Origin of the sequence: Bradyrhizobium sp. TM239 (assembly GCF_036247985.1) — a bacterium.
In the GTDB taxonomy this organism is placed as follows: Bacteria; Pseudomonadota; Alphaproteobacteria; order Rhizobiales; family Xanthobacteraceae; genus Bradyrhizobium; species Bradyrhizobium ottawaense.
The window spans coordinates 1-57,342 of the sequence record NZ_BTIR01000024.1; the positions used below are offsets into that span (position 1 = coordinate 1).

48 protein-coding genes (1 of these 48 only partly in view) are annotated in these 57,342 nt (G+C 64.8%); 35 read left to right on the forward strand and 13 right to left on the reverse strand.

Annotated features, from left to right (window positions below; all coding sequences use genetic code 11):
• Nucleotides 1–43: 43 nt before the first annotated feature.
• The 5 genes from AABA84_RS31220 to AABA84_RS31240 form a co-directional block, all read right to left on the reverse strand.
• On the reverse strand, nt 44–1,120 hold the full coding sequence (locus AABA84_RS31220) for a serine hydrolase domain-containing protein (RefSeq protein WP_338314045.1): 1,077 nt from the start codon (nt 1,118–1,120) through the stop codon (nt 44–46).
• A 236-nt stretch (nt 1,121–1,356) separates the two neighbouring features.
• Complete coding sequence (locus tag AABA84_RS31225) at nt 1,357–2,382, reverse strand: ABC transporter permease (protein ID WP_212250873.1); 1,026 nt, start codon at nt 2,380–2,382, stop codon at nt 1,357–1,359.
• An 11-nt stretch (nt 2,383–2,393) separates the two neighbouring features.
• The gene (locus AABA84_RS31230; RefSeq protein WP_338314046.1) at nt 2,394–3,896 is read right to left on the reverse strand and encodes a sugar ABC transporter ATP-binding protein; all 1,503 of its coding nucleotides are present in this window, start codon (nt 3,894–3,896) and stop codon (nt 2,394–2,396) included.
• 6 nt (nt 3,897–3,902) lie between these two features.
• Complete coding sequence (locus AABA84_RS31235; protein ID WP_018320172.1) at nt 3,903–4,925, reverse strand: sugar ABC transporter substrate-binding protein; 1,023 nt, start codon at nt 4,923–4,925, stop codon at nt 3,903–3,905.
• Nucleotides 4,926–5,063: 138 nt separating this feature from the next.
• Nucleotides 5,064–5,468, reverse strand: coding sequence for a globin (locus tag AABA84_RS31240; protein ID WP_212250875.1), 405 nt, complete (start codon nt 5,466–5,468; stop codon nt 5,064–5,066).
• Nucleotides 5,469–5,948: 480 nt separating this feature from the next.
• On the opposite strand from AABA84_RS31240, the gene AABA84_RS31245 reads away from it, so the two are divergent.
• The 10 genes from AABA84_RS31245 (at nt 5,949) to AABA84_RS31290 (ending at nt 16,785) form a co-directional block, all read left to right on the forward strand.
• Entirely contained in the window at nt 5,949–6,323 is a 375-nt protein-coding gene (locus AABA84_RS31245) for a DUF2946 family protein (protein WP_212250996.1), read from the forward strand.
• Nucleotides 6,324–6,666: 343 nt separating this feature from the next.
• Nucleotides 6,667–8,820 carry a TonB-dependent receptor family protein gene (locus AABA84_RS31250; protein ID WP_445083431.1) on the forward strand — a complete coding sequence of 718 codons (2,154 nt, stop codon included), beginning with the start codon at nt 6,667–6,669 and terminating at the stop codon, nt 8,818–8,820.
• 26 nt (nt 8,821–8,846) lie between these two features.
• Nucleotides 8,847–10,058, forward strand: coding sequence for a sialidase family protein (locus tag AABA84_RS31255; protein WP_338314047.1), 1,212 nt, complete (start codon nt 8,847–8,849; stop codon nt 10,056–10,058).
• The gene (locus tag AABA84_RS31260; protein WP_338314048.1) at nt 10,055–10,552 is read left to right on the forward strand and encodes a TlpA disulfide reductase family protein; all 498 of its coding nucleotides are present in this window, start codon (nt 10,055–10,057) and stop codon (nt 10,550–10,552) included. The genes AABA84_RS31255 and AABA84_RS31260 overlap by 4 nt, the downstream gene beginning before the upstream one ends.
• 27 nt (nt 10,553–10,579) lie before the next feature.
• Nucleotides 10,580–11,116 (forward strand): copper chaperone PCu(A)C, encoded by a 537-nt coding sequence (locus AABA84_RS31265; RefSeq protein ID WP_338314049.1) that lies wholly within the window; start codon nt 10,580–10,582, stop codon nt 11,114–11,116.
• A 29-nt stretch (nt 11,117–11,145) separates the two neighbouring features.
• Nucleotides 11,146–11,676 (forward strand): YcnI family copper-binding membrane protein, encoded by a 531-nt coding sequence (locus AABA84_RS31270; protein WP_338314050.1) that lies wholly within the window; start codon nt 11,146–11,148, stop codon nt 11,674–11,676.
• Complete coding sequence (locus AABA84_RS31275) at nt 11,676–13,238, forward strand: copper resistance CopC/CopD family protein (RefSeq protein WP_338314051.1); 1,563 nt, start codon at nt 11,676–11,678, stop codon at nt 13,236–13,238. The genes AABA84_RS31270 and AABA84_RS31275 overlap by 1 nt, the downstream gene beginning before the upstream one ends.
• A gap of 144 nt (nt 13,239–13,382) precedes the next feature.
• Nucleotides 13,383–14,702, forward strand: coding sequence for a proline--tRNA ligase (gene proS / locus AABA84_RS31280; protein ID WP_247321672.1), 1,320 nt, complete (start codon nt 13,383–13,385; stop codon nt 14,700–14,702).
• 90 nt (nt 14,703–14,792) lie between these two features.
• Nucleotides 14,793–16,073 (forward strand): lipoprotein-releasing ABC transporter permease subunit, encoded by a 1,281-nt coding sequence (locus AABA84_RS31285; RefSeq protein WP_063194742.1) that lies wholly within the window; start codon nt 14,793–14,795, stop codon nt 16,071–16,073.
• Nucleotides 16,074–16,080: 7 nt separating this feature from the next.
• Complete coding sequence (locus tag AABA84_RS31290) at nt 16,081–16,785, forward strand: ABC transporter ATP-binding protein (protein ID WP_097662487.1); 705 nt, start codon at nt 16,081–16,083, stop codon at nt 16,783–16,785.
• 95 nt (nt 16,786–16,880) lie between these two features.
• On the opposite strand, the gene AABA84_RS31295 is transcribed toward AABA84_RS31290, so the two are convergent.
• On the reverse strand, nt 16,881–17,960 hold the full coding sequence (locus tag AABA84_RS31295; protein ID WP_212250886.1) for a zinc-binding dehydrogenase: 1,080 nt from the start codon (nt 17,958–17,960) through the stop codon (nt 16,881–16,883).
• A 108-nt stretch (nt 17,961–18,068) separates the two neighbouring features.
• Between AABA84_RS31295 and AABA84_RS31300 the strand changes: the two genes are divergently transcribed.
• Nucleotides 18,069–18,848 carry a helix-turn-helix transcriptional regulator gene (locus tag AABA84_RS31300; RefSeq protein ID WP_212250887.1) on the forward strand — a complete coding sequence of 260 codons (780 nt, stop codon included), beginning with the start codon at nt 18,069–18,071 and terminating at the stop codon, nt 18,846–18,848.
• 56 nt (nt 18,849–18,904) lie between these two features.
• Here AABA84_RS31300 and AABA84_RS31305 read toward each other — a convergent pair whose 3' ends face one another.
• Nucleotides 18,905–20,212 (reverse strand): hypothetical protein, encoded by a 1,308-nt coding sequence (locus AABA84_RS31305; RefSeq protein ID WP_338314104.1) that lies wholly within the window; start codon nt 20,210–20,212, stop codon nt 18,905–18,907.
• A gap of 415 nt (nt 20,213–20,627) precedes the next feature.
• On the opposite strand from AABA84_RS31305, the gene AABA84_RS31310 reads away from it, so the two are divergent.
• Together AABA84_RS31310 and map are read left to right on the forward strand one after the other, a co-directional pair.
• Nucleotides 20,628–23,777 carry a GAF domain-containing protein gene (locus tag AABA84_RS31310; RefSeq protein WP_212250888.1) on the forward strand — a complete coding sequence of 1,050 codons (3,150 nt, stop codon included), beginning with the start codon at nt 20,628–20,630 and terminating at the stop codon, nt 23,775–23,777.
• Nucleotides 23,778–23,863: 86 nt separating this feature from the next.
• On the forward strand, nt 23,864–24,613 hold the full coding sequence (map, locus tag AABA84_RS31315; RefSeq protein ID WP_338314052.1) for a type I methionyl aminopeptidase: 750 nt from the start codon (nt 23,864–23,866) through the stop codon (nt 24,611–24,613).
• Nucleotides 24,614–24,634: 21 nt separating this feature from the next.
• Here the strand turns inward: map and pdxR are convergent, their stop codons facing one another.
• A complete protein-coding gene (gene pdxR, locus AABA84_RS31320; RefSeq protein WP_338314053.1) occupies nt 24,635–26,044 on the reverse strand; it encodes a MocR-like pyridoxine biosynthesis transcription factor PdxR in 1,410 nt (469 codons plus the stop codon).
• Nucleotides 26,045–26,152: 108 nt separating this feature from the next.
• Between pdxR and AABA84_RS31325 the strand changes: the two genes are divergently transcribed.
• Together AABA84_RS31325 and AABA84_RS31330 are read left to right on the forward strand one after the other, a co-directional pair.
• Nucleotides 26,153–26,614 (forward strand): carboxymuconolactone decarboxylase family protein, encoded by a 462-nt coding sequence (locus AABA84_RS31325; protein ID WP_338314054.1) that lies wholly within the window; start codon nt 26,153–26,155, stop codon nt 26,612–26,614.
• Between the two features lie 44 nt (nt 26,615–26,658).
• Nucleotides 26,659–27,297 carry an HD domain-containing protein gene (locus AABA84_RS31330; RefSeq protein WP_212250891.1) on the forward strand — a complete coding sequence of 213 codons (639 nt, stop codon included), beginning with the start codon at nt 26,659–26,661 and terminating at the stop codon, nt 27,295–27,297.
• Between the two features lie 59 nt (nt 27,298–27,356).
• On the opposite strand, the gene AABA84_RS31335 is transcribed toward AABA84_RS31330, so the two are convergent.
• Both AABA84_RS31335 and AABA84_RS31340 read right to left on the reverse strand, forming a co-directional pair.
• The gene (locus AABA84_RS31335; RefSeq protein WP_212250892.1) at nt 27,357–27,623 is read right to left on the reverse strand and encodes a DUF3551 domain-containing protein; all 267 of its coding nucleotides are present in this window, start codon (nt 27,621–27,623) and stop codon (nt 27,357–27,359) included.
• Nucleotide 27,624: 1 nt separating this feature from the next.
• Entirely contained in the window at nt 27,625–27,942 is a 318-nt protein-coding gene (locus tag AABA84_RS31340; protein ID WP_212251002.1) for a DUF3551 domain-containing protein, read from the reverse strand.
• Nucleotides 27,943–28,195: 253 nt separating this feature from the next.
• On the opposite strand from AABA84_RS31340, the gene AABA84_RS31345 reads away from it, so the two are divergent.
• The 15 genes from AABA84_RS31345 (at nt 28,196) to fabZ (ending at nt 48,783) form a co-directional block, all read left to right on the forward strand.
• Entirely contained in the window at nt 28,196–28,918 is a 723-nt protein-coding gene (locus tag AABA84_RS31345) for an outer membrane protein (RefSeq protein WP_212250894.1), read from the forward strand.
• 495 nt (nt 28,919–29,413) lie between these two features.
• Nucleotides 29,414–32,917 (forward strand): DNA polymerase III subunit alpha, encoded by a 3,504-nt coding sequence (gene dnaE, locus AABA84_RS31350; RefSeq protein ID WP_338314055.1) that lies wholly within the window; start codon nt 29,414–29,416, stop codon nt 32,915–32,917.
• A 130-nt stretch (nt 32,918–33,047) separates the two neighbouring features.
• Entirely contained in the window at nt 33,048–33,791 is a 744-nt protein-coding gene (locus tag AABA84_RS31355) for a carbonic anhydrase (RefSeq protein ID WP_212250896.1), read from the forward strand.
• Nucleotides 33,792–34,114: 323 nt separating this feature from the next.
• Complete coding sequence (locus AABA84_RS31360; protein ID WP_338314056.1) at nt 34,115–36,694, forward strand: caspase family protein; 2,580 nt, start codon at nt 34,115–34,117, stop codon at nt 36,692–36,694.
• A 232-nt stretch (nt 36,695–36,926) separates the two neighbouring features.
• Entirely contained in the window at nt 36,927–37,919 is a 993-nt protein-coding gene (locus tag AABA84_RS31365; RefSeq protein ID WP_212250898.1) for a 30S ribosomal protein S2, read from the forward strand.
• Between the two features lie 133 nt (nt 37,920–38,052).
• Entirely contained in the window at nt 38,053–38,976 is a 924-nt protein-coding gene (gene tsf / locus AABA84_RS31370) for a translation elongation factor Ts (protein ID WP_212250899.1), read from the forward strand.
• 60 nt (nt 38,977–39,036) lie between these two features.
• Nucleotides 39,037–39,753 carry a UMP kinase gene (gene pyrH / locus AABA84_RS31375; RefSeq protein WP_212250900.1) on the forward strand — a complete coding sequence of 239 codons (717 nt, stop codon included), beginning with the start codon at nt 39,037–39,039 and terminating at the stop codon, nt 39,751–39,753.
• 70 nt (nt 39,754–39,823) lie between these two features.
• Complete coding sequence (gene frr / locus AABA84_RS31380; protein ID WP_026202318.1) at nt 39,824–40,387, forward strand: ribosome recycling factor; 564 nt, start codon at nt 39,824–39,826, stop codon at nt 40,385–40,387.
• 11 nt (nt 40,388–40,398) lie between these two features.
• Nucleotides 40,399–41,157, forward strand: coding sequence for an isoprenyl transferase (locus tag AABA84_RS31385; protein WP_212250901.1), 759 nt, complete (start codon nt 40,399–40,401; stop codon nt 41,155–41,157).
• Nucleotides 41,154–41,996 (forward strand): phosphatidate cytidylyltransferase, encoded by an 843-nt coding sequence (locus AABA84_RS31390; RefSeq protein WP_338307979.1) that lies wholly within the window; start codon nt 41,154–41,156, stop codon nt 41,994–41,996. The genes AABA84_RS31385 and AABA84_RS31390 overlap by 4 nt, the downstream gene beginning before the upstream one ends.
• A gap of 4 nt (nt 41,997–42,000) precedes the next feature.
• Nucleotides 42,001–43,224, forward strand: a complete 1,224-nt coding sequence (gene dxr, locus AABA84_RS31395; protein ID WP_212250905.1) for a 1-deoxy-D-xylulose-5-phosphate reductoisomerase — start codon at nt 42,001–42,003, stop codon at nt 43,222–43,224.
• 44 nt (nt 43,225–43,268) lie between these two features.
• Nucleotides 43,269–44,420, forward strand: a complete 1,152-nt coding sequence (gene rseP, locus AABA84_RS31400) for an RIP metalloprotease RseP (protein WP_038949774.1) — start codon at nt 43,269–43,271, stop codon at nt 44,418–44,420.
• Nucleotides 44,421–44,597: 177 nt separating this feature from the next.
• Complete coding sequence (gene bamA, locus AABA84_RS31405; protein WP_212250907.1) at nt 44,598–47,132, forward strand: outer membrane protein assembly factor BamA; 2,535 nt, start codon at nt 44,598–44,600, stop codon at nt 47,130–47,132.
• Nucleotides 47,133–47,257: 125 nt separating this feature from the next.
• Complete coding sequence (gene lpxD / locus AABA84_RS31410) at nt 47,258–48,325, forward strand: UDP-3-O-(3-hydroxymyristoyl)glucosamine N-acyltransferase (protein ID WP_212250909.1); 1,068 nt, start codon at nt 47,258–47,260, stop codon at nt 48,323–48,325.
• Nucleotides 48,322–48,783: a 3-hydroxyacyl-ACP dehydratase FabZ gene (fabZ, locus tag AABA84_RS31415; protein WP_028141522.1), complete on the forward strand. Its 462-nt coding sequence runs from the start codon at nt 48,322–48,324 to the stop codon at nt 48,781–48,783. The genes lpxD and fabZ overlap by 4 nt, the downstream gene beginning before the upstream one ends.
• A 27-nt stretch (nt 48,784–48,810) precedes the next feature.
• Here fabZ and AABA84_RS31420 read toward each other — a convergent pair whose 3' ends face one another.
• Nucleotides 48,811–49,134: a KTSC domain-containing protein gene (locus tag AABA84_RS31420; RefSeq protein WP_212250911.1), complete on the reverse strand. Its 324-nt coding sequence runs from the start codon at nt 49,132–49,134 to the stop codon at nt 48,811–48,813.
• A gap of 175 nt (nt 49,135–49,309) precedes the next feature.
• On the opposite strand from AABA84_RS31420, the gene lpxA reads away from it, so the two are divergent.
• The 3 genes from lpxA to lpxB are packed head-to-tail and all read left to right on the forward strand — an operon-like array spanning nt 49,310 to nt 52,154.
• Nucleotides 49,310–50,101, forward strand: a complete 792-nt coding sequence (gene lpxA / locus AABA84_RS31425; protein WP_212250913.1) for an acyl-ACP--UDP-N-acetylglucosamine O-acyltransferase — start codon at nt 49,310–49,312, stop codon at nt 50,099–50,101.
• 20 nt (nt 50,102–50,121) lie between these two features.
• Nucleotides 50,122–50,979 carry an LpxI family protein gene (locus AABA84_RS31430; protein WP_212251004.1) on the forward strand — a complete coding sequence of 286 codons (858 nt, stop codon included), beginning with the start codon at nt 50,122–50,124 and terminating at the stop codon, nt 50,977–50,979.
• Nucleotides 50,976–52,154: a lipid-A-disaccharide synthase gene (lpxB, locus tag AABA84_RS31435; RefSeq protein WP_212250915.1), complete on the forward strand. Its 1,179-nt coding sequence runs from the start codon at nt 50,976–50,978 to the stop codon at nt 52,152–52,154. The genes AABA84_RS31430 and lpxB overlap by 4 nt, the downstream gene beginning before the upstream one ends.
• Nucleotides 52,155–52,319: 165 nt before the next feature.
• Here lpxB and gltA read toward each other — a convergent pair whose 3' ends face one another.
• Nucleotides 52,320–53,624 carry a citrate synthase gene (gene gltA, locus AABA84_RS31440; protein WP_038971464.1) on the reverse strand — a complete coding sequence of 435 codons (1,305 nt, stop codon included), beginning with the start codon at nt 53,622–53,624 and terminating at the stop codon, nt 52,320–52,322.
• A gap of 146 nt (nt 53,625–53,770) precedes the next feature.
• The gene (gene gltX, locus AABA84_RS31445) at nt 53,771–55,210 is read right to left on the reverse strand and encodes a glutamate--tRNA ligase (RefSeq protein ID WP_212250917.1); all 1,440 of its coding nucleotides are present in this window, start codon (nt 55,208–55,210) and stop codon (nt 53,771–53,773) included.
• A 166-nt stretch (nt 55,211–55,376) separates the two neighbouring features.
• Here gltX and AABA84_RS31450 point away from each other — a divergent pair, with 166 nt between their 5' ends.
• Complete coding sequence (locus AABA84_RS31450; protein ID WP_212250918.1) at nt 55,377–57,053, forward strand: glutamine--tRNA ligase/YqeY domain fusion protein; 1,677 nt, start codon at nt 55,377–55,379, stop codon at nt 57,051–57,053.
• Nucleotides 57,054–57,060: 7 nt separating this feature from the next.
• On the forward strand, nt 57,061–57,342 hold the 5' portion of the coding sequence (locus AABA84_RS31455) for a nuclear transport factor 2 family protein (RefSeq protein ID WP_212250919.1). Its footprint extends 105 nt past the window's final position; only the first 282 of its 387 coding nucleotides appear in the window; the start codon lies at nt 57,061–57,063; the stop codon falls past the right edge of the window.

Sequence of the window (57,342 nt, forward strand, 5' to 3'; positions counted from 1 at the left end):
TAGGGTCACAAGCTCTCAGGATGACGGGTCCTCGCGCGACGTTTCACTTCAGCCCGGCCAACACGACATCACGCACCACCCGGATCGGTGGCATCCATTGCCGCTCATCGGCGTAATTTCCGCAGGTGATGGCCACCACGATGCCGAGGTCGGGCATCGCGAACAGCCGCTGGCCGCCATAGCCGAAGCCGCCGACCCAATGCGTGATCGGGCGGTTCGGCGGATTCCCGTACTGCAGATCGCCGCTGTACCAGAAATAGCCGTATCGGCGCTGCTCGTCGCAGGGGACGTAGGGCTGGAACGATTTCGCCAGCCAGTCCGTCGAGACGATCTGACGCCCGTCCCATTGCCCGCGGTTGAGGATCAATTGCCCGATGCGCGCGAGATCGCGCGGCGTCATACGCAGTCCTGATGCGGGCGCGGGCTGCCCGTTAAAGCCCTTGGTCCATTCGGTCGGACCGATTCCGAGGGGATCGAGCAGATTCGTGCGTGCAAAATCCGGCAGCGACTGGCCGGTGCCTTTCACCAGGAGTTGTCCGATCAGTTCGGTGCCCGCCGCACCGTAGATCCAGCGCGCGCCGGGATCGGAGATGAAGGGACGGCTGAAGATGTAGCGCAGGCGATCGGGCGACTTCTCCATCTGAATTTCGCTGTTGTTCGGGTCCTGGTAGGGAATGTCCTCGTTCCAGTCGAACCCTAGCGTCATGGTGAGCGCGTGCGCGACGGTCAGGCGCTGGAGACGGGGATCGGTCGCGGCGTCGGCGTATTCGGGGAATTGCGCGATCAGCTTCTGCTCGGGCGCGGGCACCTTGCCGAGGTCGAGCGCGATCCCATAGAGCAGGCCGAGAATGCTTTTCGTGACCGAGCGCAGGTCGTGCAGCGTGTCGGGGCCGAATGTAACGCGGCCGAGAGGGGTGCCCCAGACTTCGTCCTCGCCGGCGAAATAGCGTTCGAGCACGAGCTTGCCCATGCGCGTGACGACGACACCATGCAGGCCCCAGGCGCGCTTGTCCGCAATCGCCTTGTCGAGCCGCTCATCGAGGTCGGACGCAAAGCCCGCATCGGACGGGGGGATCGGTCCCCACGCGAAGGGCGCTGAGGCAAGCGGGCTTGTCGTCATGAGAAGCGCTCCTGCACCCGCTAGGGCAGCGCGACGATCGATGACAACCATTCGGGCTCTCGCTCCCCGGGGGGCACGCTTTCGGTGCCATGACGGAGTTGTGCTCCTGCTTTGCCCGACGTGTCAAACGTCAGCGCGGTGGCATTCACGCAATTGCAGTTTGGTAAGCGGCTGAACTTCCTCACAGTTTCTACTGTGCATGGGGTTGTTTTCGCAGTTTTTACTTCGAGCTCCGTCTACTCCGCCGTCTTCTCCCTCAAGCGCTGCGCGTAGACGTTGATGACCAGCGCTGCCAAGAGGATCAGGCCGCGGATCAGGATCTTCAGGAAGCTGTCGATGTTGACGTGGTCGAGGCCGTTGTTGAGAACACCGAGAACGAAAAGCCCGACGATGGTGTTGCCGATGCCGCCGCGGCCGCCGAACAGGCTGGTGCCGCCGACCACGACGGCGGCGATGGAGTCGAGCAGGTAAGTGTCGAACTCGTTCTGCTGTGCGCTGCCGAAATGGGCTACGCCCAGCATGCCGCCGATGCCGGAGCAGACCGCCGAGATCACCATCACTGCACCCAGGATGAGCTTGACGTTGAGGCCGGCATATTCGGCCGCCTCGCGGTTGCCCCCGACCATGTAGACGTAGCGGCCGAAGCGTGTGTAGGTCAGCACCAGATGGCCGCCGAGCAGCATCAGCGCGGCGATGATGACGAGCCAGGGGATGCCGCCGATCGAGCCCGAGCCGAGCGTGGTGATCAGGCTGGGCACCTTGTAGGCGATCTGGCCGCGCACCAGCAGCGCGGAGATGCCGGCGGCGATCTGCATCATCGCCAGCGTCATGATGAAGGAGGGGATGCCGATCACGGTCAGCCCCAGCGCGTTGACGAGGCCGAGCAGGGCGCAGAGCAGGATCGACAGGATGATCGCGACCGCGCCGGGCAGCGGAATGTTGGCGATGTTGACGTAGGATTCCTGCAGCGTGAAGTAGGCGACCGCGATGCCGGTGACGTTGGCGATGCTGGCGATCGAGAGGTCGATCTCGGCGCAGAGGATCACGAAGGTGAGGCCGACCGCGATGATGCCCGTGACCGACACCTGCGTGAGGATGTTGCCGAGATTGTCGAGCGTCGCGAAGGAGGGGCTTGCGAAGGCGAAGAAGCCGGACAGGAAGATCAGGGTCAGGAACGGGGCGATGTTGCGCATCTGCGAGCGCAGGAAGGGCGCAACGCCTCGCGCCCGCTGCCCCGCCGCCAAAGCCGTTTCGCTGCTCATGTGCTTCTCCGTCACGCCGCTTCCAGCAGGCGGTCCTTGCTGACCGGCTCGTTCTTGAATTCCCGCACCAGTGCTCCGCGCTTGAGCACGAGGATGCGGTCGGCCAGCGACAGCACCGTTTCGGGCTCGGTCGACAGCACGATGATCGCAAGGCCCTTGGCGCGGAGGTCGCGGACGATGTTGATGACGTCGTTCTTGGCGCCGACATCCATGCCGCGGGTCGGCTCGCACAGCACCAGGAGCTTGGGCGGGTAGGTCAGCCATTTCGCCAGCGCGACTTTCTGCTGGTTGCCGCCGGAGAGCATGCCGAGATCGAGGCCGACCACCGGCGGCCGGATCTGCAACTGCTCGACCTGGCGCTGCGCGATGTCGCGCTCCTGCGCCGGCTTGAGCAGCAGCGCCGAGATGCGGTCGAGAATGCTGATTGAGATGTTCTTGTAGACCGGCTCCTGATGAAACAGCATGTCGCGCCGGCTCTCGGGCACCAGCGCCACGCCGGCGCGCCGCGCCGCCGCCGTGCTGCCAAAGGTCTTGGGCGTGCCTTCGACGAGAAGCGTGCCGCCATCAGGCCTCAGCTTGCCGAACAGGATGCGCGACAGCTCCTGCTGGCCGCAGCCCATGAAGCCGTAGATACCGAGCACCTCGCCGGCCCTGGCCTCGAAGGAGATGTCCTTCAGGCTGCGCGCGAGCGAAAGCTGATCGACCTTCAGGACCACCGAGCTGTCGCTCGGCTGCGGCAGCATCAGGTCGTCGGTGTAGCTGTGCTCGAGCGCTTCGCCGCCGCGGCCGATCATGGCCTCGATCAGCGCGCCCTTGGTGGTGGCCGAGGCTGCCGTCTCGGCAACTTTCCGCCCGTTGCGGAACACGGTCACCGTGTCGGACACAAGCAGGATGTCCTCGATGAAATGCGAGATGAAGACGATGCTGGTGCCTTCCTCGCGCAATCGGCGGAGCGTTGCGAACAGGCGCTCGACCTCCGGCGGGGACAGGGCGGAGGTCGGCTCGTCCAGGATGACGATGCGGGCGCCGGAGAACAGCACGCGGGCGATCTCGATCAGCTGTTGCAGCCCGATGGGCAGGTCGCCGAGCCGGCTCATCGGATCGACGTCGATGCCGAAGCGGGCAAGCTGCTCGCCGGCCTCGCGCGCCATGCGCCGCCATTGTACGAAGCCAAGGGCGTTGGTCGGCTGATTGCCCAAGAACACGTTCTCGGCGACCGTGAGATCAGGCGCGACGCTGAGCTCCTGATGCACCATGGCGATGCCAGCTGCATGCGCATCGCGCGCCGAGCGGAAATGCGTCTCCGCCCCGTCGATCAGGAAGCGGCCGGAGAATTCGGTGTGCACGCCGGCGATGATCTTCATCAGCGTGCTTTTTCCCGCGCCGTTCTCGCCGACCAGACCATGGATCTCGCCGGGATGAAGCGCGAAGTCGACACCACGAAGCGCTTCGACGCCGCCGAAGCTCTTCGTGATGCCCTGCAGTTCAAGGATGGGCGAACGCACCTCGGGCATGAAAGTTCAGATCAGGAAGTGATCCTGCATCCACTGCATCCCGGCGGCATTGGCCTTGGTCACCACCGGACCGTCGGTGACGACGTTCTTGGGAATGCCCTGGCCGCTCTTCTCGCCGCCGACCACGGCGGAGACGCCCGCAATGATGGCGCCGCCATGGATGCGGCAGGAGGGATTGCGGACGGTCGCGAACATGCGGCCTTCGCTCACCGCCTGGATCGCCGGCGGCATGGCATCGACGCCGCCGATCAGGATATTGGTGCGGCCTCGCGCCTTCATGATGTTGGCCGCCGCGAGCGCCATGTCGTCATTGTGGAAGAACGCCGCATCGATCTGCGGGTACTTGGTCAGATATGTTTCCCAGAGGCGCGCGGTCTTGGAGACGTCCCAGTCGGCGGGCTGGGTGTCGAGCACCTCGATGCCGGGGAATTGCTTCACCGTGTTGGTGAAGCCCTTGGCTCTTCCTTGCGCGCCTGTATGTCCGAGCGCGCCCTGCGTCATGATGATCTTGCCCTTGCCGCCCATCGCGTTGCACAGCGCCTGGGTCACCGAGGCGCCCATGAACTCGTTGTCGGGAGCGAGGAAGGAGTGGACGTTGATCTGGTCGAGCGGCGCAATCAGCGTGTCCATGTCGATCACGGGCGTGCCGGCATCGATCATCTTCTGCACGGGCTGGGTGAGGGTGCCGATGCCGAAGGCCTGGATCGCGACGAAGTCCCATTTCTGCGAGGCCATGTTGTCGATTGCCGCGCGCTGCTTCACGGCGTCGAGCTGGCCGTCGAACCAAGTGACTTCGACGTTGAACAGCTTGCCCCAGAATTCGGCGGCCTGCTTGCCTTGGGCGCACCAGGTGGCCTGAAGGCCCGCGTTGGAGAAGGCGGCCTTCAGCGGCTTCTCGCTTCGCCCCACTTCTGCGGCTAGCGCTGGATTTATGCCCATGCTGCCGAGAAGGGCAGCTCCGGCGCCGGCGGTCGCTGCCGCCTGAAGAAGATCGCGCCTCGTCGTCGAGAAATCTTTCGTCCCGGACATCGCTCGCTCCCATAAATTTTTCGTCGGCGCGTCATTGATTGCGCAACCGATGTCGAAAGTGTCTCACAAGAGTTGATGCCACTCAATCTGCAATCACACGCGCCGTCGCAGCAGGCCGCGTTGGTGCAGCGCAAAGCGTCAGGCGGTCGTGCCCGCGAATGCGTCGATGTCGACGAGCAATGTGTCCCAGGCTTGCGCGATCTCGATTGACCATTCATCGCCGAGCAGGTCGCGCAGCGTGTCCCTGATGACAGTGAAGAAGGCGGTGAATAGCTGGCGCGACGTGCCATAGGCGTCGTGCGAGGCAACCTCGCAGGCAATCAGCCGGAAATGCCCATGACGCATCCCGGCGAAATCGAGAATCGCCTCGATCGTCAGCGCGAGCATCGATCCCTTCACGAGGTCACCGCCCTCCGAGCGGAACATCGCCTGCGTTTCGGGATGCTCGTCGAACAGGCGCTGGTAGACGAGGGGCGTGAGATCCGCGCAGCGCGAGGCCGCGAGCTCAAAGCTGAGTTCGACCGGATTGGAGGACATATTCATCGGCGAAAGTGCCATGCGGACAAAAAAAGAGCGGGGCCCTGGCCCCGCTCAAAAATTGTGTCGACCCTATTATCCCCGATTCTAAGATTTGCTCTTGATTGACGGGGCGACGCTGCGTTTTGCGCGCCAGGGGCTCCTCCCGAGACTTGGACCACCAGACTTCGACCTCACGGCCAGCCTGAGCAAGCGGGATGCTAGATCAACTTTTCTCACTTGTCATCATTTTCGGCAACGAATGTTCAAAATTCGAGCAATAGACGAAATGATCGGGCTTTTGGCCCCGCAAGTATATGACAAATATAAGAAATCTGTGGATGTCGGGCCGTTTGATTTGCCTCAAACGCCCGCGCTCGGTGCCGTGCTGGGGTACCGCGGCCACAGTTTTCGCCAAATTTGTGCTGGGCCAAGAAGGCGGCGGAACTGACCTCGACTTGGGGGCGGCACGGTGTTTAGTTGGTGGACGAACAAGCGGTTCGGCGGATGCGCGCGCGGCTACAGAAATTCCTACCCCTGGTCCTGCTCGCCCTGGCGATGCAGGTGTTGGCGCCGATTGCCGCGTGCTGGGCGACCGGCCGGGCCGTTGCCGATCCGCTGTCTGCCGTTGTCATCTGCCACAGTGCGAGCGAGCAGGGCGGCCTCGACGATCGGACGGGGACCCCGGCCGCGCATGCGGGTGCGTGCGCCCTGTGCTGCCTGGCGCAGGCGGGCGCGTCGCTCGATTCGCCGACGCACGCGGGACTCTCGATTCCCTTCCGCCATGCCGCGCGCGTGGTGTGGCAGCCGGCGGATGCGTCGGCCATCAGCGCTCACAAGGGTTCGAGCGCCCAGGCGCGCGCGCCACCTCAATTCTCCTGACGTAGCGACAAACCGAACCGTTGGCGCGCGCCGTTGCCGCCGATGGCGTGCTCAATGAGGCCGGCCGAGGTGCCGGATGTCAGGAATTCAAGAGATGTTACGCATTCGTGCGATGGGGCGCGCCGGCTTGCCCGTGCTTTTCGGACTGGTGTCCCCGATCGGTTCAGACGCGCTCGCCCAGGCTGCCTCGGAAGCGATTCCCGCAGTGACGGTCGAGGCGCCCAAGACGTCCCGTCCCAAACCAATCACCCGGCCAACGCGGCTGCGCTCCGCTTCGGCGGCGCGCGCAGCGAGGCCGGTCGCGCCGGTCGCGATCGATGGCGCCCAGGGGCAGAACAACACGATGTCCGCCGGCGCAGTGCGGGCCGGTCTCAATCAGGCGCCGGCCGGCCAGACCGCGACGACCATCGATCGCAGCCAGTTCGACAACCGCCCGTCGTTTTCGGTCAGCGACGTCCTGCGGGACAGTCCGGGCATTTCGATCAAGCAGGGTAATGGCCCGCGCGATTTTGGCATCTCGATTCGCGGATCCAACGCCCGGAACGGTTTCGGCATCCGCAATCTCGTGATCTTCGACGACGGTTTCCCCGTTACGCAGCCGGACGGCCTGTCGCGCAGCGACCTGATCGACCCCCACGCCTATGGTGCGATCGACGTGATCCGCGGCCCCTCGTCGGCGCTCTACGGCAATTACGCGACCGGCGGCGCGCTCAATTTTCGCACACGGCCGGGCGGCACGATCGACGGCGTCGAATACGGCGTCGACGGCGGCAGCTACGGCTATCTCAACAATTACCTGGCGGCCGGCAAGAAGGTCGGGAATTTCGAGGGCTCGCTGTTCGCGAGCGACACACGAGGCGACGGCTATATCGGCAATAGCTGGTTTAATACGCAGACCGTCAACTTCCTCGGCACGCTCAAGGCGACGCCGGACGACCGTTTCACGGTCAAGATCATCAACAACGATCTCAGCGCGCGGCTGCCGCTTCGCTCCACGCTGAACCAATATTATCAAAATCCCTTCCAGCAGGGATGTGCGACCGGTGCCACGGCCGCGCCCGGATGCGGTACGGTCAGGCTGTTCAACAATGGCTTCAACGCGACCGCCGGAACCGATACGGAGACGGCCGCGCAGGCCGGGCTCGGCCGCAACGACCGCCGAACAATCGTCGGCGGCCGGTGGGAGCACGATCTCGACAACACCACGACCTGGCGCAACCAGTTCGTGTTCGACGATCGGAACATCAGCCAGCCAACTGGCTCCACCAGCTCGATCGGCGACTTCCCGTCGTACAACTACATGAGTGATCTCACCAAGCGCGGAGAGATTCTCGGCCTGGAATCCACTGCGTTCTTCGGCGCCTTCTACAATACCCTGACGGCGTCGAGCGACACACGAAACGTGATGCCGGGAGGCAACGCGACACTCGGTAGGTTGTCGAGCAATCTCTACAGCGAGACGACCAATTATGGTGTTCGTGCCAGGGAAGAGCTCAAGCTTACGTCGTCGCTAACGGCCGTTGCGGGTATCGGTTGGGAGACGACCTTGCTCAAGGGCACCAATACGGCCTATTCGTACGCTGGTCCAACCGGCATCACCACGACAACGCCGACGACCGCGGACAGGCAGTTTCAAAACACTGCACCAGAGTTGGCGCTGCTCTACAATCTCAATAACGAATGGCTGTTCCGGGCACGCGTTGCCACGGGGTATGGCACTCCGCAGGTCTCGAATCTCTTCGTCGCTCAGACGGGACTATCGGGCAACAATACGCAGCTCCAAGCCCAGAAGAATCTTGGCTACGATCTCGGTTTCGATTGGACGCCGAACAGCGCGCTCAAGCTCAGCGCGACTGGCTTTTACGAGTTCTTCCGGAACGAGATCGTCAACCAGGCGACATCGGTCGCGGGTGTAAACTATTCGTTCAACGCGCCGCGCTCGGAACATCGCGGCATCGAGCTTGCCGCCGATTGGAAGTTCTATCCGGGTTGGCGGTTCATGGCGGCGTACACCTATCTCGATGAGGTCTATACCGAATATGTCGAGAACATCACCAATGGCGCCGTCTTCAGCTTCAACCGTGCCGGCAACAAAATTCCCGGTATCTCGCCCAACGAGTTGACGGCTCGAATTGGCTATGACGAGTTCGCCGGGCCGCTGGCAGGCCTCGGCGGCTTCGTCGAGGTCCAGTGGAAGGACTCTTTCTACATGGACAATGCCAATCTGCTGAAGGCGCCGGGCTACGAATTGGTCAATGTGAATGTCCACTACAAGACCGACTTGGTGTCCGACACCTTCAGGTCACTCAATCTGTTTCTCGAAGTCAGGAACGTATTCGATCGCACCTATGTTGCGTCCGCAAACAACATCGCAAACACGGTGACGGCCGCCGGCCTGCAAATTCCAGGGAGCACGCTCGCAAGCACGGCGCCTGGATCGATCTATGCGGGCTCGCCACGCCTGTTCGTTGCAGGTATGAAGGTGGCCTTCAAATGATCCGGGCTCTCGAAGGGACTAGGGCCATGATCCGAACTGGCTTGCTCGCGATAGCTGCTCTCGCATGCCTGCAAAGCGCGGCGCTGGGGCAGATGCGTGCCCCGCATGTGTCCGAGGCGGCGTGTGAGGAGCCGACGCTACGCTGTGCGACCAAGGCGACGCCTGCCTTCGGTCCGGACGGCACGCTGTGGCTGGTCTGGATGGCGGGAGGGCAGGTCTCGGTTGCACGTTCGCAGGATGCGGGCCATACCTTCTCCACCCCAACGCAGGTCACGACGAAGCGGCTGAACCTCGATTGGGGACCGGATGCGCGGCCGAAGATCGTGGTCGATCGCAACGGCGGCATCGCGCTCGCGTTCTCGACCTTCAGGGACGAGGCCTTCAACGGTCAGGTGCTCACCACGCGCTCGGCCGACGGCGGCAGGAGCTTTGCCGAGCTGAAGCCCATCACCGCCAATAACGAGAGCCAGCGGTTTGAGGCGCTGGCGCTCGATCAGGATGGGACGGTGTTCGCGGCCTGGCTCGACAAGCGCAATCGCATTTTTGCGAAGGAAGCGGGACAGAAGTACGAGGGAGCCGGGCTGTTCTTCACTTCGTCCAGCGACGGCGGCACGACCTACGCAGAAGCGAAGCTGGCGCGTGAGGGCACCTGCGAATGCTGTCGGTTGGGGCTGGCATTCGCAGCGCCCGGGCGGCCGGTCGCGATCTTCAGGAATATCTTCGACGGCGGGGTGCGCGATCACGCCGTCATGACCTTCACCGACCTGTCGACACCGGGAGAAATCCGTCGGATCAGCAACGACGATTGGCAGATCAACGCCTGTCCGCATCACGGGCCGAGCCTTACCGTTGCCCCGAACGGAACCTATCACGTCGCCTGGTACACCAACGGGAAGGCGCGGAAAGGGCTATTCTACGCCCACTCGCGCGACGAGGGCCGCACGTTCTCTTCGCCGATGGCGCTGGGGCGGCCGGATCGTAATCCGACGCGCCCCTTCGTGCTCGCGGGCGCGGCGGGCACGGTGATGGTCTGGAAGGAGTTCGACGGTGAAAAGACCTCGGTCCAGATGACGGTCTCCCGCGACGATGGCGAGACGTGGTCGGCGCCGAAGGCGATATCGAGCACGACCGACACCTCCGATCACCCTTTGCTGGTCTCCAACGGCAAGCAGACCTACCTGTCGTGGATGACGAAGGCGGACGGCTATCGGCTCACGGCAATCGAGGACCAACCATGAGACGTCGATTTGCACGCATTCTGGGCCTTTGCATCCTGGTCGCATCGGCCTCTGCGCTCGCAGCGCCGCCGACTCTCAAGCCGTTCGAACGTGGCAGCTGGCAAGGCGTCCTAAAGGGGCATACGGGGCGCCCGACGCTCGTGCATTTCTGGGGCGTGACCTGTGGCCCGTGCAAGGTCGAGCTGCCGCTACTCGGGCGGTTTGCAAAGGAGCATCCGGAGATCGATGTCGTCACGATCAGCGCCGATCTCGTGCCGAACCTGCCGGCCGCCACGCAATCGATGCTCGACAAGGCCGGGCTCTCGTCCACCGAGAACTTCGTCTTCAACGATGGCTTCGTCGAGCGCTTGCGATTCGAGATCGATCCGGCTTGGCAGGGCGACATCCCCAGGACCATGCTCATCTCCCCGGAAGGCACCATCACGACGATCGAAGGCTCGGCCGAGATTGCCGATCTTGAAAAATGGTCGGCGCAACAGCATTCCAAACACTGAGTTCAAGTCTGCAAAGGGAATACCGACATGAAGAAAATCTCGAAGAACGTGCTGCTCGCCGCGTTCGCTCTTGCGATCTCCGCAGCACCGGCGGTCGCCGACGACGTCAAGGCCGGCGATCTCGTCATCTCGCAGGCGTGGAGCCGTGCGACGCCGGGCGGCGCCAAGGTCGCCGGCGGCTATCTGACCATCGAGAACAAGGGCACGGCGGCCGACAGACTGGTCAGCGTGTCCGCCGATATCGCGGGGAAGAGCGATATCCACGAGATGGCGATGGACAACGGCGTCATGAAGATGCGGCCGCTCGACAAGGGGCTCGCCATCGATCCCGGCAAGACCGTGAAGCTCGCGCCCGGCGGCAATCATCTGATGCTCCAGGAGCTCAAGGGCGCGTTCAAGCAGGGCGACAAGGTTCCGGTGACGCTGCAATTCGAGAAGGCCGGCAAAGTCGCGGTGTCCCTCGACGTCCAGGGCGTCGGCGCGCAGGCGCCTGGCGATGCCGGGCATTCAGGTCATATGGACATGAAGAAAATGCCGGATCACTCGGGAATGAAGATGAAATGAGACTGATCTGGACTCTCGGGAGACCGAACATGTCGAAGCAATCCTGCCTGATCCTAGTTGCCGCGATCGCCGCCTCGCCCGCGGCGGCGCACGTGTCGATCGAGACCAAGCAAGCCACGGTCGGCACGTCTTACAAGGCCGTCTTCACCGTGCCGCATGGCTGCGCGGGCTCGCCGACGGTGAAGGTCCGGGTGCAAATTCCGGAAGGGGTGATCGCGGTGAAGCCGATGCCGAAGGCGGGCTGGAATGTCGATGTCGTCGAGGGCAAATATGCTGGGGAATACGACTATCACGGCAACAAGCTCTCCTCCGGCGTCAAGGAGGTCGCGTGGTCCGGCGGCAAGCTGCCGGACAAGAACTATGACGAGTTCGTCCTCAGCACGTTCCTTACCGACAGCCTCAAGCCGAACACGGTGCTGTACTTCCCCGTCGTTCAGGAATGCGAGGCCGGCGTCAGCCGCTGGATCGAAATTCCGGTGGCGGGGGCAGGGCATTCACATGAGGGCAAGTCCGAGGGTAAGTCGCCGGCGCCGGGCGTGAAACTTTTGCCAAAACCCTGATGCGCCTGCTCGCCGCGCTTGCGACGCTGCTCCTCGTTGCCGGCTTCGCAAGCGGTGCGTCGGCGCATGCGGCGCTGGTCTCGGTCGAGCCGGCGAGCGGCAGCATGCTCAAGGCCGCGCCCAAGGCGGTGGAACTGCGCTTCAACGAGGCGGTGACGCCGGGCGCGATCCGGCTGATCGATGGTGCGGGCAGGGCGCGGGACGATGCGCGCGTCAGCGCATCGGGCGAGACGATTTCGGTCGTGATGCCGGTGGATCTGCCTGAGGGCACCGCGGTCGTCAGCTATCGCGTGATCTCGCAGGACGGCCATCCCGTCACCGGATCGGTGATCTTCTCGATCGGCATGCCGACGACGACGAAGCCTCCCGCCGCGGTGGACGGTGGGTTGAACGCGTTGATCTGGCTGACGCGCGTCGGCCTTTACGTCGGGCTGTTCATTGGCGTCGGCGGCGTGTTCTTCGCGCGCTGGGTTGCGTGGTCGATGACCGGCATGGCGGTCCCGCGCATGGCGCTCGCCCTCGGCCTCCCGAGCGCGGTGGCGTCCCTTGGCGCGTTGGGCCTCGATCTCCTTGGGCTGCCGCCATCTGCTCTCGCCACGGCTGGTCCCTGGAAGGTCGCATTTGCGACCAGTGCAGGCCCCGCCTTGCTGGTTGCCCTCGCGGCGATGCTGTTCGCATTGATGGCGCTGCGGAGCGCATGGTACGCGCGCGCCCTTGCGATGATCGCATTCATCGGCGTCGGTTTGTCGCTCGCCATGACCGGGCACGCCGCAACGGCACCGCCCGAGGCGTTGACGCGGCCGGCGATCTTTCTCCATGGCCTCGGCGTTGCCTTCTGGATCGGCGCGCTGGCGCCGCTCGTCGCGCTGGTGTCGCGGCCGACGATTGCGACGTGCCCGATCGTGAACCGCTTTTCCCGCATTGCTGCGCTCGCGGTCGGCGTGCTGGCCTTGACCGGCCTCACACTCGCGATCGTGCAGCTCGAAAAGCCGGGAGCGCTGGTCGAGACTCGCTACGGGCTGATCCTCTCGGTCAAGCTCATCCTGGTCACGGGATTGCTGGCGCTGGCCGCGCTCAATCGGTTCCGGCTGACTCCGGCTCTGGCCCGGAACCAGACAGGGACGCCCGCGCTCAAGCGCTCGATCCTGCTGGAAAGTACGATTGCTCTCGTCATCCTGGCCGTGGTCGCCGGCTGGCGCTTCACACCGCCGCCGCGGACGATCGTGCCGGAGACGCCGTTGGCGATCCACATCCACAGCGACAAGGCGATGTTCCAGGTCCTGGTCTCGCCGGGCAAGGCGGGGACCAATGATGTCGTGCTCCAGCTCATGACCGGCGAAGGGACGCCGCTGGCGGCCAAGGAGGTGACGTTGACCCTGAGCCTGCCCGAGCGCGGCATCGAGCCGATGGAGCGAAGCGCCTCGCTCGGGCCCGACGGCTACTGGCACGTGCGCAAAGTCGAGCTGCCCTTTGTAGGCCGCTGGCACGTACGGATCGACGCGCTGGTGACCGACTTCGAGCAGATCACGCTCGAAGATGAACTCGATGTCACGGAACGATAAGATGCAGCTCCGGCCGAACCTGAAGTCCGACGGAAAAATGACAGGAATTCCGCTGCGTTAGCGGCTTTTCCTCATTCCCGGTCTTGTGTTTTCGCTCTCAATCCGGTTTCACTGCAACCCATCACTGATTCCCAGAGTATTACCATGCGGTTGTCGCGGTTCTTTCTGCCCATCCTGAAGGAAAATCCGAAAGAGGCGGAGATCGTCTCGCATCGGCTGATGCTGCGCGCCGGCATGATCCGGCAGGAGGCGGCCGGCATTTACGCCTGGCTGCCGCTCGGCTTCCGCGTGCTGAAGAAGATCGAGCAGATCGTGCGCGAGGAGCAGGACCGCTCGGGCGCGCTGGAACTGTTGATGCCGACGCTCCAGCTTGCCGACCTCTGGCGCGAGAGCGGCCGCTACGACGCCTACGGCCCGGAGATGCTGCGCATCGCCGACCGCCACAAGCGCGAGCTGCTGTACGGGCCGACCAACGAGGAAATGATCACCGAGATCTTCCGCGCCTATGTGAAGTCCTACAAGAACCTGCCGCTGAATCTCTATCATATCCAATGGAAATTCCGCGACGAGCAGCGTCCGCGTTTCGGCGTGATGCGCGGCCGCGAGTTCCTGATGAAGGACGCCTATTCGTTCGACCTCAACGAGGCCGCGGCGCGCGTCGCCTACAACAAGATGTTCGTGGCTTACCTGCGCACCTTTGCGCGGATGGGGCTGAAGGCGATTCCGATGCGCGCCGAGACCGGCCCGATCGGCGGCGATCTCAGCCACGAGTTCATCGTGCTGGCCGAGACCGGCGAATCCGGTGTGTTCATCAATCGCGACGTGCTGGACCTGCCGGTGCCGGGCGAGGACGTCGACTACGAGAGCGACCTGACGCCGATCATCAAGCAATGGACCTCGGTCTACGCCGCCACGGAGGACGTCCACGACGCTGCGCGGTTCGAGCAGGAAGTGCCCGCCGACAAGCGGGTGAATACCCGCGGCATCGAGGTCGGGCAGATCTTCTATTTCGGCACCAAATATTCCGACGCGATGAAGGCCCTGGTGGCGGGCCCCGACGGCGTCGATGTGCCGATCCATGGCGGGTCCTACGGCGTCGGCGTCTCGCGCCTGCTGGGCGCTATCATCGAAGCCTGCCATGACGATGCCGGCATCAAATGGCCGGAGGCCGTCGCGCCGTTCCGCGTGTCGATTCTCAACCTCAAGCAGGGCGATGCGGCGGTCGATGCGGCCTGCGAGAAGCTTTATGCCGAGCTCGCGGCCAAGGGCGTCGACGTGCTGTATGACGACACCGACCAGCGCGCCGGCGCCAAATTCGCCGCAGCCGACCTGATCGGTATCCCCTGGCAGATCATGATCGGCCCGAAGGGGCTCGCCGACGGCAAGGTCGAGATCAAGCGGCGCAGTGACGGCTCCCGCGAGACCATGTCGCCTGCGGACGCGGTCGCAAGACTTGTGGGCTGATAAGCCTGGTCGGCTGAATATTGTTCATCGCCCGATATCGCGGCCGCCAATCCGGCCACATTTGACCCCGAATCATGGGATTATCGAGCGATGGATGAGACCATGACCGAAACCGTGCAAACCGCGCCTTTTGCGCCATTCGAGTGGATGCTGTCGGCGCGCTATTTGCGGGCGCGCCGCAAGGAGGGATTCATCTCGGTCATCGCCGGGTTCTCCTTCCTCGGCATCATGCTGGGCGTGGCGACGCTGATCATCGTCATGGCCGTGATGAACGGCTTCCGCAAAGAGCTGCTCGACAAGATATTGGGCCTCAACGGCCACATCCTGGTGCAGCCGCTGGAATCGCCGCTGACCGACTGGAAGGACGTTGCCGACCGCCTCAGCCAGGTCAAAGGCATCCGGCTTGCTGCGCCCGTGGTGGACGGGCAGGCGCTGGCGTCCTCGCCGTGGAACGCCTCGGGCGTGCTGGTGCGCGGCATCCGCTCCGACGACCTCAACAACCTCACCTCGATCGCCAAGAACATCAAGCAAGGCTCGCTCGAGGGTTTTGACGACGGGCAGGGCGTCGCGATCGGCCGGCGCCTCGCCGACCAGCTGTCGCTGCATGCCGGCGACAGCATCACGCTGGTGGCCCCGAAGGGCGCGGTGACGCCCATGGGCACGACACCGCGCATCAAGCCGTACAAGATCGCCGCCGTGTTCGAGATCGGCATGTCCGAATACGATCTCGGCTTCGTGTTCATGCCGCTTGCGGAAGCGCAGGCCTATTTCAATCGCAGCAACGACGTCACCTCGATCGAGGTGTTCACCACCAATCCCGACCAGATCGTTGCCTTCCGTCAGGCCGTGACGGAGGCTGCGGGCAGGCCGGTGTTCCTGGTGGATTGGCGGCAGCGCAACTCGACCTTCTTCAATGCGCTCCAGGTCGAGCGCAACGTGATGTTCCTGATCCTGACCATGATCGTGCTGGTCGCAGCGCTGAACATCGTCTCCGGCCTGATCATGCTGGTGAAGGACAAGGGCAGCGACATCGCGATCCTGCGCACGATGGGGGCCTCACAGGGCTCGATCATGCGCATCTTCCTGATCACGGGCGCCTCGATCGGCGTGGTCGGCACGCTGGTCGGCTTCGTCGTCGGCCTCGTGATCTGCCTCAACATCGAATCCATCCGGCAATTCCTGTCCTGGCTGACCAGCACCGAGCTGTTCTCGCCGGAACTCTATTTCCTGTCGAAACTGCCCGCCGAGATCGACGTCGGCGAGACCACGGCCGTCGTCATCATGGCGCTGACGCTGTCGTTCCTGGCGACGCTGTACCCGTCGTGGCGCGCCGCGCGCCTCGATCCGGTCGAAGCGCTGCGGTACGAGTGAGGGGTTGATGGAGCAGCAGCAGGGGGCAGAAGACGTACCGGTCATTTATCTCCACGAGATAAAGCGGCAGTACTTGCAGGGCGAGGTGCCGCTGACGATCCTGGACGGCGCCAAGCTCGCGCTGTGGGCCGGACAGTCGGTGGCACTGGTGGCGCCGTCAGGCTCGGGCAAGTCGACGCTGCTGCACATCGCAGGGTTGCTCGAGGCGCCCGATTCCGGCGAGGTCTATGTCAACGGCGCGCCGACCTCGCAGCTGCCCGACATCGAGCGCACCCAGCTGCGCCGTACCGATATCGGCTTCGTCTACCAGTCGCACCGGCTGCTGCCGGAGTTCTCGGCGCTGGAGAACGTCATGATGCCGCAGATGATCCGCGGCCTGAAGAAGTCCGAGAGCGTCAAGCGCGCCAAGGAGATTTTGGGCTATCTCGGCCTCGGCGACCGCATCACCCATCGCCCGGCCGAGCTGTCCGGCGGCGAGCAGCAGCGCGTCGCGATCGCGCGCGCGGTTGCCAACGCGCCGCGGGTGCTGTTCGCGGACGAGCCGACCGGCAACCTCGATCCGCACACGGCGGATCATGTGTTCCAGGCCCTGATGCAGCTGGTCAAGGCGACCAAGGTTTCGATGCTGATCGCGACCCACAACATGGAGCTTGCCGGCCGCATGGACCGGCGCGTGTCGCTGTCGAACGGCCAGGTCGTCGAGCTCGAATAACCAATTTTGCGGAAACAACCCCATGCACAGTAGCCAAGTGCTTGGTCGGACTGACGAAAAAATCGGCGACAGCGCTCGGCCGCCGCCTCAGAACCTTAAGGCCTGATCACCGTCAATCTGAACGGTCCGCCATGGGCCGCGGCATGCGTCACCGCCTCGTTGGCGTGGTCGAGGTCGAAGGCCGTCGTCTCATATTCCTCCAGCCTGAGCAGGCCCGCGCGCACCAGCGCGATCAAGCGGCTCGCGGCATCCGGCGGGTACATCCAGACGCCGTGGATGCTGATGCAGTTGCGCATGATCCAGGGGTAGGAGAGCTCGAGGCCCGCGCCGCCGGCCATGCCGACGCCGCCCATCAGCACCACGCGTCCATAGGGACGCACCGTCATGATCGCCGCGCGCACGACGTTGGTACTCACGGAGGGCGGCATGATGTCGAGCACGCAATCGATCGGGCCTGATGCAGCGCGCTTCATCGCCTCGCGGTCGTCGTGCTCAACGCCGGTGAGCTTGACCGGCCTCACGCGGCTGCCAAAGCGCCGGACGAGATCGGCGAGGATTTTCTCGTTGCGGCCCGGCGTGACCACGCAGGCCGCGCCCATTGCGAGGGCCACCGAGACGGCCGCGCTGCCGAAATTGCCGGTGGCCCCGCTCACCAGCACGGTCTCGCCGGGTTGCAGGTTTGCAGCGAGGAAGCCGCCGTAAGGCACCAGCAGCGTGCCCAGCGCGCACCATTGCGTCGCTTCCTCCGGCGTGATCGTGCCGAGGCGTTTGACGTTCTCGGTCGGCAGTCGCATCTGCTCGGCAAACGAGCCGTGGCGAAAATGCTGTTGCAGGCGCATGCCGCCGGGGCCGGCGGCCGTGAGCCCCTGGAGGGCGATATCGGGCGCGACGACATCATCGCGCGAACGCACCGTCGGATCGCAGAACACCCAGTCACCGATGCTGAGCCTGGTGGCGTCCGGGCCGATCGCGCGCACTCGGCCGATGCCGCCGGGGCCGGGGATAACAGGCAGGTCGAGCGCGTAATTGCGTGTCCCGTCAAAGACCTCGTTCATGTAGGAGAGCACGCGCGTGGCGACGACGTCGACGATGACCTCGCCGGTGCCGAGCGTCGGCTCCTGAACGTCCTCGATGGCCAGCGGTGATCCCAGGGATGTGAGTACGGCAGCTTTCATGATGTTCACCTCAAGGTCGGGTGAAGCCGATATGCTCGGCCTTGGAGGGGCCGGGAAGGCCTGGTATTATCCTAGTATTCTCAGGGCCCTCCATGCGGGAGCGACACCATGGCCGATCCACGCCGCGTCGAATTCGGCGACTTCCTGCGGTCCCGCCGCGAAAAGCTGGCACCAAAGACGGTCGGATTGCCTGCGGGTAGCCGGCGCCGCACCGCGGGGCTGCGCCGCGAGGAGGTCGCACAGCTCGCCGGCATCGGTGTCGACTGGTACATCCGTCTCGAGCAGGGCCGAACCGTCAGCCCCTCCGTCACCACCGTCGATGCGCTGGCGCGCGCGCTGCGGCTCAGCAAGACCGAGCATGCGCATCTGAAGGCACTGGCGCGCGATGGCGCAAGGGGCGCGTTCACGCGCGAGATCGTGCCGCCGGCGATCCTGCGTCTGGTCGAGAGCCTACCGCATCCGGCCTACATCACCGGGCGGCGCTGGGACGTGCTGGCCTGGAACGCGGCGGCCGAGGAGGTCTTCGCGTTTGGCCGGCTGCCGGAGGAGGACCGCAACACGCTGCTCTTGATGATGACCAACAAGCGCACGCGAAAATCCTACGGGGCGGGCTGGGCTGACGTCGCCAAGCGCATGGTCGCGATGTTTCGCGCCACCCATGACGTCTGGGCCGGCGATCCCGCCTTTGCGGAGCTGCTGACGCGCTTGCGCGAAGGCAGTCCCGAATTCGTCAAATGGTGGGGCGCGCACGAAGTGCACGGCACATTGTCGGGCCGCAAGACCATGACCCATCCCACCAAGGGCGTCCTGCATTTCGAGCACACCAGCTTTCAGGCCAACGACGATCCCGCGCTGAAGCTGGTGATCTATACGCCGGTCGGGGGCTAACCGAGCGGCAGGCTTTCACTTCTGAAGACTGATTGTCGAGTTTGCCCGCCTTGCGCTTACGGGGCGGGCGCGGCCGCAGGCGTTGCGCTGACGTTCGGCAGGGCACCACCTGCTGTCCAGGGACTGTCCGTCCAGGGCGTCGGCTGCAGGGAATTCGCCGGCCAGGATTTTGCCGGGCCTGTCGCGGCTGAGGTGCACGACGTCCCGAGCTGGGTCCACACCGACGTCAAACCGGTCGTGTCGATGGTGAAGCTGGTGACGTCGGCCTTTCCCTCGGGTTCAGGCGTGGTTTCCCGGACCTTCAGGGAATGCGAGGCCAGCACCGCCTTGACCATGTCGGGATCGACGGCGCCGTTCCAGACCTCGTACTTTCCGAACCGCACCGGTGGCCCGCCGGCTTCCTTGCTCATGTCGGCGCTGGCCGCGATCAGGATCGTTTTCTTGCCGGCGGCCGATGCGTCGATCTCACCTGCGAACATCAGCGGCACGCGCTTCTTGTTTTCGCAGTACAGGCGCCATTCCATGGTCCGGAACGACGCGTCGCTCTCCTTCTTCACCGCGGCGATCTTGCTGATGAACGGCCGTGTGCCCTTTTCCAGCCGCCACATCGTCTCGGCCAGCGGCCGCGTGTCGATACCGAAGCGGTAGAGCTCGGGCCGCGTCAGCACGTGCAGGTTTTCGAATTTCACGGTGCGGATCAGCGCATCGAGCTCGGGGCTGATTCCCATCGCCACAATGAACGCGGCGCGGTCGCGATCGGCGCCGGCGATCCGGCGCCGCCGCGCTTCGGCGACCACCTCCGGAGGCGGATTGCCGCTAAATCTGAGGATCAGCCTGGAGTTATGCACCGCCAGCGCGGCATCGGGGGCAACCTCGCGAGAGGTCGCGCCGAGAAACAGGTAGCCGCAGGCCGAGTTGCACATCGCATGATAGGTGGTGAGCTCGGCCTCGACCTCGCCGGTGGTGTTCTTGATCTTCAGGCACGCGGCGTCCACCTGCGTGCCGGCGGCGCACGCCGTCGCGATCGTCCGGCCAACCCGGGCGATTGCCCTGCGGCTGCGCAGCAGCCGCGCGATCACATAGGACTGCTCCACGTTCCCGCCGGGCGAATGGAGGTAGATCGGGCGCTGCAGATCCTTGACGCCGGCGAGGAAGCGGCGAATGCGGGGCGCAGCGTCCTGATCGATCTGGCCCTCGATGGCGATCCAGCGGTCGCAGCCCGGCCCGCACGCGTCGGGCGCGCCTTTGGCGAGATAGATCGTCAGCTGGGAGGCAAAGCCGGGTTTTTCGGCCGGCGTCCCTTCGGCACGCAATGCGCCGGAAAACAACAGCAGGGCCAGGAGAAGCAGGGCTCGGACGAGCATGAACTGTGAGACCACGAAGTGCATCCTGATGCTGACGCTATACGACCAAGGATGCGTCCACAACTTGCGGTGGCGCGGGGAGCCGCGTTTATTTTTCGCCGACACGTGCAGATGGCTGCGCGCCGGACACGCGACCATGACGCGGGCATAGGGTGTTCACCGATCCAGGTGCTGGCGCTGTTGAGGCGAGGCCGGTGCGGTCGAGGTCATGGCCGCGTGGCGCAACTGAGCACTGACGTTCGTGATTTGCGCGAGCCAGCGCATGGCACAGGCCGGGGGGAACCTTAATGCCTTCATGAAGTTGTCAGGACGCGCGGGGGCCAATCTCCCGCTGGCATCGCCGTCGGCTCGAAGCGGATGCCGCAAGGTGCCTTCAACGCTATTCGGTGACGAGCAAAGTGTCGGGGGGAGTCAGATGACAACGGCGGCCGGGGAGGACTCGACCGATCGCAATGCCGTCCTGGCTGCACTTGGCGATTACATCCGAGAGATCGCCAACCCTGACGATCTCGCTTATGCCGCGGCAGAGCTGCTCGGCCGCAGCCTGAAGGTCAGCCGGGCGGGCTACGGCACGGTCGACACATCGGCCGAGACCATCACCATCGCCCGCGACTGGAACGCGCCGGGCATCTTGAGCCTGGCGGGGGTGCTGCACTTCCGCGACTATGGCAACTACATCGAAGACCTGAAGCGAGGCGAGACGGTCATCTGTGCCGACGCGGAGAAAGATCCTCGCGTTGGCGACCGCGCCCGTGCGCTCGAAGCGATATCCGCTCGCGCACTTGTCAACATGCCGGTCTCCGAGGCCGACGGCGTCGTCGCGCTGCTCTACCTCAACAACGCAACCCCGCGGGTCTGGAGCTCCGAGGAGCTCGAGCTCATCCGCGATGTCGCCGAGCGCACGCGAACCGCCGTCGAACGTCGACGTGCCGAGGCGGCGGTGCGGGAGAACGAGATCCGTCTGCTCTTCCTGGACGCTCTCAACAAGGAGACGGCCAGGACTCGCGATGCCGACGGCGTGATGGCGGTGACGACGAGAATGGTCGGAGAGCACCTCGGGGTCTCAAACTGCGCCTATGCCGACATGGATCCCGACCAAGACGGCTTCACCATCCGCGGGGATTGGGCGGCCCCTGGCGCGATGCATATCCTCGGCCATTACAGCCTGGCCGACTTCGGCAAGAAGGCGGTGCGGGAGCTCAGCGCCGGCAGGCCGCTCGTCCTCAACGACAGTCTGAAGGAAATCGCGCCGGAGGAAGCGGCCACCTTTCAGAGCATCGGGATAGGCTCGACGATTTGCATGCCCTTGGTCAAGGAAGGGCAGCTTACGGCCCTGATGGCCATTCATCGCCGCGGCCCGCATCAGTGGACGGCGCGCGAGCTTGCGTTGCTCACCGAGGTCACCGAGAGATCATGGGCTCACATCGAGCGCGTTCGCTCCGAACAGGCGGCGCGAGAAGCTGCCGAACGCCTGAGCCTTGCGACCAGGGCGGCAGGTATTGGCACCTGGGACTATGATCCGGTGAACGACGTTCTTGGATGGGACAACCGCTGCAAGGAGGTGTTCGGTTTATCGTCGGGCGCCGAAGTGAGCTATGAAGGGGCCTTCCTGAAGGGCATCCATCCAGACGACAGGCAGCGAGCCCATGAGGCCGTATCCGCAGCCCTGACGCCCGATTGCCCGAAAAGCTACAACATTGAATTCCGAACCATCGGCATCGAGGATGGCGTCGAACGCTGGATCGCGGCGACGGGGCAGGCCATCTTTTCCAACAGGCGGGCCGTCCGGTTCATCGGGACAGTTCTGGATATTTCCGCGCAAAAGAAGACCGAGCGCCAACTTCGAATACTGAATGATACGGGGGCGTCGGTCGCCCGCGAACGCGACCTCGAGAAGATCGTGCAGATCGTGACAGATGCCGGCGTCGAGCTGACGGGCGCCCAGTTCGGAGCCTTCTTCTACAACGTCCTGGCGGCGGACGGCGGCAGCTACATGCTGTATTCGCTGTCCGGAGCGCCGCGATCGGCCTTCGAGAATTTCCCCATGCCACGCAACACCGCGGTGTTCGAGCCGACGTTCAAAGGCGCGGGCGTGGTGAGGTCCGACGACATCCTGCTGGACCCGCGCTATGGCGGGAACGCGCCGCGTAAAGGCATGCCCGAGGGACATCTTCCAGTCCGATCCTACCTCGCGGTCCCCGTCGTCTCGCGAGCGGGCGACGTCCTCGGCGGACTCTTCTTCGGCCATGCAGAGACGGGTAAATTCCACGCAGAGCACGAAGCCGCCTTGCTCGGGATTGCCGGCCACGCCGCCACGGCTATCGACAACGCTCGGCTCTTGACCCGGCTCGAGGCGCTCAATGCCGAACTGGAGCAACGTGTCGCCGACGAGATCGCCGAACGCATGAAGGCCGAGGAGCAATTGCGCCAATCCCAGAAGATGGAGGCCGTGGGGCAGCTGACGGGCGGGATCGCCCACGACTTCAACAATATGCTGGCCGTGATTCTCGGCAGCTTGAATCTCGCCAAGCGACGGCTCGGCAAGGGAGAGGTCAATATTGACCGCTTCATCGAGGGGGCAATCGATGGCGCAAATCGCGCCGCCACTCTGACGCAAAGGCTGCTCGCGTTCTCGCGCCAACAGCCTCTTGCGCCGGAAGTCGTGGACATCAACGAGATGATCGGGGGGATGAGCGAGCTGCTCGAGCGGTCGCTCGGAGAGCTTGTCCGCCTCGAGGCGGTCCTGGCTGCCGGTCTTTGGCGCGTCAAGGCAGATCCGGCCCAGCTGGAAAGCGCCGTGATCAACCTTGCGGTCAATGCGCGCGATGCCATGCCGAAGGGCGGGCGGCTGACGATAGAAACCAGCAACGCCTCGATCGATCGGAAATTTGCCCGCGAATATGCCCTGTCGCCCGGACAATATGTTCTCATCGCCGTGACGGATAACGGCACCGGAATTCCGCCCGACGTGCTGGGAAAGGTGTTCGACCCGTTTTTCACGACCAAGGTCGTGGGTAAGGGCACCGGCCTCGGCCTCAGTCAGGTCTACGGCTTCGTGCGGCAGTCGGGCGGCCACGTCAAAGTCTACTCGGAAGTCGACGTTGGCACGTCGGTGAAGATCTATCTTCCGTGCTTCGCAGGCGAGGAGGGAGTCTCGACCCCATCGCAAGGCGTGACACATCCCGGCGCAAGCCTTCAGAGCGAGACCATCCTCGTCGTCGAGGACGATGAGCGGGTCCGCAGCATCTCATCCGAAAGCCTGCGGGAGCTGGGCTATACGGTCATCGAGGCCGCGAGCGCCAAGGAGGCGATCAGGACGATCGAAAACGGCCTCGTCCCGGATCTGCTGTTTACCGACGTCGTCATGCCCGATATGACCGGCGCTGAACTTGCGGGCGAGCTGTCGAAACGATACCCGGCTTTGAAGGTGCTGTTCACCACCGGCTACACGCGCAACGCGATCGTTCACAACGGCATGCTCGATGCCGGCAAGCATCTGCTTTCCAAGCCCTTTGCGATCGAAGACTTGGCCGTCAAGGTTCGCAATCTGCTCGACGAGGGCTGAAGACCGGATCGGGCGAAGAGATCTCTCCGGTTTGCAAGCCGACCTCACAGGCGCTATGTCCGGGCCTCCCGGACAAGAGCCCCGACATGACAATCTCCGATGACAACGACCTGACACGCCTGAAGGAGATCGGGCGCATCGTCGCCAATGCGCTGGAGGCAATGGGGAAGGCGCTCGAGCCGGGCATGACCACCTCCGAGCTCGACCAGATCGGGCGAAAGTTTCTGGAGGCCGCCGGCGCGCGTTCGGCCCCGGAGCTGGCCTATGATTTTCCGGGGGCGACCTGCATCAGCGTGAACGAGGAGATCGCTCACGGCATTCCGGGCGAACGGCGGATCGCGCGCGGCGACCTCGTGAACATCGATGTGTCAGCCGAGAAGAACGGCTTCTTTGCCGATACGGGTGCTTCCTTCGCCGTTCCCCCCGTAAACCGCGCGATCGAACGTCTTTGCCGGGACGGCCGGCGGGCGATGTGGACCGGCCTGCAGCAGGTTGGCGCCGGCAAACCGATTGCCGGGATCGGCCAGGCGATCGGGACCTTTGCGCGGAAGAAAGGCTACAGCCTGGTCAGGAATCTTGCCAGTCACGGCGTCGGCCTGTCGCTGCATGAGGAGCCGACGGAGATCGCAACATGGCCCGATCGCTCCGAACGCCGCATCATGAACGATGGGCTGGTGTTCACCGTCGAGCCGTTCCTCTCCATGGGTGCCGAATGGGCGGAGAATGGCGACGATCCATGGACGCTCTACAGCAGCCCCGAGGCGCCGACCGTTCAGTACGAGCACACCGTGATCGCCACCCGCAACGGGCCTTTGATCGTGACGCTGGCGGGTTAAGCTGCCGACGCCGGAGTCGGATCACGTCAGGCGGTCGATGATCTGAAGGAGCCGGTCGCAGGACGCCTCGATCCTTTTGAGTGGAGACGTCGCGACGCCTAGCAACAGTCCCGGGCGCGCCGAAGCCTTCGAGGCATACCAGAGCGAGAGCGGCGTGGGCGCAAGTCCGAACGATGCAGCTTGCCTGGCGATGGCAAGATCAGGCGCTCCGTCCGGCAAGCGCAGGACCGCGGCCAGTCCTGCAATCGCAACGTTCGTGGTGCGCGTTCGAAGCTGCTTCAGCAATGCATCGCCTTGCGCGGTGTAGGCGCGCTTGGTGCGCCGCAGATGCCGCAGATAATGGCCCTCGCGGATGAAGTCTGCCGTGGCGAGCTGCACCGCGGGTCCGGGTGCCGGCGCGAGGCACGCTGCGGTCTCGGCGAATCGCGACGCCAGAGCGGCCGGTGCAACGACAAAGCCGAGCCGTAGGGCAGGGGTTACGGTCTTGCTGAAGGAGCCAATGTGAATGACGCGGCCGGCGCGATCGAGCGAGGCGAGCGCCGGCGTGGCCCGGCCCTTGAGCTGAAGTTCGCTGAGATAGTCATCCTCGATCACCCAGGCGTTGTTTTGGTTCGCCCAGTCGAGCAGGCGCGATCGACGTGCCAGTGACAGCGTGGATCCGAGCGGCGCCTGCTGCCCCGGTGTCACGACAACCAGCGCGGCGTCGGGCGCCTGTTGCAGGCCGTCATCGACATCGATCCCATCTGCGTCAACCGTGATTGGCACAATCGACAGTCCGGCAAGTTCGAGGCCGTGCCGGGTGAAGGGAAAGCCGGGATCCTCCATCCAGACTTTCTTCCTTTGCCCGAGGTCGAGGACGCGGAGCGCCAGGCCGAGGCCGCCGCTGAAGCCGCTGGTGATGATGATCTGGGACGGTGCGCATTCGATCCCGCGCGCCAGCGCAAGGTAGGCCGCGATCTCGCGTCGCAAGTCCAGTTCGCCGCGCGGGTCGGGGTAGATCGCAGGTGCGCTCATCTCGACGCGAACCGCCCGTGCGCGCATTCGCGCGAGCAGCGTCGCAGGAAAGGTCTCCTGCGAAGGAACGCCCATCTGGAAGATCGCCGGCCCCGCCGTGAGCTCCTGGTACATCTCCATGAACGAGCCGGGGTCCGGCGCCTTGTCCCGCCGCACGGGAATGGACGGTCGGTCGGCGACATGGGTGCCTGTCGCGCGGGCCGCGATGATCAGTTGGGCCGATGAGAGCTTTTCATAGGCTGAGCGCACGGTGCCGCGCGCGACGCCAAGCTGGGCCGCCAAATCCTGCCATGAGGGCAGGCGCGCGCCCGGGGCGAGCACGCCGCGCTCGATGGCGGCCCTGATCCCCCTGTGGATTTGCTCCGCCAGCGGCGTCTTCGCCGACCGGTCGAGCTTCAGCCGCAGCGATCTGGTCATGATCCTTGGTACACGATTTTCCCGCGTTCTTGGTCCTTTTTTATAGACCACGGCAGGGGCATCTGAGGGAGGAAAGAGGGGCTCCCTCGATCATCAAGGAGAAAGCGGATGAGTGAACGCCTCAACTACAACCACATTGCACCGGCAGGCGCGAAGGCACTGGGCGGCGTCTATGGCTACGTCATGCAGAGTGGGCTTCCCGCGACGCTGGTGACCCTCGCTTACCTGCGCGTCTCACAGATCAACAACTGCGCCTACTGCCTCGACATGCACACGCGGGATCTGCTGAAGAGCGGTGTGAAGGTCGAAAAGCTCGCGCTGCTGCAGGCTTGGGCCGAGGCCGGCGATCTCTTCGATGACCGCGAGCGCGCGGCCCTCGCCTGGGCCGAGACTGTCACCCGCGTCGCCGAGACCAACGTGCCCGATGAAGCCTATCAAGCCGCCCGCAAGGTCTTCGGCGAGCGCGAGCTTGTCGATCTCACGATCGCAATCAGCCTGATGAATGCGTACAATCGCATGTCGATCAGCTTCCGAAATACTCCGCAGGCCGCGCTCGAGAAGGCGGCCTGACGGATCGCGCGGCATCAGTCGAAATGCAAAGTAGGAGCTTGAAGATGATGAGCGTGATTTCCAGCGTCAAAATCCCCGACAGCAAGCTGGCGCGCGAGGCGGCTGAACTGGTGCGCAGCTACGAAGACGACATGCTTTTCAACCATTCCGTCCGAGTCTACGTCTTCGGTGCCATGAAGGGGCTGCGTCAGCAGCTGAAATTCGATCCCGAACTTCTTTACGTCGCGGCGTTGTTTCACGATCTAGGCCTCGTCGACCATTACCACACGCAGACAAAGCGATTTGAGGTTGACGGAGCCGACGCTGCGCGTGAGTTCCTGCGGGCGCGCGGCATCGCCGAGCCGCAAGCCGATCTGGTGTGGGAGGCAATCGCGCTGCACACCACGCCCGGCATTCCGCAATTCATGCGGCCGGAAATCGCGCTCACCAACGCGGGTGTCCTGGTGGACGTCGTGGGCATTGGGTATGACGACTACACGCCGGAGCAGCGCGACCAGGTGATCTCGGCGTTTCCGCGCGGTGACTTCAAGAACGAGTTCCTGAAGGTGCAGACCTGCTCGGCGCTGAAGAAGCCGCAGACGACGTTCGGGACGGTCAATTTCGACTACATCGAGGATCACGATCCCAGCTTCCGCAAGCCGAATGCGTGCACGCGCATCCGCAGCACGCCCTGGCAGAGCTGAGCCGATGACGGCATTCGCCGCACGCCTACCCCGCCCTATCTCCGGCGGAAACTGAACGGTTAGGATCCGGGGCGAGGCGGCGCGCTCGAGCGGCGAGGGCGCGTTGGTTTCTTCAGCGGAAAATACGGGTTCACCACGCAACTCGCCGAACGCCCGACGGCGAGATATCGGCACTGCTCCAGCGAGCCGTAGCGGCAGTCGAGATAGCCGACGGGGCCGTAGATCTGCATGCACACGGGATAGCTCGGATCGTAGGTCTGCGCGGGTGCAGATCCGCCCGCGAGAAGCAGGCCGGTCACGACCAGTGCGAGGCGAGCGCGGCGCATCTCAGCGCAGGAAGTAGCCTGGTGAATAGCCCGGCGTCTGCGCGCGGGGACGATTCTGATAGGCGTAGGGGTCGTCGCTCTGCCCGGCGAAATACGGATTGGCGATGCAGGTCAGCGCGCGTCCCGATGCGCTTGCCTGACACTGCGCGTAGGTGTCGAACCTGCAATTGCTCAGGCCCGGCCATTCATCGCCGGTAAGGCAGAATGGATGATGCGTGCCGAACGCACGCGCAGGTGTGGGTGCGATCGACACGAATGCAAATGTGGCGGTTGCGAGCGAAAGTGTGGCGACAATGGGGAGGACAATTCGTCTGCGCATCTTCAATTCTCCATCACGCGAATGTGCGCGCGACGTTGTTACGCGCGCATGCAATTTATCTCGTGTCGCCGACAATGGAACTACAGAAAACACTTATTTCAAAGGGTTTCCAGAACGCGCTGATAAATCTTCATTAATGAAGCGCGGGCCTTTGGAGCGAACTGTGGCGTCGAGGTTACAGCAATTCCGTCGATCGCTGTTATGACCACGCTACGGCCAGGGGGCCTAACGACGAAACTGGAACGGGACTCAAATGAAGAAGAATTTGTTGCTTGCTGCTGTGAGCCTTGTCGCGCTGAGCGCGGCTGCGCCGGCGCTGGCTGCTGACCTCGCAGCGCGGCCCTACACCAAGGCGCCCGCGATGGTTGCCGCGATCTATGACTGGAGCGGCTTCTACATCGGCATCAACGGCGGCGGCGGTTCGTCGCACTCGACCTGGGATCTGGTCGGCGGTGGCCGCGAAGGTTCGCATGATGCCACCGGCGGCACGGTCGGTGGTCAGATCGGCTATCGCTTTCAGTCCGGCCAGTGGGTGTTCGGCGTGGAAGGTCAGGGCAACTGGGCCGACTTCTCGGGCGACAATGTCAGCGCGCTGTTCGCGACTCGCAACCGCTCGAAGATCGACTCGTTCGGTCTGATCACCGGTCAGGTCGGCTACGCCTGGAACAACGTCCTGCTCTACGTCAAGGGCGGTGCGGCTGTGGTCGGCGTCAAGTACGACGTGTCCAGCACGGTCTCGGGCGCGCTGCTGTCCTCGAACGACCAGACCCGCTGGGGCGGCACGGTCGGTGCTGGCCTCGAGTACGGTTTTGCGCCGAACTGGTCGGTTGGCGTCGAGTACAACCACATCTTCCTGTCGGACAAGGACGTCACCTTCGCCGGCCTCGCGGGCACCGACCGCATCAAGCAGGACGTCGACATGGGTCTCGTCCGCCTGAACTACAAGTTCGGCGGCCCGATGATCGGCCGTTACTGAGACTGATCGCTCGCCTGCGAGCGGTCCTCGAAAGCCCCGGCCTTGCGCCGGGGCTTTTTTCTTGCGTGAATTCAGCGAGTTAACCATTGCTCCTGGAGGTCGTCCGCCGCGCTTGACTCCTGAGAACGAAATGAGAACAATGTTCTTCATACGTTCCAACAAGGGAGCAAGCCATGTTCAGGGTTTTCGTGGAAGAGGCCGCCGCGCTGGCGTCGATCACGCTGTTCGTCGGGATGATCGCGATCTGGGCTCAGGTGATACCGCAGCTCTGATTCCGCAGCTCCAGGTGAATCTCCCGCTGCCCCCTTGGGGAAAAGCGGGACGACGCGGCGAAGCGGCCGCTCCGGCGTGGACTCTGGCGCAGTGACGCCCCACCATTGCGGGGCGAGTCGGCAAAGCTGGGCGGAAGGCGGGGCGGGATCCGATGGATCTCCCTGACATCCCCCTGATGCCGGCGACCGCTCCATTCCATCTGCAAGAGGCCGTCACGCGACCATGCCGAGCGCCGGATTTGTCCACCTTCACGTTCACTCGGCCTATTCGCTGCTCAAGGGCTCGATCAAGATCGCCAAGCTCGCCGAGCTTGCCAAGAAGGACCACCAGCCGGCGCTGGCGCTGACCGACACCGACAATCTGTTCGGTGCGCTGGAGTTTTCCGACAAGATGGCGGGCTCCGGCATCCAGCCGATCGTCGGCTGCGAGCTGGCGATCGATTTCGGCGACCAGGATCCGAATGCGCGCAACGCGATCGGGCCGTCGCGCGTGGTGCTGCTGGCCGCGCAGGAGCGCGGCTATCGCAGCCTGATGCGGCTCAACTCGCGCGCCTTCCTCGAATCGCCCGATAGCCATGCTCCGTTCGTCAGGTTCGACTGGTTCGAGGGCGAGACCGAGGGGCTGATCGCGCTGACGGGCGGACCTGACGGGCCGATCTCGCTGGCGCTTGCCGGCGGTCATGCCGAGCTTGCCGCCTTGCGCTGCGAGCGTCTGGCCGGCCTGTTCGGCGACCGCCTCTACATCGAATTGCAACGCCACAACACCGAGAAGGAGCGGCGCGTCGAAAGCGGCCTGATCGACCTCGCCTACGCCAAGGGACTGCCGCTGGTTGCGACCAACGAGCCGTATTTCGCCGCGACCGACGATTACGAAGCGCATGACGCGCTGCTGTGCATCGCCGGCGGCCGGCTGATCGCCGAGACCGAGCGCGAGCAGCTCACGCCCGATCATCGCTTCAAGACACGCGCCGAGATGGCGGTGCTGTTCGCCGACATTCCGGAAGCGCTGGCCTCGACGGTGGAGATCGCCGAGCGCTGCTCGTTCCGCCCGATGACGCGGAAGCCAATTCTGCCGTTCTTCACGGTCGGTGCCGCGCAGAGCTCGGACGCCGCCGCGGTCGAGGCGGCGGAACTGAAGCGCCAGGCGGAGGAGGGGCTCGTCAATCGCCTGCGGGTCCACGGCCTGTCGCAGGGCATGACGGACGAGGATTACAGCAAGCGCCTGGCGTTCGAGCTCGACGTCATCATGCGCATGAAATACGCGGGCTACTTCCTGATCGTGTCCGACTTCATCAAATGGGCGAAGGGCCAGGGCATTCCGGTCGGGCCGGGCCGCGGCTCCGGCGCAGGCTCGCTGGTCGCCTGGGCGCTGACCATCACCGACCTCGATCCGATCAAGTTCGGCCTGCTGTTCGAGCGCTTCCTCAATCCCGAACGCGTCTCGATGCCGGACTTCGACATCGACTTCTGCCAGGACCGCCGCGGCGAAGTGATCCAGTATGTGCAGCAGCGCTACGGCCGCGACCAGGTGGCGCAGATCATCACCTTCGGAACGCTGCAGGCGCGCGGCGTGCTGCGCGACGTCGGCCGCGTGCTGCAGATGCCCTATGGCCAGGTCGACAAGCTGACCAAGCTGGTGCCGCAGAATCCCGCCGCGCCCGTCACGCTCGCGGCCGCGATCGAGAGCGAGCCGAAGCTCCAGGCGTTTCGCGACGAAGATCCGGTGGTGGCACGCGCCTTCGACATCGCCCAGCGCCTGGAAGGCCTGACCCGCCACGCCTCGACCCACGCCGCCGGCATCGTGATCGGCGATCGCCCCCTGAGCGAGCTCGTGCCGCTCTACCGCGATCCCAAATCCGACATGCCGGTGACCCAGTTCAACATGAAATGGGTCGAGCCCGCGGGTCTCGTCAAGTTCGACTTCCTCGGCCTGAAGACGCTGACCGTGCTCGACGTCGCCTGCAAGCTGCTCAAGCCGCGCGACATCCACGTCGATCTCGCAACGCTGCCGATCGACGATGCCGAGAGCTACCAGATGCTGGCGCGCGGCGAGGTGGTCGGCGTGTTCCAGGTTGAAAGCCAGGGCATGCGGCGCGCGCTGGTCGACATGCGCCCCGACCGTTTCGAGGACATCATCGCGCTGGTGGCGCTGTATCGCCCGGGTCCGATGGCGAACATCCCGACCTATTGCGCGCGCAAGCACGGCGACGAGGAGCCGGAATATCTGCATCCCGTGCTGGAGCCGATCCTGAAAGAGACGTTCGGCGTCATCATCTACCAGGAACAGGTGATGCAGATCGCGCAGGTGATGTCGGGCTATTCGCTCGGCGACGCCGACCTCTTGCGCCGCGCCATGGGCAAGAAGATCCGCGCCGAGATGGACAAGCAGCGCGATATCTTCGTCGCGGGTGCGGTGAAGAACGGCGTGCCGAAGGCGCAGGCCGAGACCATCTTCGAGCTGCTGGCCAAATTCGCCGACTACGGCTTCAACAAGAGCCACGCGGCGGCCTATGCGCTGGTGTCCTATCACACCGCCTACATGAAGGCGCATTATCCGGTGGAGTTCATCGCGGCGTCGATGACGCTCGACCTGAACAACACCGACAAGCTGTCGGAATTCCGTTCCGAGGCGCAGCGCCTCGGCATCAAGGTCGAGCCGCCGAACATCAACCGTTCCGGCGCGACCTTCGAGGTCGGCGACAAGGTCATCTACTACGCGCTGGCAGCGCTGAAGGGCGTCGGCATCCAGGCGATCGAGCAGATCATCGAGGAACGGGCCAAGCGCGGGCTGTTCACCTCGCTCGCCGACTTCGCCGCGCGGGTCAATCCGCGCGCGATCAACAAGCGTATCATCGAAAGTCTCGCCGCCGCCGGCGCCTTCGACACGCTGGAGCCGAACCGCGCCCGCGTCTTCGCCGGCGCGGACTCGATCCTCGCCGCTTGCCAGCGCGCGCATCAGGCCGAGACCATCGGTCAGAACGACATGTTCGGGATGTCGGCGGACGCACCGACCATCATGCTGCCGCAGATCGAGCCGTGGCTGCCGGCCGAAAAGCTCCGCCGCGAATACGATGCCGTCGGCTTCTTCCTGTCGGGCCATCCGCTCGACGATTACGCCACCGTGCTGAAGCGACTGCGGGTGCAGAGCTGGGCCGAGTTTTCGCGCGCGGTGAAGACCGGTGCCACCGCCGGCAAGGTCGCGGCCACCGTGGTCTCGCGCATGGAGCGGCGCACCAAGACCGGCAACAAGATGGGCATCATGGGGCTCTCTGATCCCACGGGCCATTTCGAGGCGGTGCTGTTCTCCGAAGGCCTCGCGCAATATCGCGACGTGCTGGAGCCGGGCGCTGCCGTGCTGCTGCAGCTCGGCGCCGAGCTGCAGGGCGAGGACGTCCGCGCCCGCGTGCTGCATGCCGAACCGCTGGATGATGCCGCCGCCAAGACGCAGAAGGGCCTGCGCATCTTCCTGCGCGACACCAAGCCGCTGGAATCGATCGCCAAGCGTTTGGCCGGGCCCGACATGGCCGCCTCGAACGGCGCCGCGCCGAAAGTCGGCAGTCCGGGCATCGCACCGCGCTCGAATGGCGACGGTGAGGTCTCGCTGGTAATGATGCTCGACCTCGAGACCGAGGTGGAGATGAAGCTGCCCGGCCGCTTCAAGGTCTCGCCGCAGATCGCCGGCGCGATCAAGGCGGTCGCGGGCGTGGTAGACGTGCAACAGCTCTGACATTGCGGGCCCCGCCGCAAACCAAAGCTTAACTATTTGGCCCGCGCCCGGTTTCGAAGTCGCTCGCGCGCAGCTATCAGTTGTTCTCGCGAGAATCGCGTTGGGCGGGAAGCCAGGAAGAACAACAACCATGTGCGACAAATGCTCTGAAAATCTGCTTCAATCGACCGCTCCTTCGCGGCGCTCCATGATGCTCTTTGCCGCTTCGGCGCTCGGAGTGGCCGCGTTTGGCGGGACCGCGTTGGCCAAGGAGGCGAAGGCGCCGCCCAAACCTCAGAACGTGCTGCCGCCCGATGCGGCGCTCAAGAAGCTGATGGAGGGCAATGCGCGCTACGTGTCGGGTGTGTCGCGCCGCCACGACTTCACGCATGAGCGTGAGGCGCTGGTCGGCGGTCAGAATCCCTACGCGGCCGTTTTGAGCTGCGCCGATTCGCGCATCGCGCCCGAATATGCCTTCGACAGCGGACGCGGCGATCTGTTCGTGTGCCGCGTCGCCGGAAACTTTGCCGGTGACGAGACCGTCGCGAGCATGGAATATACCGTCGCCGTGCTGGGCACGCCCCTCATCCTGGTGCTCGGCCATGACAATTGCGGCGCGGTCGATGCGACCATCAAGTCGCTGAAGGACGACAAGCCGCTGCCGGGACACATCCCCACGCTGGTCTCCGCGATCGCACCTTCGGTGAAGACGGCGGCCGGGCAGAGCGGTAACGCGCTCGACAATGCCATTCGCCAGAACGTCATCGACAATGTTGCCAAGCTGAAATCCGCCGCCCCGCTTCTCAACGCAGCGGTCGAACAGGGCAAGCTCAAGGTGGTCGGCGGTATCTATCGGTTGCGCACAGGGGCCGTCGAGTTGATCGCGCAGGGCTAAAGCCCAGCTTCGGGAACACCGGAGACAGGCGGTCGGCCTCCATCGGGCAAGAGGCCGGCCGCCATACAGCCGTCTGTGGGATCCGCGCAATGGTAGATCTGATCGCGCAGGGCAGGGACTTGAAGGAGCCTTGCGAAGTTTCTAGGCTGAGCCGCGCGGCCTTGAGGCTGGCGTGAGCTGATTTGCAGCCGACCTGAAGCTGACGCCAGCAGCCGCGTGGCCACGCCACCGCCTCAATCCGAGCTTTTCGTTCAACCGCCGTTCAGCCGGCTGCGCGCCTCATGCGTGGTGGCACCTCAACTACAGTAGCGGGCAAGCAAGCCATGCGTGGGACGTTTCGAGTCTTCATTTGCCTTCTCCTGCCGATCGTGGCCCTTGCCGCCGGCGCGCCCGGATCGGCCCGCGCGCAGCAGCAGGAAAAGCGCATCGCGCTCGTGGTCGGCAACGGCGCCTATGCCAAGTCGCCGCTGGCAACGACCGCGAACGACGCCGGCCTGATCGCGCAGACGCTGCAGGCAGCCGGCTTCGACGTCGTCGGTGCCCGCGATCTCGATGGCGACACGCTGCGCAAGAGCTTTCGCGACTTCATCCAGAAGGCCCAGGCCTCGGGGCCGGGCACCGTCGCGATGATCTATCTTTCCGGCTACGGCGTGCAGCTGGCCGGCGAGAACTATTTCATCCCGGTCGATTCCAACATCACCCGCGACACCGACGTTCCGACCGAGGCCTTGCGGGTCAGTGACTATGTGCGCCAGCTCGCTTCGATTCCGCTCAAGGCCAACATCCTCGTGCTCGACGCGGCCCGCGCGCAGCCCTTCATCGAGGGCGGCCAGCCGATCGCGAGCGGTCTGGCGCTGGTCGAGCCCGAGCCGAACATGCTGATCGCGTTCAACGCGGCACCCGGCACGGTCGCGCCGGAGGAGGCGGGGCCTTACGGCATCTACGCCCAGTCGCTGGCCGAGATGATCCGGACCGGCGGCCTGCCGCTGCCTGAGGTGTTCGATCGCGTTCGCCTGCGCGTCAACGAGGCCTCCAAAGGCGCGCAGGTGCCCTGGAACGAGCAGAAGATCTCGGCGCCGTTCTCGTTCTTCGAGCGCGGACCCGACGCGCCGCCGCCGGAGGCCGCGCCCGACCAGGTCGCCGCGATCCGGAGCAAGCCGATCCGCGATCTCGGCGTGCAGGATGCCTATGCCGCGGCACTCGAGCGCGACACGCTGCCGGTCTATGAGGAGTTTCTCGCGGCCTATCCCGGCGATCCCATGGCCAAGCGCGTGATGGCGATCGTGGCGGCGCGCCGCGAGGCGATCACCTGGCGGCGCACCTACCGGAACGACACGCCGGAAGCCTATTGGTCGTATCTGCGCCGCTATCCGCGCGGGCCGCATGCGGCGGACGCGCGCCGGCGCCTCGCGATCCTCACCGCGCCGGCCGAGCCGCCGCCGAGCTTTGCGATGATCGACTACGACGTGCCGCCGCCGCCGCCGGAGGAGGTGGTCTATGTCGACCGTCCGGTGCTGTATTTCAGCGATCCCGATTTCGGCTTCGCTCCGCCACCGCCGCCGCCGGTCTATTATCTGCCGCCGCCGCCGCCGGATTTCGTCGTGCTGCCGCCGCCGCTGCCCGTGGTCGGCCTGTTCGTGCTGCCGCAGCCAGTGTTCGTGCCGATCCCGGTGTTCGTCAGGCCGCCGATCTATGTCGCGCCGCCGCCGAACAACATCATCTACCAGAACATCCATAATACGACGGTGATCAACACCGTGATCAACCGCCCGCCGGCACCAGCACCGGCTGTGGGGGCGGGAACTGGACCGGGAGCAGGAGCAGGAGCTGGACCGGGCAATCTGGCGCCAGCGATTGCGGGCCGCGCCAACCCGGCCGGGCCGGCCGTACCGCAGGCAGTCGTGCAGCGCGCCGCGCTGATCCAGCAGGGCAAGGCGCCGATGCCGCCGAGCGCGACGATCCAGCCGACGGCGAGGCCCGGGACGCCTCCGGCGACGCCGACGGCTGTCGCGCCGACCGCAGCGTCGACCGCAGCGCCATCCATCGGGCCGCAGACGGCGCCCACACTTACTCCGCAGACCAGGCTGCCCCAGGCCAACACGCTGCCGGTTCCTGGTGCCCATGGCGGTCCGCCGGCGCCGCCAGCGGGGGCGGGGCCTTTGCCGGGCGGAAGGCCCGTGCCGCCGACGGCGACCGCACCCGGTGCGACACCGCCGGCTCGTCCGGGGGCGCCGACGGCGGCTGCTCCCGGCACAACGTTGCCCGGCACAACGTTGCCTGCTCATTCCAATGCGCCAACGGCCGCCGCGCCGACAAATGCTGCGCCCCCTGCGGCCAACCCGACTGCTGTGCCGGGCCAGCCCCCCAGGCCGCCGGTGGCACAGACGCCGCCCGGCACCGGGCCTGCCGATCACCCCAAATCTGCGACCCGTGAGCCTGCCGGCTCGCCGCCGGCCGCTGCGGGCGCGCCGGCGACGCCTCCGGCCGCGGCCGGCAGACCGATCGTGCCGCCGCCTTCGGCGGCACGTGAGCCGATCCGGCCGCAGCATCTGCCATCGGCGGCCCCGCCGCAGGCGGCCAGGCCGGCTGCACCGCCGCCGCGGCCCCAGGCCGTGGCGCGGCCCACGCCACCACCCCCGCCGCGGGTGTCGGCGCCGCCGCCGCCCAGGATGGCCGCACCTCCGCCGCCACGCCCGGCTCCTCCGGTGGCCGTCGCGCGGCCGGCGCCTCCGCCCATGGCGCGGCCCGCTCCACCGCCGCCGGTGGCTCGACCGGCACCCCCGCCGCCGCCGCGGATGGCCGTTGCGCCACCACCTCCGCCGCGCCCGGCCGCGCCTCCGCCGCGTCCCGCAGCCCCGCCGCCGGCGGCCAAGAAGTGCCCGCCGAACCAGCCCAAATGCTGATCGGGTGCTAATCGGGCGCTAGGGAGCGGCCCGGTCTCCAGGGAAAGGGCCTCTCGCGGGCGAAAACCGCCCCCGAAAGGCCCTTATTTCCTTGCTTCTGGCCGAAATGGCGCTATACAGCGCCGCATCTCACACGGAAGCATGGCTCACAAGGCCGTCCGGTGGCAGCCGGGGCGACAACGCTCCGTTTTGCTCACACGCTTCCGGAGGAACCAACCGGAGAATTAGAACGATGGCACTACCCGATTTCACTATGCGTCAGCTGCTCGAAGCCGGCGTGCACTTTGGTCACCAGTCTCACCGCTGGAATCCCAAAATGGCGCCGTTCATTTTCGGCGCCCGCAACAACATCCACATCGTCGATCTCGCGCAGACCGTGCCATTGCTGCACACCGCCTTGCAGGCGGTCAGCGACACCGTCGCCAAGGGCGGCCGTATCCTGTTCGTCGGCACCAAGCGCCAGGCGCAGGACGGCGTCGCGGACGCTGCCAAGCGCTGCGCGCAGTATTTCGTCAATTCGCGCTGGCTCGGCGGCACGCTGACCAACTGGAAGACGATCTCGGCCTCGATCAAGCGCCTGCGTCACCTCGACGACGTGCTGTCGGGCGGCGATGCCAGCTCCTACACCAAGAAGGAGCGCCTGACGCTTCAGCGCGAGCGCGACAAGCTCGACCGCTCGCTCGGCGGCATCAAGGACATGGGCGGTCTGCCCGACCTGATCTTCGTGATCGACACCAACAAGGAAGACATCGCGATCCAGGAAGCCCAGCGGCTCAACATCCCGGTCGCCGCGATCGTCGACACCAATTCGGACCCGAAGGGCATCACCTATGTGGTGCCGGGCAATGACGACGCCGGCCGTGCGATCGCGCTGTATTGCGACCTGATCGCGCGCGCCGCGATCGACGGCATTGGGCGCGCCCAGGGCGATTCCGGCATTGACGTCGGCGCTTCGGTCCGTCCGGTCGCTGAAGAGCTTCCCACGACCGCGAGCGGCTTCCAGGGCCTTGCGGGTCCGCGCGGCACCGCCGACGACCTCAAGAAGCTCCCGGGCGTGTCGGGTGCGATCGAGAAGAAATTCAACGACCTCGGCATCTTCCACTTCTGGCAGCTCGCCGAGCTCGACCACGACACCGCGCACACGATCGGCGAAGAAGTCGGTCTGCCGAGCCGTGCGGACGCCTGGGTGGCCAAGGCCAAGGCGCTGACCGCGGAAGCGGAATAGTCAAGAGAGCGATGGGGTTGGCCGGACAAGATCCGGCCACCATTTCAGTTGACGCGAATCCCTGAGATGGACCGCGGCGGGGCGCTTCGATGCCACGCCGCGGCGAACCAGCAGGCACAAAGGATTTTCAACGATGGCAACGATCACAGCTGCGATGGTCAAGGACCTGCGCGAGTCGACCGGCGCGGGCATGATGGACTGCAAGGCCGCGCTGACCGAGAACGACGGCAACATGGAAGCGGCGCAGGATTGGCTGCGTAAGAAGGGCCTGTCGAAGGCCGCCAAGAAGTCGGGCCGCGTCGCGGCCGAGGGCCTGATCGGCGCCCTCACCAAGGGCACCAAGGGCGTCGTGGTCGAGGTCAACTCCGAGACCGACTTCGTCGCGCGCAACGGTCAGTTCCAGGGCCTGGTCAAGATGATCGCTCAGGTCGCATTCGACGCCGGCGCCGATGTCGAGAAGATCAAGGCCGCCAAGGTCGGTGACGTCACGGTCGAAGCCGCCATCAACGACGCGATCGCCACCATCGGCGAGAACATGACGCTGCGCCGCGCCGCTTCGCTCGAAGTGAGCCAGGGCGTGGTGTCGAACTACGTCCACGGCGCTGTCGTCGAGGGCGCGGGCAAGATGGGCGTGATCGTGGCGCTGGAATCGCCCGGCAAGGCCGATGAGCTCGCAGCGCTCGGCCGGCAGATCGCGATGCACATCGCCGCCGCCAACCCGCTCGCGCTCGATCCGTCCGGCCTCGATCCGGCGGTCGTCAAGCGCGAGAAGGATGTGCTCGCCGACAAATACCGCCAGCAGGGCAAGCCGGAGAACGTGATCGAGAAGATCGTCGAGTCCGGCCTCAAGACCTACTACAAGGAAGTCTGCCTGCTCGAGCAGGCCTTCATCCACGACACCGGCAAGTCGGTGGCGCAGGCGTTGAAGGAAGCCGAAGGCAAGGTCGGCGGCGCCCTGAAGATCGCCGGCTTTGTGCGCTATGCTCTCGGTGAGGGAATCGAGAAGCAGGAAAGCGACTTCGCAGCCGAGGTCGCCGCGGCCAGCGGCAAGAAGTAAGCGCCGGGACGTTCCTTCCGGCGTGCCGCCGGAAGCGGCGCCCGGACGAGGAAAGTGCTCATGACTGATCCGGTCTATCGTCGCGTCGTGATCAAGCTGTCCGGCGAATATCTCGCGGGACAGCAAGGCTTTGGCATCGATCAGCCGACCGTCGACCGGGTTGCGGACGATCTGATCGCGGCCCGCAAGCTCGGCACCGAGGTCGCGGTCGTGATCGGCGGCGGCAACATCGTGCGTGGCGTCGAGGTCTCCGCCCGCGGTGTGTCGCGCCCGACCGGCGACACCATGGGCATGCTCGCCACCATGATGAACTGCCTCGCGCTGGAATCGGCGATCGAGCGCAAGGGCACGCCGGCGCGCACGCTGTCGGCCTTCGTCATGCCCGAGATTTCCGAGCTGTTCACCCGCACTGCGGCGCACAAATATCTCGCCGAGGGCCGGATCGTGCTGCTTGGCGGCGGGACCGGAAATCCGTTCTTCACCACAGATACGACCGCAGTGCTGCGCGCCGCCGAGATCGGCGCCCAGGCGGTCCTCAAGGCCACCAATGTCGACGGCGTCTACTCGGCCGATCCGAAGAAGGATCCGGCCGCCACGCGGTTTGACCGGCTGACCCATTCGCAGGCGATCGAGGGCGGCTACAAGGTGATGGATGCGACCGCCTTCGCGCTTGCCCGCGAGACGTCTCTGCCTATCATCGTATTCTCGATCGCGGAGCCGGGTTCGATCGGCGCGATTCTACGTGGCGTCGGCCACGGAACCATTGTCGCCGGCTGACCGCTCATCCGTCGCGCGCCTTTTGGGAAGGTCGCGGGAGCAGTCGCCGGGATCTTGAAGGAGAAACGTGATGCCCACGGGTACTTTCGACCTCAACGAAGTGAAGCGCCGCATGCAGGGCGCCGTCCAGTCCCTCAAGCACGAGCTCGGCGGCCTGCGGACGGGGCGCGCCTCCGCCTCGATGCTCGATCCGGTGCAGGTCGACGCTTATGGCAGTCACATGCCGCTCAACCAGCTCGCCACCGTCAGCGTGCCGGAGCCGCGCCTGATCTCGGTGCAGGTCTGGGACAAGTCGATGGTCAAGGCGGTGGAGAAGGCGATCGTCGATTCCAACCTCGGCCTGTCGCCCGCGACCGAAGGCCAGGTGCTGCGCCTGCGCATCCCCGAGCTGAACGAGGAACGGCGCAAGGAGCTGGTGAAGGTCGCGCATAAATATGCGGAGGCCGCCAAGGTTGCCGCGCGCCACGTCCGCCGCGATGGCCTCGACGTCCTCAAGAAGCTCGAGAAGAACCACGAGATGTCCGAGGACGACCAGAAGCGCCACGCCGACGAGGTGCAGAAGGCGACCGACGGTACGATCACGGAAATCGACCAGTTGCTGGCCGCCAAGGAAAAAGAAATCCTCACCGTTTAAGGCCACCTTCAATGTCCAACGCCGCCGCGCCCGCAACGGAAGGACCCGATCGGTCCGAGGCGCCCGCGCATGTCGCCATCATCATGGATGGCAACGGGCGTTGGGCGGCCGCGCGCGGTCTGCCGCGTGCGGAGGGGCATCGCCGCGGCGTCGAGGCGTTGCGCCGCGTGGTGCGCGCCTCGCACGAGCTCGGCATCCGCTATCTCACCATCTTCTCGTTCTCGTCGGAGAACTGGTCGCGGCCGGCGAGCGAGATCGGCGATCTCTTCGGTCTGCTCCGCCGCTTCATCCGCAATGATCTCGCCAGCCTGCATCGCGACGGCGTCAAGGTCCGCATCATCGGCGAGCGCGACGGGCTGGAGAACGACATCTGCGCGCTGCTCAACGAGGCCGAGGAGCTGACGCGCGACAACACGCGCCTGACGCTCGTCGTCGCCTTCAACTACGGCTCGCGGCAGGAGATCGCGAAGGCGGCGCAGAAGCTCGCGCGCGAGGTCGCGGAGGGCAGGCGCAACCCTGATACGATCGACGCGGAGACGCTGGGCGCGCATCTCGATGCGCCCGACATTCCCGATCCCGACCTCATCATCCGCACCAGCGGCGAGCAGCGCCTGTCCAACTTCCTGATGTGGCAGGCCGCCTATAGCGAGCTCGTGTTCGTGCCGATCCACTGGCCCGATTTCGACAAGGCGGCGCTGGAAAGCGCGATCGCCGAATTCGCCAGGCGCGAGCGCCGTTTCGGCGGCCTGGTCGCGAAAACCGCCTCGTGAGCGAACAAGACGCCGCACCGGCGGGCGCCAAGCCTGCCCCGAGCAATCTGGTGATGCGGGTCCTCGCTGCACTGGTGCTGGCGCCGCTGACCATTGCGGTCGCTTATGCCGGCGGCTGGATGTGGGCGCTGCTCGTCACCCTGGTGTCGATCGGGCTGTTCGCGGAATGGCTGACGGTTGTCGGCGCGGGCTCGGCGGCGCTAACCGGGGCAGGGACGATCGTCATCGCGATGATGGGGGCCGCCGTCGCTTTTGGCGGGCTGAAGACGTCCGTCGTCGTCGGCCTCGTCGGCGGCGCGATCGTGACGCTGATTGCGCGCGGCAAGTTCATCTGGGCGGCGACGGGCTTTGCCTATGCGGCGGCGGCGTTGCTGGCGTCGATCCTGTTGCGGAAGGATCTCGTCAACGGCTTCTCCGCGCTGATGTTCGTGCTGCTGGTGGTGTGGGCGACCGATATCGGCGGTTATTTTGCCGGTCGCAGCATCGGCGGGCCGAAGCTCTGGCCGCGCGTGAGCCCGAAAAAGACCTGGTCCGGGGCGCTGGGCGGCTTCGCCGCAAGTCTTCTGGTTGCGGTGGGCTTTGCGGCTTGCGGGTTCGGAAAGATGGCGCCATTGCTGCTCGTCAGCGCCATCCTTTCGGTGGTGTCGGCGTTGGGCGATCTATTCGAATCCGCGGTCAAGCGGCGCTTCGGTGTCAAGGATTCCAGTCACTTAATTCCCGGCCATGGCGGGCTTATGGACCGCCTGGACGGCTTTGTCGCCGCCATCCTGATGGCATGGATTATCGGCTTTCTCCGCCATGGTGTGCATAGCGCCGGAAGCGGTCTTATGGTTTGGTGAGGATATGAGCGCGGTCCCATTGCGTAACAACAAGGCTGCGGCGTCCAGCGTCCGCAGCGTCACGGTCCTCGGCGCCACCGGCTCGATCGGCGACAGCACGATGGATCTGCTGCGCGCCTCGCCCGAGCGCTACCGCGTCGAGGCGTTGACCGCAAACAGCAATGTCGCAGCGCTGGCAAAGCTCGCGAAGGAGTTTTCCGCGCGCTACGTCGCGATCGCCGACACCTCCAAGCTCGCCGAGCTCAAGGCCGCGTTGGCCGGGACCAGCACCGAATGCGGCGCCGGCGAAAGCGCAGTGATCGAGGCCGGCGCGCGTCCGGCCGATTGGGTGATGGCGGCCGTGAGCGGTGCTGCCGGGTTGAAGCCGGCGCTGGCGGCGGTCGATCGCGGTGCGCATGTGGCATTGGCCAACAAGGAATGCCTCGTCTGCGCCGGTGATTTCTTCATGCAGCGCGCCGCGAAGGCGGGCGCCTGCATCCTGCCGGCCGATTCCGAGCACAATGCGCTGTTCCAGGCCTTGGCGTCCGGGAATCGCGATGAACTGGTCCGCGTCATCATCACGGCGTCGGGCGGTCCGTTCCGCACCTGGAAGCCGGCCGACATCGAGCAGGCCACGCTCGAGCAGGCCCTGAAGCATCCGAACTGGAGCATGGGCCAGAAGATCACGATCGATTCGGCGTCGATGATGAACAAGGGGCTCGAGGTGATCGAGGCGTCCTATCTGTTCGCGCTCGCGCCCGACGAGATCGACGTCCTCGTGCATCCGCAGTCGATCATCCACGGTATGGTCGAGTTCTCCGACTGCTCCGTGATGGCCCAGCTCGGCGCCCCCGACATGCGCACCCCGATTGCGCATTGCCTCGGCTGGCCCGACCGGATCAAGGGGCCGGCGGCCAAGCTGGATCTGGCCAAGATCGGCCAGCTGACTTTCGAAACGCCGGACTTCGAGCGCTTCCCCGGACTACGGCTGGCCTTCGATTCGCTCCGGACCGGGAAGGGGGCGACCACCGTCTACAATGCGGCCAACGAGGTCGCGGTTGCCGCCTTCATCGCCGGCAAGATCCGGTTCGGCGCGATTGCCCGGCTGGTGGAGGCTACACTGGACGACTGGATCCGCGGCGGGAACCAGGCGCCGCTGACGTCCGCCGATGATGCAATCTCTGTTGACCATGTTGCTCGAAATAGAGCTGCCGCCCTATTGCCTCAAATTGCCTTAAAGGCATCCTAGATGGTTCGGGGCCAGGGCCTTGCGGCGCTGGATGAGGGAATTCGATGATCGACTTTTTTGTCCATAGTTTCAATACGTTGAGCCATGGGCTCCTCGGCTACGCGGTTCCCTTCCTGTTCGTCCTGACGATCGTCGTGTTCTTCCATGAACTCGGCCATTTCCTGGTCGCGCGCTGGGCGGGCGTTCGCGTGTTGACCTTCTCGCTCGGTTTCGGACCTGAGCTGGTTGGTTTCAATGACCGCCACGGCACCCGCTGGAAGATCTCCGCAATCCCGCTCGGCGGCTACGTCAAGTTCTTCGGCGACGAGAGCGAGGCTTCGACCCCGTCGGCCCAGACGCTCGCGGCCATGACGACCGAGGAGCGGGCCGGCAGCTTCCACCACAAGAAGGTCGGCCCGCGCGCCGCCATCGTCGCGGCCGGACCCATCGCCAATTTCATCCTGGGCGCGCTGATCTTCGCGGGCATGGCGCTGTATTACGGCAAGCCGAGCACGATCGCGCGCGTCGACGGCGTCGTCGCCGATGGCGCCGCGGCTGCGGCCGGCTTCAAGATCGGGGATGTCGTCGTCCAGATCGACGGCAAGCCGATCGAGAGCTTTGCCGACATGCAGCGAATCGTTGCGATGAATGCGGGTTCGGCGCTTGCCTTCCAGGTGAAGCGGGACGGCGCCATCGTCTCGCTGACCGCGACGCCGGCGCTGCTCGAGCGCAAGGATCCGTTCGGCAACAGCCACCGCCTCGGTGTGCTTGGCGTCGAGCACAAATCGCAGGCCGGCGAGGCCTCGACCGCCCCGGTGGGCATCGGCGAGGCGCTCAAGATCGGGGTCGAGCAGGTCTGGTTCATCATCACCAGCACCTTCAAGTTCCTGGGCTCGCTGTTCGTCGGAAACGGCAATCCCAACGAGGTCAGCGGCGTCCTGGGCATCGCGAAGATGTCGGGGCAGGCGGCCAGCGCCGGGTTCCAGTTCGTGATCAACCTTTGCGCGGTGCTGTCGGTGTCGATCGGCCTGCTGAATCTGTTCCCGATCCCGCTGCTCGATGGCGGCCATCTGATGTTCTATGCGGCGGAGGTCGTCCGCGGCCGGCCCCTGTCCGAGCGGACTCAGGAGATGGGGTTCCGAATCGGGCTCGGCCTGGTGCTGATGTTGATGGTGTTCGCGACCTATAACGACATCCTGCGGATGGCGGCATCCTGATGGCGGCTTTTTTGTGGCGTTGCTGATGAGCAACGTCTTGGAATGAAATTGAAATTACGACGCTTTCGGCCGTTTGCGGCGTCGGTGAAATTGGCTACAAGCGGCCTGAACTTGGGGAATCTTCCAGACCGGCGTTGGGGTTGGGTCTGGCTCGGAATGATAAGGGCGCGTTGCGCGATGAAGTTTGGACTGCGACTCCGGGGGGGCTTGCTCGCAACCCTGATCATGTTCGGCGCGCCGGCGATTGCCCCGGTCGGGGCTGTTTTTGTGTCTTCGTCTGCGCTTGCTCAGACCGTGCAGTCGATTTCCGTTGAAGGAAATCGCCGGGTCGAGGTGGAGACGATCCGCTCCTATTTCAAGCCGGGTCCGGGCGGCCGCCTGGATCAAGGCGCCATCGACGACGGCCTCAAGGCCTTGATCGAGACCGGCCTGTTCCAGGACGTGAGAATCAACCGCGGCGGCGGCGGCCAGATCGTCGTCTCCGTGGTGGAAAATCCGGTGATCGGCCGGATCGCCTTCGAGGGCAACAAGAAGATCAAGGACGAGCAGCTCACCACTGAAGTCCAGTCCAAGGCGCGCGGCACCTTCTCCCGCGCCATGGTGCAGTCCGACACGCTGCGAATCGCTGAAATCTATCGCCGGTCCGGCCGCTATGACGTGCGCGTCACGCCCGAGGTCATCGAGCAGCCGAACAACCGCGTCGACCTCGTCTTCACGATCGAGGAGGGCGCCAAGACCGGCGTCAAGTCGATCGAGTTCGTCGGCAACGTCGCATTCTCGTCCTACCGCCTCAGGGACGTCATCAAGACCCGCGAATCGAACCTGCTGAGCTTCCTTGCCAGCGGTGACATCTATGATCCCGACCGCGTCGAAGCCGACCGCGACCTGATCCGCCGCTTCTATCTCAAGAACGGTTTCGCCGACGTCCAGGTGGTGGCCGCGCTCACCGAATACGATCCGGAGAAGAAGGGCTTCAACGTCACCTTCAAGATCGAGGAAGGATCGCAGTACCGCGTCGGCGCGCTCGACTTCCGTTCCAGCATTCCGAACTTCGATCCCACCTCGATGCGTGCCTATTCGCGCGTCAATGTCGGCTCGCTCTACAACGTTGAATCGGTCGAGAAATCGGTCGAGGAGATGCAGATCGAGGCCTCGCGCCGCGGCTATGCCTTCGCCGTGGTCCGGCCCGGCGGTGACCGCAATTTCGAGGCGCACACCGTCTCCGTGGTGTTCAACATCGACGAAGGTCCGCGCACCTATATCGAGCGCATCAACCTGCGCGGCAACACGCGTACCCGCGATTACGTGATCCGCCGCGAGTTCGACATCTCCGAGGGCGACGCCTACAACCGCGCCCTGGTCGACCGCGCCGAGCGGCGCCTGAAGAACCTCGACTACTTCAAGAGCGTGAAGATCACGACGGAGCCCGGCTCGTCGAGCGATCGCGTGGTCCTGATCGTCGACATGGAAGAGAAATCGACCGGCGACTTCTCGATCTCGGGCGGTTACTCCACCACCGACGGCGCGCTGGCCGAAGTCTCGATCTCCGAGCGCAACCTGCTTGGCCGCGGTCTGTTCGCCAAGGCGTCGGTGACCTATGGCCAATATGCACGCGGCTACTCGCTGTCGTTCGTCGAGCCATATCTGCTCGACTACCGCGTCGCGCTCGGCCTCGACCTCTATCAGCGCCAGCAGCTGTCCAACAGCTACATCTCCTACGGCACCAAGACGCTCGGCTTCTCGCCGCGCCTCGGCTTCTCCCTGCGTGAAGATCTGGCGCTGCAGCTGCGCTACTCGATCTACCAGCAGGAAATCACGCTGCCGTACTACCTGGCGAACTGTAACAACAACGCCGGTTCGTCCTTCAACCCGAGCCCGGCCTTCGTCAATGCCAATGGCGGTGTTCCGGATCTCAGCTCGACCAACGGCCTCGGCTGCTACAGCGACGGCGAAGCCTCGCTGCCGGTGCGCAAGGAGCTTGCCAACGGCAAGACCCTGACCTCGGCGCTCGGCTATACGCTGACCTACAACACGCTGGACAACAACAAGAACCCCACCGATGGTCTGCTCGTCGACTTCCGTCAGGATTTCGCCGGCGTCGGCGGCGACGTCTCCTACCTGAAGTCCGTCGTCGATGCGAAGTACTATGCTCCGCTGGTGTCCGACATCGTCGGCCTCATCCGCGTGCAGAGCGGCATGCTGAACAAGATCGGCAGCGATCTGCGCATGCTCGATCACTTCCAGATGGGTTCGAACCTCGTCCGCGGCTTTGCCCCGAACGGCATCGGCCCGCGCGATTTGAACCCGTTCGGTTCGCAGGACGCGCTCGGTGGCACCAAGTACTGGGGCGCTTCGCTCGAACTGCAGATGCCGTTCTGGTTCCTGCCGAAGGAAGTGGGTCTGAAGGGTGCGGTCTATGCCGACGCAGGCGGCCTCTACGATTATAAGGGACCGACGAGTTGGACGGGTGTCGGCGGCACGAATGAAGTCAATGTGCCGGGCTGCATCCCCTCGACCGTCAATCCGTCGTCGGCGGGCACCTGTACCGGCCTCGTCTATGACGACAGCAAGGTCGTCCGCTCGTCGGTCGGTGTCGGCCTGATCTGGCAATCGCCGTTCGGTCCGCTGCGCTTCGACTACGCCGTGCCGCTCAGCAAGGGCAAGTACGACCGCACGCAGGAGTTCCGGTTCGGCGGCGGCACTTCGTTCTAATTCGATCAGCACGGCACGATCCGGATCACTGGAGCCGGTTTCCGATAGGGATCGTGCCAATCCAAGAGATGGAGCATGATGCGGCTCGACCGCTTCATGCCGAAGCCGGACCGCGACGGGGTGGAATGGCGCAGCCGACCTTCTTCACAAAGCCGCCTGCCTCAACGCTGGCTGACATTGCCACGCTGACCAAGGCGCAGCTGGTCGATCCCGCCAGGGGCGGCCACATCATCACGGGCCTTGCTTCGCTTGACGAAGCGGGCCCGATGCATCTGGCGTTCTTCGACAACCTCAAATACGCCGATGAGCTCAAGTCGACCAAGGCCGGCGCTTGCCTGGTGAGCCCGCGCTTCGAGGCGCAGGTGCCGGCGCATGTGGCCGTGCTGCGGGTGGCGCAGCCGTTCCGGGCCTTCGTCAGGATCGCGCGGGAATGGCACGGCGAAGCGCTGAGGCCCCAATCCTGGGTCGGCAATGACGGCATCGCGCCGTCGGCGATCATCGATCCCTCGGCCCGGCTCGAGGACGGCGTGATCGTCGATCCCCTGGCCGTGATCGGCCCGGATGTGGAGATCGGCAGCGGCACGGTGGTCGGCGTCGGGGCGGTGATCGGGCCCGGCGTCAAGATCGGCCGGGACTGCAACGTCGGGGCGCGCACCGCGATCCAGTGCGCCCTGATCGGCAACAACGTGCTGATCCATCCCGGCTGCTCGATCGGCCAGGACGGCTATGGCTTCATCTTCTTCGGCCCTGAGGGCCATCTGAAGGTGCCCCAGACCGGGCGGGTGCTGATCCAGAACGACGTCGAGGTCGGCGCCGGGACCACGATCGACCGCGGCAGCTTGCGCGACACCGTGATCGGCGAGGGCACCAAAATCGACAATCAGGTCCAGATCGGTCACAATGTCACGATCGGCCGGCACTGCCTGCTGGCGGCCCAGATCGGCCTCGCGGGCAGCCTGACGATCGGCGACAACGTGGCGCTGGGAGCAAAGGTTGGTATCAACAACCACCTCAAGATCGGCGACGGAGCCCAGGTCACCGCAATGAGCGGCGTCAAGGACGACATCCCGCCGAACGGTCGTTGGGGTGGCTTCTTTGCCAAGCCGACCAAGCAGTGGTTCAAGGAAATTATCGCGGTGGAGCGCCTGGTACGCGACAGCAGGGCTGATCCGAAGGACGAGGGACGGGAATGACGGAGGAATCACCTGTTAAGTTCGAGCTGGTGGACATCAATGCCATCCTCCAGACGCTGCCGCACCGCTTTCCGATGCTGCTGATCGACCGCGTGATCAACATCCGCGCCGATTACAGTGGCATCGGCATCAAGAATGTCACCTTCAACGAGCCGGCCTTCCAGGGGCATTTCCCGGAGCGACCGGTCTATCCCGGCGTCATGATGATCGAGGCCATGGCGCAGACTGCGGGCGTGATCGGCATCAAGTCGGTCGAGGGCACCGACAAGCCGCGGGCGGTCTATTTCCTCACCATCGACAAGTGCAAATTCCGCAAGCCCGTGCTCCCCGGCGATACCATCGAGTATCACATGCGCTCGCTCGGCCGCCGCAAGGCCATGTGGTGGTTTCACGGCGACGCCAAGGTGAACGGGCAGGTGGTTGCGGAGGCCGACGTCGGCGCCATGCTGACGGACTGAGCAGCACGCGGGTCGCGCCGGGCGGGTTCACCCGCCGCAATCGTAGCGGCCACCGGGGGCCTCGCGCTTGATGTTTTGGTTGAAGAACTGTCCCATGGAAGGCGCGCCCAGGAGACGGTCGGCCGTCTCGGCCGCGACGCCGCAATAGCGCGCATAGCTGCCGCCGGTCGCGACGACGAGGTCGTGCTGCGCACGGTCGTAGCAGACACGCTGAAGCACCGTGCTGCGGCTGATGTCGCGGCATTCGAATGTCGCAAGGTCGATGCGGCGGCGTTCTCCGGTCTCGACCGTCTCGGACACGATCGGTGCGGCCGCGAGCTGTGCGAGCAGAAGTGCCAGGGCCCTGACCATGAAAGCTGAAGCTCCGCATGAAGTTGTTGAGGAGCCGGGAAGGCCGCCTCATCCGGCACTTGAAACAGGCAGAGATGATACGTCACTGGACAGATCGGGCATAGTCGCGCTAACCACCGGAAAACTGAGCGACTTCAACGCATAACCAGACCTTCTTGACGAGTAAGATTGCTTGATGAGCAAGATTGATCCCACCGCACGGGTCGCGGACGGCGCCGTGATCGGCGAGGGCACCGAGATCGGGCCCTATTGCATCATCGGCCCGAATGTCGTGATCGGCGCGAATTGCAAGCTGATCGGGCATGTGCACATCACCGCGCAGACGACCATCGGCGACGATTGCACCATCTATCCTTTTGCCTCCCTGGGCACGCCACCGCAGTCGCTCAGCTACAGGGGCGAGCTGACGAAGCTCCAGATCGGATCGGGCTGCACCATCCGCGAATCCGTGACCATGAATGCCGGCACCGTCGCGGGCGGCGGCATCACCACGGTCGGTGACCGCGGGTATTTTATGAACTGCAGCCATGTCGGACACGACTGCCATGTCGGCAATGACGTGATCTTCGCGACGTCGGCGACGCTTGGCGGTCATTGCGAGATTGGCGACTTCGTCTTCATCGGCGGCCTCTCCGCAGTGCACCAGTTTACCCGCATCGGGCCGCAGGTCATGGTCGGCGGCGTGTGCGGCGTGCGCGACGACATCATCCCGTTCGGGCTGGTCAACGGCCAATACGCGGCGCTGGAAGGCCTCAACCTGATCGGCATGAAGCGGCGCAAGTTCACCAAGCAGCGGCTTGCGACGGTGCGCGGGTTCTATCAAAAGCTCTTTCATGGCTCAGGCACCTTCGCCGAGCGATTAGAGGCGTCCAGGCCGCTCGCAGGCGAAGATCCGGCGATCGCCGAAATCCTCGACTTCATCGGCAAGGGCAAGCGCCCGCTCTGTCTTCCCGCCATCGCGAAGTGATTTCGAACATGGCCGCGGACATGACATCGGCGGCGTCGGACATTTCATCGCCGGTCGGCATCGTCGCCGGCGGCGGCGCGATGCCGTTCGCGGTCGCCGACTCGCTTGCCGCGCGCGGCATCACGCCGGTGCTGTTTCCGCTGCGCGGGGCCTGCGATCCCGCCCGGGTGGAGAAATTCCGCCATCGCTGGATCTCGGTCGGCCAGCTCGGCCGCGCGATGCGACTGTTCCGCGAGGAGGGCTGCCGCGACCTGATCTTCATCGGCACCTTGGTGCGACCCTCGCTCTCCGAGATCCGGTTCGATGTCAAGACGATGCGGTTGCTCGGCAATGTCATCCGCGCCTTTCGCGGCGGCGACGATCATCTCTTGTCCGGCGTCGGCCGCATCCTCGAGCAGGACGGCTTTCGCATGGTTGGCATCAAGGACCTCGCACCCGATCTGTTGATGCCCGAGGGCTGCATCAGCCGCGCCTGGCCGAACGACAACAGCAAGACCGACATTGCGCGCGGACGCGCGGTGCTGACTGCGCTCGGTCCGTTCGACATCGGTCAGGCTGCGGTGGTGATCGACGGCCATGTGGTGGCGGTCGAGGATATCGAGGGCACCGATGCGCTGCTCGCACGCGTCGCGCGGCTGCGCGAGGAGGGGCGCATTCGCGCCGCCGCCGGCCGCGGCGTGCTGGTAAAGGCGCCGAAGAGCAGCCAGGATCTGCGCTTCGACCTGCCGACGATCGGTCCGCGCACCATCGAAGGCGTCGCCAAGGCCGGCCTTGCCGGTATCGCCGTCATCGCCGGCAACACCATCGCCGCCGAGCCGCAGGCAATGATCGCCCTCGCGGACGCGAAATATCTCTTCATCATCGGTCTGCCGGCGTGATGCAGTCGCGCGATCCCCAGCGCAAGATCTTCCTGATCGCCACGGAGGAATCCGGCGACCGGCTCGGCAGCGCCTTGATGAAGGTGCTGCGCCAGCGCCTCGGCGACGGCGTGCAGTTCGTCGGCGTCGGCGGCCGCACCATGGCGCGCGAGGGGCTGGAATCGCTATTTCCGATCGAGGAGTTGTCGATCGTCGGCTTCGCCGCGGTGGTGCAGCAATTGCCGAAGATCCTGCGGCTGATCCGCGAGACGGCCGACGCCGTGGCCGAGGCCGCGCCGGATGCGCTCGTCATCATCGACAGCCCCGACTTCACCCATCGCGTCGCCCGCCGCGTGCGCGCGAAGAATCCTGCGATCCCGATCGTCGATTACGTCTCGCCGCAGCTCTGGGCGTGGCGGCCGGGGCGGGCGCGGACCATGCTCGGTTATGTCGACCATGTGCTCGGTCTCCTGCCGTTCGAGCCCGAGGAATACCGCAAGCTCGGCGGACCGCCCTGCAGCTATGTCGGCCATCCCCTGATCGAGCAATTGGCCTCGCTGCGGCCGAACGCGGAGGAGCAGACGCGCCGCGATGGCGAGCCGCCGGTGCTGCTGGTGTTGCCCGGCAGCCGCCGCAGCGAGGTCAGGCACCATCTCGAGGTGTTTGGCGGGGCGCTCGGCCGCTTGCAGGCGGAAGGCCACGCCTTCGAACTGATGCTGCCGACCATGCCGCATCTCGAAGCCACGATCCGCGAAGGCATCGCAAGCTGGCCGATCAAGCCAAGGGTCGTGACCGGCGAAAACGAGAAGCGCGCCGTGTTCCGGATCGCGCGTGCGGCACTGGCCAAATCCGGTACGGTGACGCTGGAGCTCGCACTGTCGGGTATTCCGATGGTGACGGCCTACCGCGTCGGTGCACTTGAGGCCTTCATCCTGCGCCGCGCGATCCGCGTCTCCTCGGTGATCCTTGCCAATCTCGTGATCGGCAGAGATGTCATTCCGGAGTTCCTGCAAGAGGAATGCACGCCGGAGAAGCTGGCGCCGGCACTCGCTGAGGTGCTGACGGATTCGCCGCTGCGGAGGCAGCAGGTCGAGGCCTTTGGCCAACTCGATCAGATCATGTCGACCGGCAACAAGTCACCGAGCGTGCTCGCCGCCGACATCGTGCTGGCGACGATGCGGAGCGTGCGGCGATAGGGCGACGGTCTCGTCGGGTGGGCAAAAGCGAAAGCGTGCCCACGATGTCTTGGTCGGTCGCGGAGAGACGGTGGGCACGCTGCGCTTTGTCCACCCTACAAGGCTCAAACAAAAACGGCGCCATCTTGCGATGGCGCCGTTTCGAAAGCCGTATCGGCTTGGATCTTACTTGCGATCCTTGATCGCGACGTAGTCGCGGCGGGTGACGCCGGTGTAGAGCTGGCGCGGACGGCCGATCTTCTGCTGCGGGTCCTCGATCATCTCGCTCCACTGGCTGATCCAGCCGACGGTGCGGGCGACCGCGAACAGCACGGTGAACATCGAGACCGGGAAGCCCATCGCCTTCAGCGTGATGCCCGAATAGAAGTCGACGTTCGGGTAGAGCTTGCGGTCGATGAAGTACTGGTCGCTGAGCGCGATCTTCTCGAGCTCGAGCGCCACCTTCAGCATCGGATCGTCGCCATGGCCGGTCTCCTTGAGCACGGCGTGACACATCTTCTGCATGATCTTGGCGCGCGGATCGTAGTTCTTGTAGACGCGATGACCAAAGCCCATCAGGCGGACTTCGGAATTCTTGTCCTTCACCTTGGCGATGAATTCGGGAATCTTGTCCACGGAGCCGATCTCGGCGAGCATCGCGAGGGCGGCCTCGTTGGCGCCGCCATGCGCCGGACCCCACAGGCAGGCGATGCCGGCGGCGATGCAGGCGAACGGGTTGGCGCCGGACGAGCCGGCGATGCGCACCGTCGAGGTCGAGGCGTTCTGCTCGTGGTCGGCGTGCAGGATGAAGATCTTGTCCAGTGCATCAGCCAGCACCGGGTTGATCTTGTAGTCCTCGCACGGCACGGCGAAGCACATGTGCAGGAAGTTCTCGGCGAACTTGAGCGAGTTCTTCGGGTACACGAAGGGCTGGCCGACCGTGTACTTGTAGGCCATCGCCGCCAGCGTCGGGATCTTGGCGATCATGCGCATGGAAGCGATCATGCGCTGCTTCGGATCGTTGATGTCGGTGGAGTCGTGATAAAACGCGGCGAGCGCGCCGACCGCGGCCACCATGATCGCCATCGGATGCGCGTCGCGGCGGAAGCCCTGGAAGAAGCGGGCCATCTGCTCGTGCACCATCGTGTGATGGGTCACGCGGTCGTCGAAATCCTTCTTCTGCGCGGCGGTCGGCAGATCCCCGAACAGCAGGAGATAGCAGGTCTCGAGGAAGTCGCCGTTCTCGGCGAGCTGCTCGATCGGGTAGCCGCGGTATTCCAGCACGCCCGCGTCGCCGTCGATATAGGTGATCTTCGACTGGCAGCTCGCGGTGGAGGTGAAGCCGGGATCGTAGGTGAACAGGCCGGACTGGCCGTAGAGCTTGCCGATATCGACGACATCAGGCCCGACGCTGCCGCTGTGGATCGGGAGATCGTAGTTCTTGTTTCCGACCGTCAGCGTAGCGGTCTTATTGCTCGGTTTTGCGTCCATCGTAGGTCCCCGATGAAATGTGAAGCGGGCCGGAGCCGGAGGCCCCCTTGCGAGATGATGGGGCAGGCCGGATGTTCCAGAAGGTACGGGGGAGATGGGTATATTATTGCTGTGTGCGCTGCAAGATCACCGCACGCATGCTCGACTTACGTCTTAGTCTGGTCCTTGGACTGATCCTTAAGCCGGCCGAGGCTTTCCTGGCGTCCCAGGACGTCCAAAACCTCAAATATACCAGGCGACGTCGTCCGCCCGGTCAGCGCGGCTCGCAAGGGTTGGGCGACCGCGCCGAGCTTGAGACTATTTTCCTCGGCAAAAGCGCGTAGCGCGGCCTCCGTGGTGGCGCCGCTCCATGTCTCGACTTTCTCCAGCGCGGAATGAAGCTGGCCGATCAGCTTGCGGTTCTCTTGCGTCAACAGCGCTTGCGCCTTGGGATCGAGCTCCAGCGGCCGGTCGGCGAAGATGAAATAGGCGCTGTCGATCAGCTCGATCAGCGTCTTGGCGCGCTCCTTTAGGGCCGGCATGGCCTTGAGAAGCTGCGCGCGCGTGGTGTCGTTTAACTTGGCCTTAAGCTCGTCGCGTGCGGGCACGAGATGGTCGAGCACGTCCTCGAACATCTTCACGAGTGATTGATCGTCGGCGTGGCGGATGTAGTGGCCGTTGAGGTTCTCCAGCTTGGCGAAATCGAAGCGGGCGGCGGCGCGGCCGACGCTGGCGAGATCGAACGCCGCGATCATTTCCTCGGTCGAGAAGATCTCCTGGTCGCCATGGCTCCAGCCGAGCCGGACGAGGTAATTGCGTAGCGCGGCCGGCAGATATCCCATGGCGCGGTAGGCATCGACGCCGAGCGCACCGTGGCGCTTGGACAGCTTCGAGCCGTCCGGGCCGTGGATCAGGGGGATGTGGGACATGCTCGGCAGAGCCCATCCCATCGCATCGTAGATCTGCTTCTGGCGCGCGGCGTTGATCAGATGATCGTCGCCGCGGATCACATGGGTGACGCCCATGTCGTGATCGTCGACCACCACCGCGAGCATGTAGGTCGGGTTGCCATCGCCGCGCAAAAGCACGAGGTCGTCGAGGTTCTCGTTCTGCCAGACCACGCGGCCCTGAACCTGATCCTCGATCACGGTCTCGCCGGTCTGCGGTGCGCGCAGGCGGATGGTCGGCTTGACGTCGTTTGGCGCGGTCGCTGGATCGCGGTCGCGCCACATCCCGTCATAGAGGCGGGTGCGCCCTTCCGCGCGCGCCTTCTCGCGCATGGCGGTCAGCTCCTCGGCGGTCGCGTAGCAGCGGTAGGCCTTGCCGTCGGCGAGCAGCTGCTCGGCGACCTCGCGGTGGCGCGCGGCGCGGCTGAACTGGTAGATGACCTCGCCGTCCCAGCCGAGCTCCAGCCATTTCAGACCGTCGAGGATGGCGCCGATCGCCGCCTCCGTGGAGCGCTCCCGGTCGGTGTCCTCGATCCGGAGCAGCATCTTGCCGCCGTGCTTTTTCGCGTACAGCCAGTTGAACAGCGCTGTGCGGGCGCCCCCGATATGGAGGAAGCCGGTCGGCGAGGGAGCGAAGCGCGTGACGACGGAATTGGTCATTCTTGGCAGGGCCTATGCTTTGGAGGCGGTGGTGTATAGCAGGAACGGGACATAAACAAAGCCCGTCGGCGGATCTGCCAAGCCCCGCTTGAGGCCTGCTTAAGCTCTTGGCTCAGGCTCCCGAATTTGGCAGAAGAACCGCTGATTTCCCGACAGGATTTTCGTAATGACAGAACCGGTGGCAGCTGAGGTTGGGCGCGATTTCATTCGTGACATCGTCCAGGCCGACCTCGACCAGGGCAAATACAGGGAGATCGTGACCCGGTTCCCGCCGGAGCCGAACGGCTATCTGCATATCGGCCATGCCAAGTCGATCGCGCTTAATTTCGGCATCGCCCAGGAGTTTCCGGGCCGCTGCCATCTGCGTTTCGACGACACCAATCCGGTCAAGGAAGAGCAGGAATATATCGATTCCATCCAGGCCGACGTGCGCTGGCTCGGCTTCGACTGGGGCAAGAACCTGTTCTTTGCCTCCGATTATTTCGACCGCCTGTACGAATGGGCGGAGCAGCTGATCCGCGACGGGCTCGCCTATGTCGACGACCAGACCCAGGAGGAGATCCGCCTCTCGCGCGGCACGCTGACCGAGCCCGGCAAGAACTCGCCGTTCCGCGACCGCGGTGTGGACGAAAACCTCGACCTGTTCCGCCGCATGAAGGCCGGTGAATTCCCGAACGGCACGCGGGTGCTGCGGGCCAAGATCGATATGGCCGCGGGCAACATCAATCTGCGCGACCCCGTGTTGTACCGCATCCTGCACGCGCACCATCCGCGCACCGGCACCAAGTGGCACATCTATCCGAGCTACGATTATGCGCACGGCCAGTCGGACGCGATCGAGGGCATCACGCATTCGATCTGCACGCTGGAGTTCGAGGACCACCGGCCGCTCTATGACTGGTTCATCGAGAAGCTGCCGGTGCCGTCACAGCCGCACCAGTACGAATTCGCGCGGCTCAACCTGACCTATACGCTGCTGTCCAAGCGCGTGCTGACCCAGCTCGTCCGCGACGGCCACGTCGCAGGCTGGGACGATCCGCGGATGCCGACCATGGCGGGGATGCGCCGCCGCGGCGTGCCGCCGGCGGCCTTGCGCGAATTCGTCAAGCGCATCGGCGTCGCCAAGGCCAACAGCGTGGTCGACGTCGGCATGCTCGAGTTCTGCATCCGCGAGGAGCTGAACCGCACGTCGCAGCGACGCATGGGCGTGCTGCGGCCGCTGAAGGTGGTGATCGAGAACTATCCGGAAGGGCAGACCGAGGAGCTCGAGGCGATCAACCATCCGGATGACCCGTCCGCCGGCACGCGGAAAATCACGTTCGGCCGCGAACTCTATATCGAGCAGGACGACTTCATGGAGAACCCGCCGAAGAAGTTCTTCCGCCTGTCGCCGGGCAACGAGGTGCGGCTGCGCTACGCCTATTTCGTCAAGTGCACCGGCGTGATCAAGAACGACAAGGGCGAGGTGGTGGAGCTGCGCTGCACCTATGATCCCGCGACCAAGGGCGGCAACGCGCCCGACGGACGCAAGGTCAAGGCGACCATGCACTGGCTGCCGGCCGTGACGTCGGTGCCGGCGGAGATCCGCATCTACAACCAGCTGTTCTCAAATCCGAGCCCGGACGCGTCGAACTTCGCGGCCGATCTCAATCCGAATTCGCTGGAGATCCTGCCCGACGCCCGTATCGAAGCGTCGGTGGCGGAGAGCAATGCGACCGAGCCGATGCAGTTCGAGCGCCAGGGCTATTTCGTCCGTGACAAGGACTCGAAACCGGGCAAGCCGGTGTTCTCACGCACCATCGGCCTGCGGGATACATTCGCGAAGGAAGTCGCGAAAGGGTGATGCGCATATGAGCGGGGAAGCCGACGCCATCGTTTCCGCCATCATCGCGAAATGGTGCGCCGGCTTCGCGACGCTCGACGCGGCTGCGCTGTCCGGGCTTTATTCGAAGAACGCTTTCTTCTTCGGCTCGAACCCAAAGCTCTATCGGGGCAGGGGCGGCGTTGTCGATTACTTCAACGGCCTGCCGCGCTGGCGCAAGCCGAACGCGACGTTTTCCGAGGTCAAAGCAGCACAGGCCGGTCCTGATCTCATCAACATGGGTGCGACCATCACCTTCGACCTCGCCGGC

Coding starts and splice junctions, on each gene's coding strand:
- AABA84_RS31220 (WP_338314045.1), bottom strand. CDS start 1,120: ATGACGACAAGCCCGCTTGCCTCAGCGCCCTTCGCGTGGGGACCGATC.
- AABA84_RS31225 (WP_212250873.1), bottom strand. CDS start 2,382: ATGAGCAGCGAAACGGCTTTGGCGGCGGGGCAGCGGGCGCGAGGCGTT.
- AABA84_RS31230 (WP_338314046.1), bottom strand. CDS start 3,896: ATGCCCGAGGTGCGTTCGCCCATCCTTGAACTGCAGGGCATCACGAAG.
- AABA84_RS31235 (WP_018320172.1), bottom strand. CDS start 4,925: ATGTCCGGGACGAAAGATTTCTCGACGACGAGGCGCGATCTTCTTCAG.
- AABA84_RS31240 (WP_212250875.1), bottom strand. CDS start 5,468: ATGAATATGTCCTCCAATCCGGTCGAACTCAGCTTTGAGCTCGCGGCC.
- AABA84_RS31245 (WP_212250996.1), top strand. CDS start 5,949: ATGCGCGCGCGGCTACAGAAATTCCTACCCCTGGTCCTGCTCGCCCTG.
- AABA84_RS31250 (WP_445083431.1), top strand. CDS start 6,667: ATGTCCGCCGGCGCAGTGCGGGCCGGTCTCAATCAGGCGCCGGCCGGC.
- AABA84_RS31255 (WP_338314047.1), top strand. CDS start 8,847: ATGATCCGAACTGGCTTGCTCGCGATAGCTGCTCTCGCATGCCTGCAA.
- AABA84_RS31260 (WP_338314048.1), top strand. CDS start 10,055: ATGAGACGTCGATTTGCACGCATTCTGGGCCTTTGCATCCTGGTCGCA.
- AABA84_RS31265 (WP_338314049.1), top strand. CDS start 10,580: ATGAAGAAAATCTCGAAGAACGTGCTGCTCGCCGCGTTCGCTCTTGCG.
- AABA84_RS31270 (WP_338314050.1), top strand. CDS start 11,146: ATGTCGAAGCAATCCTGCCTGATCCTAGTTGCCGCGATCGCCGCCTCG.
- AABA84_RS31275 (WP_338314051.1), top strand. CDS start 11,676: ATGCGCCTGCTCGCCGCGCTTGCGACGCTGCTCCTCGTTGCCGGCTTC.
- proS (WP_247321672.1), top strand. CDS start 13,383: ATGCGGTTGTCGCGGTTCTTTCTGCCCATCCTGAAGGAAAATCCGAAA.
- AABA84_RS31285 (WP_063194742.1), top strand. CDS start 14,793: ATGGATGAGACCATGACCGAAACCGTGCAAACCGCGCCTTTTGCGCCA.
- AABA84_RS31290 (WP_097662487.1), top strand. CDS start 16,081: ATGGAGCAGCAGCAGGGGGCAGAAGACGTACCGGTCATTTATCTCCAC.
- AABA84_RS31295 (WP_212250886.1), bottom strand. CDS start 17,960: ATGAAAGCTGCCGTACTCACATCCCTGGGATCACCGCTGGCCATCGAG.
- AABA84_RS31300 (WP_212250887.1), top strand. CDS start 18,069: ATGGCCGATCCACGCCGCGTCGAATTCGGCGACTTCCTGCGGTCCCGC.
- AABA84_RS31305 (WP_338314104.1), bottom strand. CDS start 20,212: ATGCTCGTCCGAGCCCTGCTTCTCCTGGCCCTGCTGTTGTTTTCCGGC.
- AABA84_RS31310 (WP_212250888.1), top strand. CDS start 20,628: ATGACAACGGCGGCCGGGGAGGACTCGACCGATCGCAATGCCGTCCTG.
- map (WP_338314052.1), top strand. CDS start 23,864: ATGACAATCTCCGATGACAACGACCTGACACGCCTGAAGGAGATCGGG.
- pdxR (WP_338314053.1), bottom strand. CDS start 26,044: ATGACCAGATCGCTGCGGCTGAAGCTCGACCGGTCGGCGAAGACGCCG.
- AABA84_RS31325 (WP_338314054.1), top strand. CDS start 26,153: ATGAGTGAACGCCTCAACTACAACCACATTGCACCGGCAGGCGCGAAG.
- AABA84_RS31330 (WP_212250891.1), top strand. CDS start 26,659: ATGATGAGCGTGATTTCCAGCGTCAAAATCCCCGACAGCAAGCTGGCG.
- AABA84_RS31335 (WP_212250892.1), bottom strand. CDS start 27,623: ATGCGCCGCGCTCGCCTCGCACTGGTCGTGACCGGCCTGCTTCTCGCG.
- AABA84_RS31340 (WP_212251002.1), bottom strand. CDS start 27,942: ATGCGCAGACGAATTGTCCTCCCCATTGTCGCCACACTTTCGCTCGCA.
- AABA84_RS31345 (WP_212250894.1), top strand. CDS start 28,196: ATGAAGAAGAATTTGTTGCTTGCTGCTGTGAGCCTTGTCGCGCTGAGC.
- dnaE (WP_338314055.1), top strand. CDS start 29,414: ATGCCGAGCGCCGGATTTGTCCACCTTCACGTTCACTCGGCCTATTCG.
- AABA84_RS31355 (WP_212250896.1), top strand. CDS start 33,048: ATGTGCGACAAATGCTCTGAAAATCTGCTTCAATCGACCGCTCCTTCG.
- AABA84_RS31360 (WP_338314056.1), top strand. CDS start 34,115: ATGCGTGGGACGTTTCGAGTCTTCATTTGCCTTCTCCTGCCGATCGTG.
- AABA84_RS31365 (WP_212250898.1), top strand. CDS start 36,927: ATGGCACTACCCGATTTCACTATGCGTCAGCTGCTCGAAGCCGGCGTG.
- tsf (WP_212250899.1), top strand. CDS start 38,053: ATGGCAACGATCACAGCTGCGATGGTCAAGGACCTGCGCGAGTCGACC.
- pyrH (WP_212250900.1), top strand. CDS start 39,037: ATGACTGATCCGGTCTATCGTCGCGTCGTGATCAAGCTGTCCGGCGAA.
- frr (WP_026202318.1), top strand. CDS start 39,824: ATGCCCACGGGTACTTTCGACCTCAACGAAGTGAAGCGCCGCATGCAG.
- AABA84_RS31385 (WP_212250901.1), top strand. CDS start 40,399: ATGTCCAACGCCGCCGCGCCCGCAACGGAAGGACCCGATCGGTCCGAG.
- dxr (WP_212250905.1), top strand. CDS start 42,001: ATGAGCGCGGTCCCATTGCGTAACAACAAGGCTGCGGCGTCCAGCGTC.
- rseP (WP_038949774.1), top strand. CDS start 43,269: ATGATCGACTTTTTTGTCCATAGTTTCAATACGTTGAGCCATGGGCTC.
- bamA (WP_212250907.1), top strand. CDS start 44,598: ATGAAGTTTGGACTGCGACTCCGGGGGGGCTTGCTCGCAACCCTGATC.
- lpxD (WP_212250909.1), top strand. CDS start 47,258: ATGGCGCAGCCGACCTTCTTCACAAAGCCGCCTGCCTCAACGCTGGCT.
- fabZ (WP_028141522.1), top strand. CDS start 48,322: ATGACGGAGGAATCACCTGTTAAGTTCGAGCTGGTGGACATCAATGCC.
- AABA84_RS31420 (WP_212250911.1), bottom strand. CDS start 49,134: ATGGTCAGGGCCCTGGCACTTCTGCTCGCACAGCTCGCGGCCGCACCG.
- lpxA (WP_212250913.1), top strand. CDS start 49,310: ATGAGCAAGATTGATCCCACCGCACGGGTCGCGGACGGCGCCGTGATC.
- AABA84_RS31430 (WP_212251004.1), top strand. CDS start 50,122: ATGACATCGGCGGCGTCGGACATTTCATCGCCGGTCGGCATCGTCGCC.
- gltA (WP_038971464.1), bottom strand. CDS start 53,624: ATGGACGCAAAACCGAGCAATAAGACCGCTACGCTGACGGTCGGAAAC.
- gltX (WP_212250917.1), bottom strand. CDS start 55,210: ATGACCAATTCCGTCGTCACGCGCTTCGCTCCCTCGCCGACCGGCTTC.
- AABA84_RS31450 (WP_212250918.1), top strand. CDS start 55,377: ATGACAGAACCGGTGGCAGCTGAGGTTGGGCGCGATTTCATTCGTGAC.